General features: G+C 70.6%; 49 protein-coding genes and 1 pseudogene (2 of these 50 cut by a window edge). 26 read left to right on the top strand and 24 right to left on the bottom strand.

Translation table 11 applies throughout. The features are described 5' to 3' along the window. Together ACIOEW_RS12450 and ACIOEW_RS12445 are read right to left on the bottom strand one after the other, a co-directional pair. Window positions 1–688: the 5' portion of a hypothetical protein gene (locus tag ACIOEW_RS12450; protein ID WP_401963872.1), read on the bottom strand. It extends 209 nt beyond the left edge of the window; the window shows 688 of its 897 coding nt (coding positions 1–688); the start codon lies at window positions 686–688; its stop codon lies off the left edge, out of view. A gap of 16 nt (window positions 689–704) precedes the next feature. After that, a complete protein-coding gene (locus tag ACIOEW_RS12445; RefSeq protein ID WP_362550093.1) occupies window positions 705–1,214 on the bottom strand; it encodes a SigE family RNA polymerase sigma factor in 510 nt (169 codons plus the stop codon). A 553-nt stretch (window positions 1,215–1,767) separates the two neighbouring features. On the opposite strand from ACIOEW_RS12445, the gene ACIOEW_RS12440 reads away from it, so the two are divergent. The 3 genes and pseudogenes from ACIOEW_RS12440 (at window position 1,768) to ACIOEW_RS12430 (ending at window position 4,450) form a co-directional block, all read left to right on the top strand. After that, the gene (locus tag ACIOEW_RS12440) at window positions 1,768–2,460 is read left to right on the top strand and encodes a demethylmenaquinone methyltransferase (protein ID WP_362550090.1); all 693 of its coding nucleotides are present in this window, start codon (window positions 1,768–1,770) and stop codon (window positions 2,458–2,460) included. A 175-nt stretch (window positions 2,461–2,635) separates the two neighbouring features. After that, a pseudogene (locus tag ACIOEW_RS12435) lies at window positions 2,636–2,704 on the top strand (zinc-ribbon domain-containing protein); the annotation flags it as partial. 156 nt (window positions 2,705–2,860) lie between these two features. After that, window positions 2,861–4,450 carry a hypothetical protein gene (locus ACIOEW_RS12430; protein ID WP_401963906.1) on the top strand — a complete coding sequence of 530 codons (1,590 nt, stop codon included), beginning with the start codon at window positions 2,861–2,863 and terminating at the stop codon, window positions 4,448–4,450. Window positions 4,451–4,569: 119 nt separating this feature from the next. On the opposite strand, the gene ACIOEW_RS12425 is transcribed toward ACIOEW_RS12430, so the two are convergent. Then, window positions 4,570–5,094, bottom strand: coding sequence for a GNAT family N-acetyltransferase (locus ACIOEW_RS12425; protein ID WP_362550085.1), 525 nt, complete (start codon window positions 5,092–5,094; stop codon window positions 4,570–4,572). Window positions 5,095–5,190: 96 nt separating this feature from the next. Here ACIOEW_RS12425 and ACIOEW_RS12420 point away from each other — a divergent pair, with 96 nt between their 5' ends. Beyond that, window positions 5,191–6,474, top strand: a complete 1,284-nt coding sequence (locus tag ACIOEW_RS12420) for a geranylgeranyl reductase family protein (RefSeq protein WP_362550082.1) — start codon at window positions 5,191–5,193, stop codon at window positions 6,472–6,474. Here the strand turns inward: ACIOEW_RS12420 and ACIOEW_RS12415 are convergent. Then, window positions 6,440–7,282, bottom strand: coding sequence for a helix-turn-helix domain-containing protein (locus ACIOEW_RS12415; RefSeq protein ID WP_401963538.1), 843 nt, complete (start codon window positions 7,280–7,282; stop codon window positions 6,440–6,442). The two genes, ACIOEW_RS12420 and ACIOEW_RS12415, sit on opposite strands and share 35 nt — an antisense overlap. A 48-nt stretch (window positions 7,283–7,330) precedes the next feature. On the opposite strand from ACIOEW_RS12415, the gene ACIOEW_RS12410 reads away from it, so the two are divergent. Beyond that, window positions 7,331–7,708 (top strand): cupin domain-containing protein, encoded by a 378-nt coding sequence (locus tag ACIOEW_RS12410; protein WP_401963536.1) that lies wholly within the window; start codon window positions 7,331–7,333, stop codon window positions 7,706–7,708. Between the two features lie 34 nt (window positions 7,709–7,742). On the opposite strand, the gene ACIOEW_RS12405 is transcribed toward ACIOEW_RS12410, so the two are convergent. Then, on the bottom strand, window positions 7,743–8,948 hold the full coding sequence (locus ACIOEW_RS12405) for an MFS transporter (RefSeq protein WP_401963535.1): 1,206 nt from the start codon (window positions 8,946–8,948) through the stop codon (window positions 7,743–7,745). A gap of 207 nt (window positions 8,949–9,155) precedes the next feature. Continuing rightward, a complete protein-coding gene (locus ACIOEW_RS12400; protein WP_401963534.1) occupies window positions 9,156–9,998 on the bottom strand; it encodes a C40 family peptidase in 843 nt (280 codons plus the stop codon). A gap of 781 nt (window positions 9,999–10,779) precedes the next feature. Between ACIOEW_RS12400 and ACIOEW_RS12395 the strand changes: the two genes are divergently transcribed. The 15 genes from ACIOEW_RS12395 to recQ all read left to right on the top strand — a co-directional run bounded on the left by ACIOEW_RS12395 (window position 10,780) and on the right by recQ (window position 29,032). After that, the gene (locus ACIOEW_RS12395; protein ID WP_123460983.1) at window positions 10,780–11,139 is read left to right on the top strand and encodes an NADH-quinone oxidoreductase subunit A; all 360 of its coding nucleotides are present in this window, start codon (window positions 10,780–10,782) and stop codon (window positions 11,137–11,139) included. 17 nt (window positions 11,140–11,156) lie between these two features. Next, the gene (locus tag ACIOEW_RS12390) at window positions 11,157–11,711 is read left to right on the top strand and encodes an NADH-quinone oxidoreductase subunit B family protein (protein ID WP_111337185.1); all 555 of its coding nucleotides are present in this window, start codon (window positions 11,157–11,159) and stop codon (window positions 11,709–11,711) included. Continuing rightward, window positions 11,708–12,433, top strand: a complete 726-nt coding sequence (locus tag ACIOEW_RS12385) for an NADH-quinone oxidoreductase subunit C (protein WP_362550067.1) — start codon at window positions 11,708–11,710, stop codon at window positions 12,431–12,433. Before ACIOEW_RS12390 ends, ACIOEW_RS12385 begins: the two co-directional genes overlap by 4 nt. Beyond that, window positions 12,433–13,755 (top strand): NADH-quinone oxidoreductase subunit D, encoded by a 1,323-nt coding sequence (locus tag ACIOEW_RS12380; RefSeq protein WP_350991962.1) that lies wholly within the window; start codon window positions 12,433–12,435, stop codon window positions 13,753–13,755. Before ACIOEW_RS12385 ends, ACIOEW_RS12380 begins: the two co-directional genes overlap by 1 nt. 29 nt (window positions 13,756–13,784) lie before the next feature. Next, a complete protein-coding gene (gene nuoE, locus ACIOEW_RS12375; RefSeq protein ID WP_401963870.1) occupies window positions 13,785–14,600 on the top strand; it encodes an NADH-quinone oxidoreductase subunit NuoE in 816 nt (271 codons plus the stop codon). Beyond that, entirely contained in the window at window positions 14,597–15,964 is a 1,368-nt protein-coding gene (gene nuoF / locus ACIOEW_RS12370; RefSeq protein WP_401963533.1) for an NADH-quinone oxidoreductase subunit NuoF, read from the top strand. The genes nuoE and nuoF overlap by 4 nt, the downstream gene beginning before the upstream one ends. Beyond that, the gene (locus ACIOEW_RS12365) at window positions 15,961–18,468 is read left to right on the top strand and encodes an NADH-quinone oxidoreductase subunit G (protein ID WP_401963531.1); all 2,508 of its coding nucleotides are present in this window, start codon (window positions 15,961–15,963) and stop codon (window positions 18,466–18,468) included. The genes nuoF and ACIOEW_RS12365 overlap by 4 nt, the downstream gene beginning before the upstream one ends. After that, entirely contained in the window at window positions 18,465–19,868 is a 1,404-nt protein-coding gene (gene nuoH, locus ACIOEW_RS12360; protein WP_362550058.1) for an NADH-quinone oxidoreductase subunit NuoH, read from the top strand. Before ACIOEW_RS12365 ends, nuoH begins: the two co-directional genes overlap by 4 nt. Continuing rightward, entirely contained in the window at window positions 19,861–20,544 is a 684-nt protein-coding gene (gene nuoI, locus ACIOEW_RS12355) for an NADH-quinone oxidoreductase subunit NuoI (protein ID WP_401963529.1), read from the top strand. Before nuoH ends, nuoI begins: the two co-directional genes overlap by 8 nt. Beyond that, complete coding sequence (locus ACIOEW_RS12350; protein ID WP_401963528.1) at window positions 20,541–21,371, top strand: NADH-quinone oxidoreductase subunit J; 831 nt, start codon at window positions 20,541–20,543, stop codon at window positions 21,369–21,371. Before nuoI ends, ACIOEW_RS12350 begins: the two co-directional genes overlap by 4 nt. Continuing rightward, a complete protein-coding gene (gene nuoK / locus ACIOEW_RS12345) occupies window positions 21,368–21,667 on the top strand; it encodes an NADH-quinone oxidoreductase subunit NuoK (protein WP_018101339.1) in 300 nt (99 codons plus the stop codon). Before ACIOEW_RS12350 ends, nuoK begins: the two co-directional genes overlap by 4 nt. Window positions 21,668–21,683: 16 nt before the next feature. Next, complete coding sequence (nuoL, locus tag ACIOEW_RS12340; protein WP_401963527.1) at window positions 21,684–23,591, top strand: NADH-quinone oxidoreductase subunit L; 1,908 nt, start codon at window positions 21,684–21,686, stop codon at window positions 23,589–23,591. Between the two features lie 4 nt (window positions 23,592–23,595). Then, on the top strand, window positions 23,596–25,167 hold the full coding sequence (locus tag ACIOEW_RS12335) for an NADH-quinone oxidoreductase subunit M (protein WP_401963526.1): 1,572 nt from the start codon (window positions 23,596–23,598) through the stop codon (window positions 25,165–25,167). Further along, on the top strand, window positions 25,164–26,828 hold the full coding sequence (nuoN, locus tag ACIOEW_RS12330; RefSeq protein ID WP_401963524.1) for an NADH-quinone oxidoreductase subunit NuoN: 1,665 nt from the start codon (window positions 25,164–25,166) through the stop codon (window positions 26,826–26,828). Before ACIOEW_RS12335 ends, nuoN begins: the two co-directional genes overlap by 4 nt. A 140-nt stretch (window positions 26,829–26,968) precedes the next feature. Beyond that, window positions 26,969–29,032, top strand: a complete 2,064-nt coding sequence (recQ, locus tag ACIOEW_RS12325; protein ID WP_362550131.1) for a DNA helicase RecQ — start codon at window positions 26,969–26,971, stop codon at window positions 29,030–29,032. A 115-nt stretch (window positions 29,033–29,147) separates the two neighbouring features. Here the strand turns inward: recQ and ACIOEW_RS12320 are convergent, their stop codons facing one another. From ACIOEW_RS12320 to ACIOEW_RS12305, 4 genes are all read right to left on the bottom strand, one after another. Next, window positions 29,148–29,831 carry a GPP34 family phosphoprotein gene (locus ACIOEW_RS12320; protein ID WP_401963522.1) on the bottom strand — a complete coding sequence of 228 codons (684 nt, stop codon included), beginning with the start codon at window positions 29,829–29,831 and terminating at the stop codon, window positions 29,148–29,150. Next, window positions 29,828–31,057, bottom strand: coding sequence for a fumarylacetoacetase (gene fahA, locus ACIOEW_RS12315; protein ID WP_362550045.1), 1,230 nt, complete (start codon window positions 31,055–31,057; stop codon window positions 29,828–29,830). Before fahA ends, ACIOEW_RS12320 begins: the two co-directional genes overlap by 4 nt. A gap of 149 nt (window positions 31,058–31,206) precedes the next feature. Further along, window positions 31,207–33,201: a CocE/NonD family hydrolase gene (locus ACIOEW_RS12310; RefSeq protein ID WP_401963520.1), complete on the bottom strand. Its 1,995-nt coding sequence runs from the start codon at window positions 33,199–33,201 to the stop codon at window positions 31,207–31,209. A 9-nt stretch (window positions 33,202–33,210) separates the two neighbouring features. Beyond that, window positions 33,211–34,710: a peptide MFS transporter gene (locus ACIOEW_RS12305; RefSeq protein WP_362550039.1), complete on the bottom strand. Its 1,500-nt coding sequence runs from the start codon at window positions 34,708–34,710 to the stop codon at window positions 33,211–33,213. 156 nt (window positions 34,711–34,866) lie between these two features. Here ACIOEW_RS12305 and ACIOEW_RS12300 point away from each other — a divergent pair, with 156 nt between their 5' ends. From ACIOEW_RS12300 to ACIOEW_RS12280, 5 genes are all read left to right on the top strand, one after another. Beyond that, entirely contained in the window at window positions 34,867–35,877 is a 1,011-nt protein-coding gene (locus ACIOEW_RS12300) for a polyprenyl synthetase family protein (RefSeq protein ID WP_362550036.1), read from the top strand. Between the two features lie 217 nt (window positions 35,878–36,094). Then, a complete protein-coding gene (locus ACIOEW_RS12295) occupies window positions 36,095–37,333 on the top strand; it encodes a DUF2092 domain-containing protein (protein ID WP_362550033.1) in 1,239 nt (412 codons plus the stop codon). 180 nt (window positions 37,334–37,513) lie between these two features. Further along, window positions 37,514–38,506, top strand: coding sequence for an ATP-binding cassette domain-containing protein (locus ACIOEW_RS12290; RefSeq protein ID WP_401963518.1), 993 nt, complete (start codon window positions 37,514–37,516; stop codon window positions 38,504–38,506). Further along, the gene (locus ACIOEW_RS12285) at window positions 38,493–39,383 is read left to right on the top strand and encodes an ABC transporter permease (RefSeq protein WP_401963516.1); all 891 of its coding nucleotides are present in this window, start codon (window positions 38,493–38,495) and stop codon (window positions 39,381–39,383) included. Before ACIOEW_RS12290 ends, ACIOEW_RS12285 begins: the two co-directional genes overlap by 14 nt. Before the next feature lie 197 nt (window positions 39,384–39,580). Then, window positions 39,581–40,180, top strand: a complete 600-nt coding sequence (locus ACIOEW_RS12280) for a TetR/AcrR family transcriptional regulator (protein ID WP_401963514.1) — start codon at window positions 39,581–39,583, stop codon at window positions 40,178–40,180. 39 nt (window positions 40,181–40,219) lie between these two features. Here the strand turns inward: ACIOEW_RS12280 and ACIOEW_RS12275 are convergent, their stop codons facing one another. From ACIOEW_RS12275 to ACIOEW_RS12240, 8 genes are all read right to left on the bottom strand, one after another. Continuing rightward, a complete protein-coding gene (locus ACIOEW_RS12275) occupies window positions 40,220–41,029 on the bottom strand; it encodes an HAD family hydrolase (protein ID WP_401963512.1) in 810 nt (269 codons plus the stop codon). Window positions 41,030–41,066: 37 nt separating this feature from the next. Further along, window positions 41,067–41,852, bottom strand: a complete 786-nt coding sequence (locus ACIOEW_RS12270; RefSeq protein ID WP_401963868.1) for a maleylpyruvate isomerase family mycothiol-dependent enzyme — start codon at window positions 41,850–41,852, stop codon at window positions 41,067–41,069. A 146-nt stretch (window positions 41,853–41,998) separates the two neighbouring features. Continuing rightward, window positions 41,999–42,457 (bottom strand): VOC family protein, encoded by a 459-nt coding sequence (locus tag ACIOEW_RS12265; protein ID WP_362550018.1) that lies wholly within the window; start codon window positions 42,455–42,457, stop codon window positions 41,999–42,001. Then, window positions 42,438–43,127, bottom strand: a complete 690-nt coding sequence (locus ACIOEW_RS12260) for a class F sortase (RefSeq protein WP_401963510.1) — start codon at window positions 43,125–43,127, stop codon at window positions 42,438–42,440. The genes ACIOEW_RS12265 and ACIOEW_RS12260 overlap by 20 nt, the downstream gene beginning before the upstream one ends. Beyond that, complete coding sequence (locus ACIOEW_RS12255) at window positions 43,124–44,683, bottom strand: hypothetical protein (protein WP_401963508.1); 1,560 nt, start codon at window positions 44,681–44,683, stop codon at window positions 43,124–43,126. Before ACIOEW_RS12255 ends, ACIOEW_RS12260 begins: the two co-directional genes overlap by 4 nt. A 56-nt stretch (window positions 44,684–44,739) precedes the next feature. Further along, window positions 44,740–46,290, bottom strand: a complete 1,551-nt coding sequence (locus tag ACIOEW_RS12250) for an FAD-dependent monooxygenase (RefSeq protein ID WP_401963507.1) — start codon at window positions 46,288–46,290, stop codon at window positions 44,740–44,742. Between the two features lie 62 nt (window positions 46,291–46,352). Then, window positions 46,353–47,330 carry an EamA family transporter RarD gene (gene rarD, locus ACIOEW_RS12245; protein WP_401963505.1) on the bottom strand — a complete coding sequence of 326 codons (978 nt, stop codon included), beginning with the start codon at window positions 47,328–47,330 and terminating at the stop codon, window positions 46,353–46,355. Window positions 47,331–47,473: 143 nt separating this feature from the next. Continuing rightward, the gene (locus ACIOEW_RS12240; RefSeq protein ID WP_401963504.1) at window positions 47,474–48,334 is read right to left on the bottom strand and encodes an SDR family oxidoreductase; all 861 of its coding nucleotides are present in this window, start codon (window positions 48,332–48,334) and stop codon (window positions 47,474–47,476) included. A 110-nt stretch (window positions 48,335–48,444) separates the two neighbouring features. On the opposite strand from ACIOEW_RS12240, the gene ACIOEW_RS12235 reads away from it, so the two are divergent. Further along, window positions 48,445–48,837, top strand: coding sequence for a winged helix-turn-helix transcriptional regulator (locus ACIOEW_RS12235; RefSeq protein ID WP_401963503.1), 393 nt, complete (start codon window positions 48,445–48,447; stop codon window positions 48,835–48,837). 39 nt (window positions 48,838–48,876) lie between these two features. On the opposite strand, the gene ACIOEW_RS12230 is transcribed toward ACIOEW_RS12235, so the two are convergent. From ACIOEW_RS12230 to ACIOEW_RS12205, 6 genes are all read right to left on the bottom strand, one after another. Beyond that, on the bottom strand, window positions 48,877–50,832 hold the full coding sequence (locus tag ACIOEW_RS12230) for an APC family permease (RefSeq protein ID WP_401963502.1): 1,956 nt from the start codon (window positions 50,830–50,832) through the stop codon (window positions 48,877–48,879). A 144-nt stretch (window positions 50,833–50,976) separates the two neighbouring features. After that, on the bottom strand, window positions 50,977–52,035 hold the full coding sequence (locus tag ACIOEW_RS12225) for a 2-oxoacid:ferredoxin oxidoreductase subunit beta (protein WP_401963500.1): 1,059 nt from the start codon (window positions 52,033–52,035) through the stop codon (window positions 50,977–50,979). Next, window positions 52,028–53,983, bottom strand: a complete 1,956-nt coding sequence (locus ACIOEW_RS12220; RefSeq protein ID WP_401963498.1) for a 2-oxoacid:acceptor oxidoreductase subunit alpha — start codon at window positions 53,981–53,983, stop codon at window positions 52,028–52,030. The genes ACIOEW_RS12225 and ACIOEW_RS12220 overlap by 8 nt, the downstream gene beginning before the upstream one ends. Window positions 53,984–54,312: 329 nt before the next feature. After that, complete coding sequence (locus ACIOEW_RS12215) at window positions 54,313–54,972, bottom strand: response regulator transcription factor (RefSeq protein ID WP_362549990.1); 660 nt, start codon at window positions 54,970–54,972, stop codon at window positions 54,313–54,315. A 206-nt stretch (window positions 54,973–55,178) separates the two neighbouring features. Further along, window positions 55,179–56,531, bottom strand: a complete 1,353-nt coding sequence (locus ACIOEW_RS12210) for a sensor histidine kinase (protein ID WP_401963496.1) — start codon at window positions 56,529–56,531, stop codon at window positions 55,179–55,181. Between the two features lie 305 nt (window positions 56,532–56,836). Then, window positions 56,837–57,671, bottom strand: the 3' portion of a protein-coding gene (locus ACIOEW_RS12205; RefSeq protein WP_401963494.1) for a sensor histidine kinase. It continues 368 nt past the right edge of the window; the window shows 835 of its 1,203 coding nt (coding positions 369–1,203); the start codon falls outside the window, past its right edge — the gene reads right to left on this strand; it ends in the stop codon at window positions 56,837–56,839.

The raw sequence follows: 57,671 nt of genomic DNA, 5'->3' as shown, positions 1-57,671 counted from the left end.
GCGAGCCCTTCTGGTTCCCAACCGCGCTGAAGGAGCGGACCCTGATGCCGCCCGGCAGCAACGCCGTCCTGCACCGGAAGCCCTTCGACGGGGTGTCCTTGCACGCCGGGTCCGCGCCGGCATCCCCCGGATCGGCCTGGGGGCGTACCGAGAAGACGACCGGGAAGGTGTTGCCGTCCGAGCCGCCCTGATAGCGGTTCACCGCCAGGTCGACCGGACGGACCGTGCCGAGCCGCGCGGGGAGCAGTTCGTCGAGCAGCACCGCGACCTGCTGCTGGAAGTTCTCCTGCCGGGCCCGTTCGGCCGGCGGCAGATCGGCCATCGACGTCTCACCGGGGGTCGGCTCGACGTGCACGGGCGTGGGCGCGGTCCGGCCGGTGGCAGCCGGAGAGGGGGTCGCGGTCGTGGTCTGCGAGGCGGCGGACCCGGTCTGCGCCGTTTGCGCACCCCCTCCGGAACCCCACATCGGCAGCACCGCGCCGAACACCCCCAGGGCCACCACGCCCGTCACCCCCGCCCCGACGGCCGCACGGACGCGGGTGCGGCGCCTGCGGCCCTGAACCAGGGCGACCGGCACCAGATCGGGCAGCGAGGGCGCGCTCTCGGCGGTCTGTTCCATGACCGCCCTGATCAGCAGGGCCTCGGCCTCAGGGCCCGGCCCCCGGCCGGGGGAGCGGTCCGTATCCATGTCCACGACGTTCTCCTCAGCTTCGGGTGGTGTAGAGATGCGCGTCGCCCAGGCGGGTACGCAGCGTGGCGAGCGAGCGCGAACACTGGCTCTTCACGGTGGACGGGCTGCAGCGCAGCAGCTCGGCGACCGTTTCCACGCTCAGGTCCTCCCAGTACCGCAGGACGACCATCGCCCGTGCACGGGCGGGCAGTTCGGCGAGCGCCGCCAGCAGGGTGACGGTCAGCTCGGGACCGATCGCGGGTGCGTGCGAGGCGATCGGCGTATGGGCACGGAAGTCGCGCAGCCGGCGCCGGCGTTCGGCGATGTAGGTGCGGGTCAGCACCGTGCGGGCGTAGGCGTCCGGATGGTCGGCCGAGCTCGCCCGGCCCCAGTGCTGGAACAGTTTCGCCAGCGTCGTCTGGGTCAGATCACGGGCGGCGTCCGCGTCCCCGCACAGCAGGTACGCGGTGCGGTACAGCCGGCGCTGACTCGCACGGGCGAAATCCTCGAAGCCGGCGGCGTGCGCGCTGCGTCCGGTAATCATCCAGCCTCCTTTGCGGTCTGTCGGTGGTCACTACGCCTGTTACTGAGTACCGACGGGCCGGAAAGGTTGAAGCCGGATCGGGACCGGTGTCCGAACGCGGGGACGCGGAGGAGTGGCAGGCGCGCTCAGGGGGGCCGGTCTGCCCGTCGGCTCCCTCGGAACCAGCCCGGCACTTTCCATGACCGTCCGGTACGGAATGGCCGCAGCGGCCACGGACCGGACGGCCAAGGTGCGAACAGGAGCATGCAGGAAACACAGAGAGCCAGAACACCTCTGAGATCCAGAACCTCTGTGATCCGGAGCGCTTCTGAGATCCGGAACGCCTCTGTGATCCGGAGCGCTTCTGTGTTGCGGAGCGGACGACAGAAAGAGTCGAAGTCTCGGCATCCCGCCGGGCTTCGAACGGACATGGGCGAGGTGAAACGTCGTGGTCCGCGGGGTGACCTGCGCAAACGCCGTGACTTTCTCGTTCGGGGGCGCGGATCGACGCCGTGGCGTTACCCGACAGCGGGCCCGCCCCGCCGCGGCCCGTCCGGGCTGCTTGAATGGGTGGGTGACCCGAGCCTCCCTGGACAAGCAGCCGCACGAAGTCGCCTCGATGTTCGACGACGTGGCGGCGAACTACGACCTCACCAATGACGTGCTCTCGCTCGGCCAGGCCCGGCTGTGGCGCAAGGAGGTCGCCGCCGCGGTGCACGCCCGGCCCGCGGAGAAGGTCCTCGACCTGGCCGCCGGGACCGCGACGTCCTCGCTGCCGTTCGCCGCGACGGGCGCGTACGTCGTGCCGTGCGACTTCTCCATCGGCATGCTGCGCGAGGGCAAGAAGCGCAACTCCTGGCTGCCGTTCACGGCGGGCGACGCCACGAAGCTGCCGTTCCGCGACGAGACGTTCGACGCGGTGACCATCTCCTTCGGGCTGCGCAACGTCCAGGACACCGACGCGGCGCTCCGCGAGCTCTACCGGGTGACCAAGCCGGGCGGCCGGGTGGTCATCTGTGAGTTCTCCCAGCCGGTCTGGGCGCCGTTCCGGACCGTCTACACCGAGTACCTGATGCGGGCCCTGCCGCCGGTCGCGCGTGCGGTGTCGTCCAACCCCGACGCGTACGTCTACCTCGCCGAGTCGATCCGCGCCTGGCCCGACCAGGCAGGGCTCGCGGCCAAGCTCCAGCAGGCCGGCTGGTCGAAGGTCGCCTGGCGCAACCTCACGGGCGGTGTGGTCGCACTGCACCGGGGCGTACGCGCCTGAGGCTCGGGAGCACGGGCCCGACGGAGGATGCCCGACCGGTGAAATCCGGTGCGGTGGATCCGAGTTGACGGGAACCGGGTAACGGGGAAGATGTGTCCGTTGATACGGCACGCGTCTTCCCCGTTCCTGTGTGTCACCGTTCCGGCCGTCCCCGTCTCCCCCTTGCGGAGTCCTCATGCCGTCGTACTGTCCCTTCTGCGGAACCCAGGCGCCGGACGAGGCGCGCTTCTGCATGAAGTGCGGACGCGAACGCCCGCGGACGCCCGCGGCGCCCCCGCGGACACCCACGGCGCCCCCGCAGGCACCCGCAACGCCGCCGCCGCCCGTCGCACCGCCGCACCCCGCCGTGGTCCCGCCCGCTCCGGCGGCGGGTCCGCCCCCGCCGCCCGGGTACGCCCCGATGCCGGTGGTCCCGGCGGGACCGTCACCCCTCGGAGCCTTCTTCGGCCGGGTGTTCCGGGGCGACTGGGCGGGCTCGGTGAAGGCCGCCGCCTGGCCGAGCGGACTGATCGTGGCCCTCGCGGTGGCGGTCTCCATCCCGACGTACGGGCAGGGCGACGACGTCGTCGTCGGCTGGAGCGACCGGCTGCGGATCGCGCTCGCGATGCTGCTCCAGGCGTTCGGCGGCGGCTTCGAGCTCCGGACGGCCGGGCCCGCCCGCCCGGACGGCTCCGACTACGACTACGACTACGGAACCGACTACGGCTCCGGCGGACCGGACTTCGGGTCGGACTTCGGGAGCCTGGCCCCGGGCACCCAGGGCAGTTACACGCTCGCCGTCGTCCCGCTCACCGTCACCGTGCTCTGGATCGGTGCGCTGATCCTCGGCGCCCGTGCGGCCCGCAGACAGGGCGGCGGTCTGGAGGCCGCGGTACGGATCAGCCTCGTGGCCACCGCGGCGGTCCTGCTCCTCGGACTCTTCGCGCAGCCCGAGGTCGCGGACGTCGAAGTCTCGTCCTCCCCGGTCCTCGCCGCGCTCGGTGCACTCGTCATGGCGCTGCTGGTCACCGGCGGCGTACTCCAGCGCGACGCGGCGGCCCAGTGGCTGGCGGGACGGCCCGGGGCGCTGACCCTGGTCCGGGCCGCCGGTTCGGCGGTCCGGGCGCTCGGCGTCGTGCTGCTGCTCTGCTCCCTGATCGGCTTCGTCACGTACGCCACCGCGGACGACGTCGACGGTGAAGCCCTGCTGATCGCCCTGCCGTTGCTGCCCAACATCGGACTGCATGTGCTCGGCCTGAGCTGGGGCGCCCACATCGAGTACGACCTGCGGGGGCAGCTGGACGTCTTCGGTTCCGGTACCGGGCACGACGGATTCGGCCTGGCCGAACTGGGTGACGAACTCGGTGGCTGGGCTCTGACCGGGGCGCTGGCCACCGGCGTCGTCTGCGCGCTCACGGTCGGCCTGCTGGCCGCACGCCGCTCGGCGGGCCGGGGCGAACAGGCCACCGCGGGCGGGCTGTTCCTGTTGATGATCCTGGTGCTGGCCGGGCTGGCCGGAGTCTCCAGCGGCATCGACGACACGGACGGCCGAGGCGCCGTCGAATTCGCCCTGAGCGTCTCGGACGTGCTGCTGTTCGGCCTGCTGTGGGTGGGCGGTGCCGTGTTCCTCGCGCCGTACCTGCTGCGGCTGACGGGGCGTGCCGGGGCGGTTCCCCCGGCTTACCCGGCGTACCCGGCGGCTCCGGGCCCGTACATGCCCGCTTCCGCCTCCACTTCCACTTCCACTTCCGATCCTGCCCCCGCCCCCGCCCCCGCCCCCGAACCGTCCGGCCGCAGACGGACCGTCGTCATCTGGTGCGCGACGCTCGCCGCCGCGCTGCTCGTCGGCGGCGGGGTGACCGCCGGTGTGCTGGCGCTGAAGGACCGGAACAGCGACGACAACAAGCCCGCCCCGGTCCGGAGCGGCGAGCCGTCGAGGGACGCGCCGTCGACCGGACAGTCCGACAACGACATGCCCACCGACCAGGTCAACGCCCCCGGCGGCTCCTAGGACCTCGCGTCCGGATCATTCCGGGCTCGCGGGCTCCGGCCTGATCCGAACGGAAGCCCCCGGACGGCCCGGACGGCCCGGTCCGCCCGGATGCCGACGGCGCCGGCTGACCCGGGGCGTCAGCGGTTCAGCTCCAGCCGGAAGCACCGCGCCTCCTGGCCCTCCCGGGGCGTCGTGAAGCTCTCCGCCTCCTCCATGCCGAGGCGCCGGGCCACGGCGATCGACCGCTCGTTGAGCGCGTCGATCGTCGCCACCACCCGCTCCACCCCGGCCGCGCGCAGCCGCTCCAGCGTGAGGCGCGCGGCCGCGGTCACGTAACCGCGGCCCCAGGCGGACCGGGTCAGCCGCCAGCCGATCTCGATCTCGCCCACCGGTCCGTACGCGCTCTGCGGCCACGGCTGCGCGCCCGTGAAGCCGAGCACCTCGCCGCTGCCGTCGAGCACGGTCCACAGGCAGAAGCCGAGTTCCGCGTCGTGTCTGCGCTGGCGGGCCGTCCACTCCTCGTACATGGACAGCTCGTCGGACGCACCGCCGAAGAACTCCATCACCTCCGGGTCGTCGAAGGCGCGATGCCAGGCCACCGCGTCCTCGTCGGTCGGGACACGCAGTTGAACGACGGGGAGTGCGGGAGGCGCGATCGACATCGGGGAGCCCTTCGGAGGTTGATCAGCAGGCCCCCATAGACTGCCCTGGCCATGTGCCGCGCGGCACGCGAATTCGAGTCTTCGGGAGATCCGACCGTGACCGAGCCCCTGTCCGAACACAGCGCGGACGTGATCGTCGTCGGGGCAGGCCCGGCCGGCTCCACGACCGCCTACTACCTCGCCAAGGCCGGACTCGACGTCCTGCTCCTCGAGAAGACCGCCTTCCCGCGCGAGAAGGTCTGCGGTGACGGGCTCACGCCGCGCGCCACCAAGCAGCTCGTCTCCATGGGCATCGACATCTCCGAAGAGGCCGGCTGGCTGCGCAACAAGGGCCTGCGCATCATCGGCGGCGGCGTCCGGCTGGAGCTGGACTGGCCGGATCTCGCCTCGTACCCGGACTACGGACTGGTCCGCAAGCGCGACGACTTCGACGAGCAGCTGGCCCGCCAGGCGCAGAAGGCGGGCGCGCGGCTGTACGAGCGCTGCAACGTCGGCGCCCCGATCACGGACGCCCGCACCGGCCGCATCACCGGCGTGCACGCGAAGCTCGGCGAGGAGAAGACCCCGGTCACCTTCCACGCCCCGCTCGTCGTCGCCGCCGACGGCAACTCCACCCGGCTCTCCCTCGCGATGGGCCTGCACCGCCGCGAGGACCGCCCGATGGGTGTCGCGGTCCGTACGTACTTCACCTCGCCCCGCCACGACGACGACTACCTCGAGTCCTGGCTGGAGCTGTGGGACCGGCGCGGCGCCGAGGACCGGCTGCTGCCCGGGTACGGCTGGATCTTCGGCATGGGCGACGGCACCTCCAACGTCGGCCTCGGCATCCTCAACTCCTCCTCCGCCTTCAAGGAGCTGGACTGGCGCGAGGTCCTCAAGGCCTGGTGCGCCTCCATGCCGGAGGACTGGGGCTACACCCCCGAGAACATGACGATGCCGATCCGCGGCGCCGCCCTCCCGATGGCCTTCAACCGGCAGCCGCACTACACCAAGGGCCTGCTGCTCGTCGGTGACGCCGCCGGCATGGTCAACCCGTTCAACGGCGAAGGCATCGCGTACGCCATGGAGTCGGGCCAGATCGCCGCGGACGTCATCGTCCAGGCGCACGCCCGCTCGACCCCGGCCCAGCGTGAACTGGCCCTGAACAACTACCCGAAGGTGCTCAAGGAGACCTACGGCGGCTACTACACGATGGGCCGCGCCTTCGTGAAGCTGATCGGCAACCCGAAGGTCATGAAGATCGCCACCCAGCGCGGTCTCACGCACCCGCTGCTGATGAAGTTCACCCTGAAGATGCTCGCCAACCTCACCGACCCGACGGGCGGCGACGCGATGGACCGCATCATCAACGGTCTGACGAAGGTGGCCCCGCGGTCCTGACGTGCTGTGACCCGGCGTAGCGCGCGGGCGGGGAGCCGAGGTGGCGGGTGAAGTGCCGGCTGAGGTGCGCCTGGTCGTGGAACCCGACCGCGGCGGCCACCTCGGCCGGGCGGGCGCCGGAGAGCAGGAGGCGGCGTGCCCGGTCCACCCGTCTGCCGGTGAGATAGGTGTGGGGCGGGATGCCGTATGTCCGGGTGAAGCAGCGGATCAGGTGGGTGGGGTGGGCGTGCAGCCGCGCGGACGCCTCGTCCAGCGACATCCCGGTGGATATGCGGGCGTCCAGCAGTTCGCGCAGTCCGGTGGCCAGCCGGTTGGCCTCGCGCCCGGGTGCGCGCAGCGGGGACGTCTCCAGGCGCTGGAGCAGCCGCTCGCGCACGAACGCCAGCCGCGACTCGGCCTCGAGGGCGTCCGAGGGGCTCCGCAGCGTGTTGTGCAGCTGATGGATGCGCTGTCGCAACAGCGCGTCCCCGTGCACCGGGCCGTCGGCCGCGGTACCTGCCAGCCGCTCGGGGAGCACCGTCGAGTCCAGGTAGAGCACCCGCTTGCGGAATCCGGACGGCTGGGTCGTACGCCCGTCGTGCGGAACGTGGGGCGGCAGCAGGACGACCGCTCCGGCTCCGGCCACCCCGTGCCGATGCCGGTCGACGGCGAAGTCGACCGCGCCGTCGTCCAGGATCATCAGGTCCCAGGAGTCGTGGGTGTGGACCGGGTAGGCGTGGTCGGTGAAGTGCGCGTGGAAGACCTCGGCGATCCCTTGAACGGCGGGTCGCCAGGCGGTGATCGCGGTACGGGGCCGGTCGGCGGGCATGCCAGGAACGTACAAGACCGGCGATGACGGGCGCGGAACGCTGGGGGCATGCCCATCACAGAGGTTCCCGCCCCCGTCAGTATCGGTGAAAGGCTCGCCCGGGTCACCGAGCTCTGGTCCCAGAAGAGGATCGCGTCGGTCAACGACTACGAAGTCAAGGTCGCCAAGCTGAAGGGTGAATTCGTCTGGCACACCCACGAGGACACGGACGAGCTGCTCCTGGTCGTCGACGGGCGGCTCACCGTCCAGTTCCGGGAGGGGGACGTGGTGCTCGGCCCCGGCGAACTGGTCGTCGTACCCCGGGGCGTCGAGCACCGGACGGTCGCCGACGAGGAGACCGCCATCCTGCTGCTGGAGCCCGCGGGGGTGCTGAACACGGGGGATGCGGGCGGCCCGATGACCAGGGCCGTCGAGGCGCTGGACTGATCGGACGCCGCCGGTGCGCCGCGGCGGGAGGGCTTCACGTGGCCGTCCGGCCGCGGTGGCGTACGAAGTGGATCCGGGCGGCGAGCACCACGAGACCCGCGGTCGCGGCGCCGGGCGTCATGACCGCGGGGAGCGAGGCGTGGTCGACGACGTAGCCGCCCGCCAGTGCGCCGGCGGCGATCGTCGCCTGGAAGGACGCGGTGAACAGGACCGAGGCCGCCTCGGGTGTGTGGGGTGCCGAGCGGGCGAACCAGGTCTGTGAGCAGACCGGCACCGCGCCGTAGCCGAGACCCCACAGGACGAGGAGTGCGAGCGCGCCGGCTTCGGACCGGCCGAGGACGGGCAGGAGCGCCGTCGCGGCGGCGATCGTCGCGGCGGCCGCCCCGAACGCGGTGTGCGGGCGGTGCGTCACCAGGGCGCCCCCGAGGAAGTTGCCGGCCACGCCCGCGGCCCCGTAGACGAGCAGGAAGCCGGTGATCATCCCCGGACCGGCGTGGGTGACCTCCCGCAGGAAGGGCGTCACATACGTGTACGTGCCGAAGTGCGCCAGGACCACGAGGAACGTCATCAGCAGTGCGAACCGGGCGGCCGGGCCGCGCAGCATGGCGCGGAGCACGGCGGGGCGGGTGACCCGGTCCGGCGGCAGGGCCGGCAGGGTCAGGAGGAGCAGGGCCAGCACGCCCGTGGACAGCAGGCCCATCGTGACGAACGCGGTGCGCCAGCCCGCCAGATCGCCGATGAGCGTGCCGGCGGGGACGCCGAGCACGGAGCCGAGGGGGACGGCGGCGAAGATGACCGCCGTCGCCCGGGCGGCCGATGCCGGGCGGACCAGCCGGCCGGCCAGACCGGCGCCGATCGACCAGAAGCCGCCGATGGTGATGCCGACCAGGACCCGGGCCACCAGCACCAGCCAGTAGGCCGTCGCGGCCGCGGTGAGGAAGTTGGCCACCGCGAGCAGCAGGACGAGGGCGCAGAGCATCAGCCGGCGGTCGACGCGGGCCGTCGCGAGGGTCACCACCGGGGCGGCGACGGCGGCGAGGAGGCCCGGCATCGTCATCATCAGGCCCGCCGTGCCGTCCGCGACGGCGAAGTCGGCCCCGATCGGCGTCAGCAGGCCGATCGGGAGGATCTCGGTGGTGACGATGACGAAGATGCCCAGCGTCACGGAGAGGACGGCCAGACGGCCGCGTAAGGGCGTGGGGGACGTGGTGTCGGTGCGGGGGGTGGCCGTGGTGGACATGGCGGGGCCGTCCTGTGCTCGGTGACGCGGGGGCTGTTCGCGCCAGTTCACAAGCTCGGGCGGACGGAGTCCGGCAGGTTCGCGACATCACCCGTGGCCGCAGGGGGTGATGTCGCGAACCTGCCGGAAACGCCGAAGGGCCGCGGCTCCCGAGCGGGGGAGCGGCGGCCCTTCGATGTGCGCCGAGGCGCTTGTGAATCCGTGAACTCAGAGGACGCGGACCGCGCCGGTCGGCATGTCGTAGTCCAGGGAGCGCTGCACCACACCGGTGGAGGAGTTCTGCGCTCCGACGAACTGGCCGCCGCCCACGTAGATCCCGACGTGGTACGCGCTGCCCGCGCTGCCCCAGTACAGGATGTCGCCCGGCTGGAGGTTGCTCAGCGAGACCTGGGTGCCCGCGGTCGACTGGCTCTGCGAGACACGGGGCAGGTCGACGCTCACCGTGCGGTACGCGGCCTGGACGAGGCCGGAGCAGTCCCAGGAGTTGGGGCCGGTGCCGCCGGGCACGTACGCGTCGCCGACCTGCGCCTGCGCGAACGCGACGATGGAGGCGGCGGAGCCCGTGGCGGTGGAGGCGTACGACGTCGTGGCGGACGACGAGGAGCCCGAGGAGGAGCCGGTGGAGGCGCTCAGCGTCGTGCGCGCGGCGGAGCGGGAGGCGCGCTCGGCGGCCTCCTCCTTGGCCTGCGCTTCGGCCTTCGCCTTGGCTTCGGCCTTCTTCTTGGCCTCGGCCTTGCGGACCGCCTCGGCCTTGGCCTTCTTGGCGGCCTTGGCGGCGGTCGTGGCCGCGGCTTCCTCGTGGGCCTGCGTCTCCAGGTCGAGCGCGACCTGCTGCGTGGCCTCGGCGGACGCCGCGACGGCGGTGGAGAGCCCGGCCGTGATGGTGGGCATCTCGATGGTCTGGGTCACCGGCTCGGCCTGGGCCGGACCGGCGGCGCCTGCGACCGCGATGGTGCTGAGGACGCCACCGGCAACTCCGGCTCGCAGCGCCGTCTTCGAGGCGTTTCGGCGGGGCTTCCGGTGGCTGGGTATGAGAGCGGTGTGGGACATGGGTACTAGCGCTATCAGGGCCTCAGGGGTCCCATCAAGAAACGTGTGTTGCGACACAGTTACGTCCGGAACCTGTGAATCCGCTTCCTGAGAGCCCTTATTGACGCCGTAACGGGCAAATCGGGCAGGCTCGATCACGGCTGTGATCACGGGTTTTCGGCAATACGCCCGAATTGCCCGTCACTTACCATCCGTTCACACGGTTGGCCAAGCCCGCTTGTATGGCGCCCTTCGTCGAGTGACGCAGGTCACAGCATGGTCTCGCCGTGACGGGCATGCGAGGGCCCGGCGACCGGAGCGTCCCGCGGGCGGGGAACTGGCGGCGCACGGCGCCCCATTCACCCGATAGGGGATGGATGTCGAGATGCGTCCACTTCGTTCCGGATGGATCCCGTGCGAATGACCCCGCCTTGATCCCAGAGTGGGGCAGATCCCTTTATCACCCGATCGCGTCCATCGCCAATTTGGCGGCCGACGCTGCGGCTTGATAGGGCGACACCTCTTTGACCAGCGGTAACGGCAGTAGATGTCACGTCTCGTGATCACTCGGCCGCTTCGTGTACGAAGATCACCGCTCATCCGACTTCATGATCGTTCGTCAGGTGGTGGAGATCACAAAGACGTTGTCGTACCCCGTGTCGCAGATCACAGGACGGCAGGCATAGGATGCGGGGCAGTCGGGCTTGTGAACTGCCTCACATGTGCACGATCTTGGTGAGGTGGCGAGCCAGGTCGCCCGATGCGGTCCAACGGTCAAGGACGACTGGAAGGAGCGAGGAGCGTGAATGCCTACGCGCCCATCCTCGTGCTCGGTGCCCTCGGGGCGGGGTTTGCGATCTTCTCCGTGGTCAGCGCCACGCTCATCGGCCCCAAGCGCTACAACCGGGCAAAGCTCGAAGCGTACGAGTGCGGTATCGAACCCACCCCGACTCCAGCCGGAGGTGGCCGTTTTCCCATCAAGTACTACCTGACGGCGATGCTCTTCATCGTCTTCGACATCGAGATCGTCTTCCTCTATCCCTGGGCGGTCACCTTCGACGCCCTCGGGATCTTCGGGCTCGTCGAGATGCTGCTCTTCGTGCTCACCGTCTTCGTCGCCTACGCATACGTGTGGCGCCGCGGCGGCCTGGAATGGGACTGAGGGGCTGAGGGGCACACATGGGACTCGAAGAGAAGCTGCCCAGCGGCTTCGTGCTGACCACTGTCGAGCAGGCCGCCGGCTGGGTACGGAAGTCCTCCGTCTTCCCGGCCACCTTCGGCCTCGCCTGCTGCGCCATCGAGATGATGACGACCGGGGCCGGTCGCTACGACCTGGCCCGGTTCGGCATGGAGGTCTTCCGCGGATCGCCGCGGCAGGCGGACCTGATGATCGTGGCGGGGCGGGTCAGTCAGAAGATGGCGCCCGTCCTGCGGCAGGTCTATGACCAGATGCCGAACCCCAAGTGGGTCATCTCCATGGGGGTTTGCGCGTCATCGGGCGGAATGTTCAATAATTACGCCATTGTTCAGGGTGTTGATCATATTGTCCCGGTTGATATCTATTTGCCGGGCTGCCCGCCGCGGCCCGAGATGCTGATGGACGCGATCCTCAAACTCCACCAGAAGATCCAGGGCTCCAAGCTCGGGGTCAACGCGGAGGAGGCCGCCCGTGAGGCGGAGGAAGCGGCGCTCAAGGCACTGCCCCTGATCGAGATGAAGGGGCTGCTCCGGTGAGTGAGAACGACAACGGCGCCGCGCAGAACGGCAGCGGCGTGCCCGCCCCGCGCGACGAGCACGGCGAGGTCATCGGCGTACGCAAGGGCATGTTCGGCGCCAACAACGGCGGTGACACCTCCGGCTACGGCGGCCTCGTCCGCACCATCGCTCTGCCGGGCGCCACCGCGCGCCCCTACGGCGGCTGGTTCGACGAGGTGGCCGACGAGCTCGAAGGGGCCCTGGAGGAACAGGGACTGCTGCCCGGCAACGCCATCGAGAAGACGGTCGTCGACCGCGACGAGCTCACCTTCCACATCGCCCGCGAGCACCTGCCCGCCGTGGCCCTGACGCTGCGCGACGACCCGGCCCTGCGTTTCGAGCTCTGTACGGGGGTGAGCGGTGTCCACTTCCCCGGTGACAAGGGACGCGAGCTGCACGCCGTCTACCACCTGCGCTCGATCACCCACGGCCGGCTCATCCGGCTGGAGGTGTCCGCGCCGGACGACGACCGGCACATCCCGTCCCTCGTCGCGGTCTACCCGACCAACGACTGGCACGAGCGCGAGACGTACGACTTCTTCGGGCTCGTCTTCGACGGGCACCCCGCCCTCACCCGGATCATGATGCCGGACGACTGGCAGGGCTTCCCGCAGCGCAAGGACTACCCGCTCGGCGGCATCGCCATCGAGTACAAGGGCGCCCAGATCCCGGCTCCGGACCAGCGGAGGTCGTACTCCTGATGACCACTCCCCACGCAACGCCCAGGGCCACGACCGAGGGGACTGTATATACAGTCACCGGCGGCGACTGGGACGAGGTCGTCGAGTCGGCGGCCAAGTCCGACGACGAGCGCATCATCGTCAACATGGGTCCCCAGCACCCGTCCACGCACGGCGTGCTCCGGCTGATCCTGGAGATCGACGGCGAGACCGTCACCGAGGCCCGCTGCGGCATCGGCTACCTCCACACCGGCATCGAGAAGAACCTCGAATTCCGGAACTGGACGCAGGGCACCACCTTCGTCACGCGCATGGACTACCTGACGCCGTTCTTCAACGAGACGGCGTACTGCCTGGGAGTCGAGAAGCTCCTCGGCATCGAGGACCAGATCCCCGACCGGGCCACCGTCCTGCGCGTGCTCCTGATGGAGCTCAACCGGATCTCCTCGCACCTGGTGTGCATCGCCACCGGCGGCATGGAGCTCGGCGCCACGACGATCATGATCTACGGCTTCCGCGATCGTGAACTGGTTCTCGATCTCTTCGAGCTGATCACCGGCCTCCGGATGAACCACGCGTTCGTCCGCCCCGGCGGACTCGCCCAGGACCTGCCCCCGGGCGCGGTCGACCAGCTGCGCGAGTTCGTGAAGACCATGAAGAAGAACCTGCCGGAGTACGACAAGCTCGCCACCGGCAACCCCATCTTCAAGGCCCGCATGCAGGACGTCGGCTACCTCGACCTCACCGGCTGCATGGCGCTCGGCGCCACCGGCCCGGTCCTGCGCTCCGCCGGACTCCCGCACGACCTGCGCAAGACCGATCCCTACTGCGGGTACGAGAACTACGAGTTCGACGTCCCCACCGCCGACAGCTGCGACTCCTACGGCCGCTTCCTCATCCGTCTGGAAGAGATGCGCCAGTCGCTGCGGATCGTCGAGCAGTGCATCGACCGGCTCGCACCGGGCCCGGTCATGGTCGCCGACAAGAAGATCGCCTGGCCCGCGCAGCTCGCGCTCGGACCGGACGGACTCGGCAACTCGCTCGACCACATCAAGAAGATCATGGGCACCTCCATGGAGGCCCTGATCCACCACTTCAAGCTGGTGACCGAGGGCTTCCGGGTCCCGGCAGGGCAGGCGTACACCGCCGTCGAGTCGCCCAAGGGCGAACTGGGCGTGCACGTCGTCTCGGACGGCGGCACCCGCCCCTACCGGGTCCACTTCCGCGACCCGTCCTTCACCAACCTCCAGGCCATGGCAGCGATGTGCGAGGGCGGCCAGGTCGCCGACGTCATCGTCGCCGTCGCATCCATCGACCCCGTGATGGGAGGCGTCGACCGGTGACCGAAGCACGCAGCGAAGTCAGTCTGGGGATGCCGCAGCTCCCCGCCCCCGCCTACCCGGCCGAGGTGCGCGCCAGGCTCGAAGCGGATGCGAAGGAGGTGATCGCCCGCTACCCCGGCAGCCGCTCCGCGCTGCTGCCGCTGCTGCACCTCGTGCAGTCGGAGGAGGGATACGTCTCGCGTACGGGCATGGCGTTCTGCGCCGACGTGCTCGGCCTCACCACCGCCGAGGTCACCGCGGTCGCCACCTTCTACACGATGTACCGGCGCAGGCCGAGTGGCGACTACCAGGTCGGCGTCTGCACCAACACGCTCTGCGCGGTGATGGGCGGCGACGCCATCTTCGACCGGCTGAAGGACCACCTCGGCGTCGGCAACGACGAGACGACCGAGGACGGCAAGGTCACCCTCGAACACATCGAGTGCAACGCGGCCTGCGACTTCGCGCCCGTCGTGATGGTCAACTGGGAGTTCTTCGACAACCAGACGCCCGAGAGCGCCACGCAGCTCGTCGACGACCTGATCGCCGGCCGCACCGTCGAGCCGACCCGCGGCGCCCCGCTGTGCTCGTACAAGGAGACCGCCCGCATCCTGGCCGGTTTCCCCGACGAGCGCCCCGGCGCCGTCTCGGCGTCCGGTGGCGCGGGCCCCGCCTCGCTCATCGGCCTGAAACTGGCCAAGGGTGAGGCCGGTCCGCAGCCCCGCGTGGTGGGCCCGCGCGGCGTGAGCCCGCGCGACGAACCGCAGAAGGGCGCCGAACACCTCAGCTCCCACGACGCACCACAAGAGACCTCGGCCTCCGACCCGGACCACCCGGCCGGTCCCGCCGCCGAGGAGGGGGAGTGATGACGTTGGCCGCCGAAATCGACAAGAACGGGACCAGTCCCGAGAAGCTTCTCGCGCCGGTCCTGTCCGCCTTCTGGGACCAGCCGGAATCCTGGACCCTGGAGACCTACCGCCGCCACGAGGGGTACGAGGGGCTGCGCAAGGCCTTCGCCATGTCTCCGGACGACCTCATCGCGTACGTCAAGGACTCCGGTCTGCGCGGCCGTGGCGGCGCCGGCTTCCCCACCGGGATGAAGTGGCAGTTCATCCCGCAGGGCGACGGCAAGCCGCACTACCTGGTGGTCAACGCCGACGAGTCGGAGCCCGGGACCTGCAAGGACATCCCGCTCCTCTTCGCCAACCCGCACAGCCTGATCGAAGGCATCGTGATCGCCTGTTACGCGATCCGCTCCTCGCACGCCTTCATCTACCTGCGCGGCGAAGTCGTCCCCGTACTGCGGCGGTTGCACGAGGCCGTGCGCGAGGCGTACGAGGCGGGCTATCTCGGTACGAACATCATGGGCTCCGGACTCGATCTGGAACTCACCGTGCACGCGGGCGCCGGTGCGTACATCTGCGGTGAGGAAACCGCACTGCTCGACTCGCTCGAAGGACGCCGCGGCCAGCCCCGGCTGCGCCCGCCCTTCCCGGCGGTCGCCGGCCTGTACGCCTGCCCCACTGTGGTGAACAACGTCGAGTCCATCGCCTCGGTTCCCTCGATCCTGAACAAGGGCAAGGACTGGTTCAAGTCCATGGGCAGCGAGAAGTCCCCGGGCTTCACGCTGTACTCGCTCAGCGGCCATGTCTCGGGACCCGGCCAGTACGAGGCCCCGCTCGGTATCACGCTGCGCCAGCTCCTCGACATGAGCGGCGGCATGCGCCCCGGTCACCGGCTGAAGTTCTGGACCCCGGGCGGCTCCTCCACTCCCATGTTCACCGAGGAGCACCTCGACGTGCCCCTCGACTACGAGGGCGTCGGCGCCGCCGGATCCATGCTCGGCACCAAGGCGCTCCAGTGCTTCGACGAGACCACCTGTGTGGTCAGGGCCGTCACCCGCTGGACCGAGTTCTACGCCCACGAGTCCTGCGGCAAGTGCACGCCATGCCGTGAAGGCACCTACTGGCTCGTCCAGTTGCTCCGTGACATCGAAGCCGGCAAGGGCCAGATGTCAGACCTCGACAAGCTGAACGACATCGCCGACAACATCAACGGCAAGTCGTTCTGCGCCCTCGGCGACGGCGCGGCCTCGCCGATCTTCTCCTCGCTGAAGTACTTCCGCGAGGAGTACGAGCAGCACATCACCGGCAAGGGCTGCCCCTTCGATCCCGCCAGGTCGACCGTCTGGGCCGACGACAAGAACGCATCCCAGGGGGTGAACGCATGACAGTCACCACGAGTGCGCCCTCCGGGGGCGGCGAGGCGGCGCTCCCGCCCGAGGACCTGGTCACGCTGACCATCGACGGCATCTCGATCAGCGTGCCCAAGGGCACCCTGGTCATCCGGGCTGCCGAACTCCTCGGCATCGAGATCCCGCGCTTCTGCGACCACCCGCTCCTCGACCCGGCCGGCGCCTGCCGCCAGTGCATCGTCGAGGTCGAGGGCCAGCGCAAGCCGATGGCGTCCTGCACCATCACCTGCACCGACGGCATGGTTGTCAAGTCGCAGATCACCTCGCCGGTCGCCGACAAGGCGCAGCGCGGCGTGATGGAGCTGCTGCTCATCAACCACCCGCTGGACTGTCCGGTCTGCGACAAGGGCGGCGAGTGCCCGCTGCAGAACCAGGCGATGTCGCACGGCGACGCGACCTCCCGCTTCGACGGGAAGAAGCGGACGTTCGAGAAGCCCGTCCCGATCTCCACCCAGGTGCTGCTGGACCGTGAGCGGTGCGTGCTCTGCGCGCGCTGCACCCGGTTCTCCAACCAGGTGGCGGGCGACCCGATGATCGAGCTGATCGAGCGCGGCGCGCTCCAGCAGGTCGGCACCGGCGAGGGCGACCCGTTCGAGTCGTACTTCTCCGGCAACACCATCCAGATCTGCCCGGTCGGCGCGCTGACCTCGGCGGCGTACCGGTTCCGCTCCCGCCCCTTCGACCTGGTGTCGACGCCCTCGGTGTGCGAGCACTGTGCGGGCGGCTGCGCCACCCGCACCGACCACCGGCGCGGCAAGGTCATGCGGCGGCTCGCCTCCAACGACCCCGAGGTCAACGAGGAATGGCTCTGCGACAAGGGCCGCTTCGGCTTCCGCTACGCGCAGCAGCGCGACCGGATCACCACCCCGCTGGTCCGGGGCGAGTCCGGTGAGCTGGAGCCGGCGAGCTGGCCCGAGGCGCTGGCCGCCGCGGCCGCTGGACTCTCCGCGGCGCGCGGCAGGACCGGCGTCCTCACGGGCGGCCGGCTGACCGTCGAGGACGCGTACGCGTACAGCAAGTTCGCCCGGGTAGCCCTGGAAACCAACGACATCGACTTCCGGGCCCGGGTGCACAGCGGCGAGGAGGCCGACTTCCTGGCCGCCCGCGTCGCCGGACGCGGACGGGACCTGGACGGCAGCGGTGTCACGTACACCTCGCTGGAGAAGGCCCCGACCGTGCTGCTGGTCGGGTTCGAGTCCGAGGAGGAGGCGCCCGGCGTCTTCCTGCGGCTGCGCAAGGCGAACCGCAAGCACGGCCAGCGCACCTTCGCCGTCGCCTCGCACGCCACCCGCGGCCTCACGAAGGCGGGCGGCACGCTGCTGCCCGCCGCCCCCGGCACCGAGACGGAGTGGCTGGACGCGATCGCGGGCGGTGTCGGCCTCGACGGCGACGGTGCCGTCGCGGCGGAGGCGCTGCGCGGTGCGGGCGCCCTGATCGTGGTGGGTGAGCGGCTGGCCGGTGTGCCGGGCGGGCTGACCGCCGCGGTACGGGCGGCGACCGCGACCGGCGCCACCCTGGTGTGGATTCCGCGCCGGGCCGGCGAGCGCGGTGCGGTGGAGGCGGGCGCGCTCCCGTCGCTGCTGCCCGGCGGCCGTCCGGCCACGGACCCGCGGGCCCGGGACGAGGTGGCGGCCGTGTGGGGCGTCGCCGAACTCCCGTCGCGCTTCGGCCGCGACACCGGTCAGATCGTCGAGGCCGCGGCCACCGGCGAACTGGGCGCGCTGCTCGTCGCCGGGGTCGAGACGGCCGACCTGCCCGATCCGGCCCGGGCCCTGGAGGCCCTGGACCAGGTGGGCTTCCTGGTCTCCCTGGAGCTCCGGCCCAACGAGGTCACCGACCGCGCCGACGTGGTGTTCCCGGTGGCCGCGGTCGCGGAGAAGTCCGGCACCTTCCTCAACTGGGAGGGCAGGGCGCGGATGTTCGAGGCGGCGCTGAAGCCCGAGCAGATGACCCGCAACGTGGCCCCGGACGACGCCCGGGTGCTGCATATGCTGGCCGACGCCCTCGACGTCCACTTCGCGCTGCCGGACCTGAAGTCCGTACGCCGCGAGCTGGACCGGCTCGGCGGCTGGCAGGGCACGCACGCGGACGATCCGCGCGCCTCGGCGCAGCCGCTGCCCCGGCCCGGCGACGGCGAGGCCATCCTCGCGGGCCACCGGATGCTGCTCGACCTCGGCCGGCTCCAGGAGGGCGACGAGGCGCTGGCCGGGACCCGGCACGCCGCGGTCGCCCGGCTCTCCGCCGCCACCGCGGCCGAGACGGGCGTCAAGGACGGCGATCTGCTGGCCGTTTCCGGCCCGGCGGGCAGCGTGCAACTGCCGCTCCAGGTCACCGAGATGCCGGACCGGGTGGTCTGGGTGCCGCTGAACTCCGTCGGGCGGGGTGTCCCGGCCGACACCGGTGCCCAGCCCGGCGGCCCGGTCCGGATCGGCCCCGCCGCACCCGGCATTTCCGACGTCACACCGGAGGTGGGGGCGTGAGTGCCTTCGCTCAACTGGCCGCGGGTCCGCACGGCGCCGTGCTCGCCGCCGAGGACCTGTCGATGTTCGGCACCGACCCCTGGTGGCTCGTCGTCATCAAGGCGGTCTTCTGCTTCGCGTTCCTGATGGTGACCGTGCTCTTCTCCATCGTGTGGGAGCGCAAGGTCGTCGCCTGGATGCAGCTGCGCATCGGCCCCAACCGGCACGGCCCCTGGGGCATGCTCCAGTCGCTCGCCGACGGCATCAAGCTGATGCTCAAGGAAGACGTCATCGTCAAGCGGGCGGACAAGGTCGTCTACGTCCTCGCCCCGATCATCGCGGCGATCCCGGCGTTCATGGCGATCGCGGTCATCCCGTTCGGACCGTCCGGCAACGAGGTCTCGATCTTCGGGCACCGTACGGCGATGCAGCTCACCGACCTGCCGATCGCGATGCTCTACATCCTCGCGGTCGCCTCGGTCGGGATCTACGGCATCGTGCTCGCGGGCTGGTCCTCCGGCTCGACGTACCCGCTGCTCGGCGGCCTCCGTTCCTGCGCGCAGATGATCTCCTACGAGATCGCGATGGGCGCCGCGTTCGCCTCGGTCTTCCTCTACTCCGGGTCGATGTCGACCTCGAAGATCGTGGAGGCCCAGGAGGACCGCTGGTTCATCATCCTGCTGCCGGTCTCCTTCATCATCTACATCGTCACGATGGTCGGTGAGACCAACCGCGCCCCGTTCGACATGCCGGAGTCCGAGGGCGACCTGGTCGGCGGCTTCAACACCGAGTACTCGTCGATCAAGTTCGCGATGTTCATGCTCGCCGAGTACGTCAACATGGTGACCGTCTCCGCGGTCTCCACGACCCTGTTCCTGGGCGGCTGGCGGGCCCCGTGGCCGATCAGCACCTTCTGGGAGGGCGCGAACCACGGCTGGTGGCCGATGCTCTGGTTCGTCCTCAAGGTCCAGCTGCTGCTGTTCTTCTTCATCTGGCTGCGCGGCACCCTCCCCCGGGTCCGCTACGACCAGCTGATGAAGCTGGGCTGGAAGGTCCTGATCCCGGTCTCCGTCGTCTGGCTGATGCTGGTCGCGACGGTGCGGGCGCTGCGCAACGAGGGCTACGACTTCTCGAAGATCCTGCTCTACGTGGCCGGGGCCGTGATCGCGGTCCTGCTGATCTCCTTCGTGGTCGACATCTTCCGCGACAAGAAGGGCCGGGAAGCCGCGGCCCAAGCGGAACCGGAGCCGGCGTTCGACCCGATGGCGGGCGGATTCCCGGTGCCGCCGCTGCCCGGACAGACCTTGCCGCCCGTGCCGCGGCGCAGGCCGCGCCGCGAGCGCGAGCTCGTTGTCAGTGGCGGCGTGGATACTCAGAGTGACGGAAATCCGAGTGACGGAAAGGAGGCCGACGGTGTCTGAACTGTCTGAGTCGCCGGGGTCCAAGAGGCCGGCGAAGTCCGCGCAGGCTTCCGGGTCCTCGGATTCTTCGGAAGAGAAGTTCCAGAATCCCGTGGCCGGCTTCGGCGTGACCTTCAAGGCCATGTTCAAGAAGCGGCTGACCGAGCAGTATCCGGAGACGCCGAAGGTGACGGCGCCGCGCTTCCACGGCCGGCACCAGCTCAACCGCCACCCGGACGGCCTGGAGAAGTGCATCGGCTGCGAGCTGTGCGCCTGGGCCTGCCCGGCGGACGCGATCTACGTCGAGGGCGCGGACAACACCGACGAGGAGCGCTACTCCCCGGGGGAGCGCTACGGCCGCGTCTACCAGATCAACTACGCGCGCTGCATCCTCTGCGGACTGTGCATCGAGGCCTGCCCGACCCGGGCGCTGACGATGACCAACGAGTTCGAGCTCGCCAACACCACCCGCGAGAGCCTCATCTACACCAAGGACGAGCTGCTCGCGGGCCTGGAGGAAGGCATGGTCGACAGCCCGCACGCGATCTTCCCAGGCACGGACGAACAGGACTACTACCGGGGCCTGGTGACCGAGGCCGCCCCCGGTACGGAACGCCAGCTCGCCGTCTCCAAGGGCGAGAAGCCGGACGACGGGGACAGCGAGAGCAACGGCGCGGCACGGGAGGTGGACGCATGACCGGCCTGGCCGCAGCGGCCTCCCAGACCTCGACCGGTGAGGCCTTCCAGTTCTGGGTGCTGGGCACGGTCGCCGTGATCGGCGCCCTGTCCACCGTACTGATGAAGAAGGCCGTGCACAGTGCGCTGAGCCTCGCCGGGACCATGATCATCCTGGCGGTGTTCTACCTCGCCAACGGCGCCTACTTCCTCGGCGTCGTCCAGATCGTCGTCTACACGGGCGCGATCATGATGCTGTTCCTCTTCGTGGTCATGCTCGTCGGTGTCACGGCGGCGGACTCGCTGAAGGAGACCCTCAAGGGTCAGCGCTGGCTGGCCGCCGGCTGCGGGCTCGGTTTCGGCGTCCTCCTGATCGCCGGTATCGGCAACGCCTCGTTGAACAGCTTCAACGGACTCGGCACGGCCAACGCGGAGCACGGCGGAAACGTGGAGGGGCTCGCCAGCCTCATCTTCACCAAGTACGTCTTCGCCTTCGAGATCACCGGCGCGCTGCTGATCACTGCGACGGTCGGCGCGATGGTGCTCACGCACCGCGAGCGCACCGAACGGGCCAAGACCCAGCGGGAGATGTCCGAGGACCGCGTGCGCAGCAACCACCTGCCGCCGCTGCCCGCACCCGGCGTCTACGCCCGGCACAACGCCGTGGACGTCGCCGGACTGCTTCCGGACGGCACACCGTCCGAACTCACCGTCATGCAGACGCTGCGCAAGCGCGGCCAGATGCGCGATGTGTCCCACGAGTCGCTGGCCGGCCTCAAGGCACTGGAGCAGCGCTCCAGTGAGCGGCTCGGCCGGGACACCGCAGAAGAAGAGGAGGTCGCCAAGTGAATCCGGTCAACTACCTCTATCTCGCCGCTCTGCTGTTCACCATCGGCGCGGCCGGGGTGCTGATCAGGCGGAACGCGATCGTGGTGTTCATGTGCGTGGAGCTGATGCTCAACGCCTGCAACCTCGCGTTCGTGACCTTCTCCCGGATGCACGGCAATCTCGACGGCCAGATCATCGCCTTCTTCACGATGGTCGTCGCCGCCGCGGAGGTCGTGGTCGGGCTCGCGATCATCGTGTCGCTGTTCCGTTCCCGCCACTCGGCCTCGGTCGACGACGCCAGCCTGATGAAGCTGTAGAGGGGCGCTGGACCCAATGAACGCAGAGAATCTGATTGCGCTGCTCGTCGCGGCGCCCCTGCTCGGAGCGGCGGTGCTGCTCTGCGGCGGCCGACGCCTTGACCGCGTGGGTCACTGGCTCGGCACCGCGCTCGCCGCCGCCTCCTTCGTCGTCGCGGTGGTGCTCTTCCTCGACATGCTGGGGAAGAGTGCCGACGACCGCGCGCTGCACCAGTTCCTGTTCAGCTGGATTCCGGTCGAGGGCTTCCAGGCCGATGTGGCCTTCCAGCTCGACCAGCTGTCGATGACCTTCGTACTGCTGATCACCGGTGTGGGCACGCTGATCCACATCTACTCGATCGGCTACATGGAGCACGACGAGCGCCGGCGTCGCTTCTTCGGCTATCTGAACCTCTTCCTCGCGGCGATGCTGATCCTGGTCATCGCCGACAACTACCTGCTGCTGTACGTCGGGTGGGAGGGCGTCGGTCTGGCGTCGTACCTGCTCATCGGCTTCTGGCAGCACAAGCCCAGCGCGGCCACCGCCGCGAAGAAGGCCTTCCTGGTCAACCGGGTCGGCGACATGGGCCTGTCGATCGCGATCATGCTGATGTTCACCACCTTCGGCACCTTCGCCTTCGGCCCCGTCCTGGACGCCGCCGAAAGCGGCGCGACGAGCGAGGGCAAGCTGACGGCGATCGGCCTGATGCTGCTGCTCGCCGCCTGCGGCAAGTCGGCCCAGGTGCCGCTGCAGTCCTGGCTCGGTGACGCGATGGAGGGCCCGACCCCGGTCTCGGCCCTGATCCACGCCGCCACCATGGTGACCGCGGGCGTCTACCTGATCGTCCGCTCCGGCGCGATCTTCAACGGCGCTCCGGACGCCCAGCTGGTCGTCGTGGTCGTCGGTGCGGTCACGCTGATCTTCGGTGCGATCGTCGGTTGCGCGAAGGACGACATCAAGAAGGCCCTCGCCGGGTCGACGATGTCGCAGATCGGCTACATGATCCTGGCCGCCGGGCTCGGCCCGATCGGCTACGTCTTCGCGATCATGCACCTGGTGACGCACGGCTTCTTCAAGGCCGGGCTCTTCCTCGGCGCCGGTTCGGTCATGCACGGCATGAACGACGAGGTCGACATGAGGAAGTTCGGCGGCCTGCGGAAGTACATGCCGGTCACCTTCGTCACCTTCGGGCTGGGCTACCTCGCGATCATCGGCTTCCCCGGTCTGTCCGGCTTCTTCTCCAAGGACAAGATCATCGAGGCGGCCTTCGCCAAGGGCGGCACCGAGGGCTGGATCCTGGGAGCCGTGACCCTGTTGGGCGCCGCGATCACCGCGTTCTACATGACGCGCGTGATGCTGCTGACGTTCTTCGGCGAGAAGCGCTGGCAGCCCGACGCGGAGGGCCACGAGCCGCATCCGCACGAGTCCCCGAAGTCCATGACCATCCCCATGATCGTCCTGGCGTTCGGCTCGGTCTTCGCCGGAGGCTTCTTCTCCATCGGCGACCGCTTCCTGCACTGGCTGGAGCCCGTCACCGGTCACGACCACGGGGACGCCCCGGTCAGCGCGACCACCGTCACGGCCGCCACCATGGTGGTGCTCGTCATCGGTGTCGCCATCGCCTGGGCGATGTACGGGCGCAAGCCGGTGCCCGCGGTCGCCCCGCGCGGCTCGCTGCTCACCCGGGCGGCCCGTCGCGATCTGTTCCAGGACGACTTCAACCACGTGGTCCTGGTCCGCGGCGGCGAGCACCTCACCCGATCCCTGGTCTACGTCGACCACTCCCTGGTCGACGGCGTCGTCAACGGCACGGCCGCCTCCATGGGCGGGCTCTCCGGCCGGCTGCGCAAACTGCAGAACGGCTACGCCCGCTCCTACGCGGTCTCGATGTTCGGCGGTACCGCGGTCGTCATCGCCGCGACCCTGCTGATGAGGGCGGTCTGATCACATGTCCTTTCCCCTCCTGACAGCGACGGCGGCGCTCCCGGCGATCGGCGCGGTCGCCACCGCCGCCGTCCCGGCGGCCCGGCGCGCCGCCGCCAAATGGCTGGCGCTCGCCTTCTCGCTGGGCACCCTCGTCCTGGCGGGCATCGCGCTCGTCCGGTTCGAGCCGGGCGGCAGCCGCTACCAGCTCACCGAATCGCACGCCTGGATCAAGGACTTCGGTGTGCGGTACGAGCTGGGGGTGGACGGCATCGGGCTGGCGCTCATGGCGCTCACCGCCCTGCTGATCCCCTTCGTCATCCTGGCCGGCTGGCACGACGCCGACCCCCTGGAGACGAGCTCCTCGCGCTGGCGCCCCACGCAGGGATTCTTCGCCCTGATCCTGATGGTCGAAGCGATGGTGGTCCTCTCCTTCGTGGCCACCGACGTCTTCCTCTTCTACATCCTGTTCGAAGCCATGCTCATCCCGATGTACTTCCTCATCGGCGGCTTCGGGGACCGGGCCCACGCCGGCAGTGACGAGAACGCCGCCGCGCAACGCTCGTACGCGGCAGTCAAGTTCCTCCTCTACAACCTCGTCGGCGGCCTCATCATGCTGGCCGCGGTGATCGGGCTCTACGTGGTCACGGGGACGTTCTCGCTCACCGAGATCGCCGAGGCCCGCGCCGACGGCTCGCTCTCCATGGCGACGAGCACCGAGCGGTGGCTCTTCCTCGGGTTCTTCTTCGCCTTCGCGGTGAAGGCCCCGCTGTGGCCGCTGCACACCTGGCTGCCCAACGCCATGGGCGAGGCGACCACCCCGGTCGCCGTGCTGATCACCGCGGTCGTGGACAAGGTCGGCACCTTCGCGATGCTGCGCTTCTGTCTCCAGCTCTTCCCGGAGGCCAGCAAGTGGGCCACCCCGGTGGTCCTGGTCCTGGCGCTGATCAGCATCATCTACGGGGCGCTGCTCGCCGTCGGCCAGCGCGACATCAAGCGGCTGATCGCCTACGCGTCGATCTCGCACTTCGGCTTCATCATCCTGGGCATCTTCGCGATGACCAGTCAGGGCCAGTCGGGCGCGACGCTCTACATGGTCAACCACGGCATCTCGACCGCCGCGCTGATGCTGGTGGCGGGCTTCCTGATCACCCGGCGCGGTTCGCGGCTCATCGCGGACTACGGCGGAGTGCAGAAGGTGGCGCCCGTCCTGGCCGGCACGTTCCTGATCGGCGGTCTGGCCACGCTGTCGCTGCCAGGGCTCGCCCCGTTCGTCAGCGAGTTCCTGGTCCTGGTCGGCGCGTTCGCGGCATATCCGGCGGTCGGCATCATTGCCACCACCGGCATCGTGCTCGCCGCGATCTACGTCCTCGTCCTCTACCAGCGGACGATGACGGGACCGGTCAAGGCCGAGGTCCAGGGCATGGCGGACCTCAAGGTCCGCGAGCTGGTGGTGGTCGTCCCGCTGATCGCTCTGCTGATCTTCCTGGGTGTCTACCCGAAGCCGCTGACGGAGATCGTCAACCCGGCGGTGCAGCACACCATGTCGGACGTACAGAAGAAGGACCCCCAGCCCGAGGTGGAGGCCGCCAAGTGAGCGCAACAGCTGTCCACAGCCTGTGGACAATGGCGAGCGGGGTGACATCGGCCGCCCCGGACGAGAAGTTCAAGGCCCCGGTCATCGAGTACACCCAGCTGACCCCGGTCCTGATCGTGATCGGAGTCGCCGTCCTGGGCGTGCTCGTCGAGGCCTTCGTGCCGCGCCGGGCCCGCTACTACACGCAGGTCTTCCTGACCGTCGCGGCCCTGGTCGCCGCGTTCGCCGCGGTGATCGGCCTGGCGGCCGCCGGATACGGTACGACAAAGGCACACATCACCGCGATGGGCGCCATCGCCGTCGACGGACCCGCCCTGTTCCTTCAGGGCACCATCCTGCTGACGTCGCTGGTCGCCGTCTTCACCTTCGCCGAGCGGCGGCTCGACCCCGAGTCCCACGGCAGCCGCGTCGACTCGTTCGCCGCGCAGGCCGCGTCGGTCCCCGGCAGCGACAGCGAGAAGGCCGCAGTCAAGGCCGGGTTCACCACCACCGAGGTCTTCCCGCTCGTCCTCTTCTCGGTGGCCGGCATGCTGGTCTTCCCGGCGGCCAACGACCTGCTGACGCTCTTCGTGGCGCTGGAAGTCTTCTCGCTCCCGCTCTACCTCCTCTGTGCCGTCGCCCGCCGAAAGCGGCTGATGTCACAGGAGGCCGCGGTGAAGTACTTCCTGCTCGGCGCGTTCTCCTCGGCGTTCCTGCTCTTCGGGATCGCCCTGCTCTACGGGTACGCGGGCTCCGTCTCGTACGCCGAGATCGCCACCGTCGTCGACGGCTCCATCCAGCAGATCGACCCGGCGCTCGCCGACACCATGGGCAACGACGCGCTGCTGCTCATCGGCGGCGCGATGATCCTGACCGGTCTGCTCTTCAAGGTCGGCGCCGTCCCGTTCCACATGTGGACCCCGGACGTCTACCAGGGCGCCCCGACCCCGGTCACCGGCTTCATGGCCGCGGCCACGAAGGTCGCCGCTTTCGGCGCGCTGCTGCGCCTGCTGTACGTGGTGCTGCCGGGTCTCACCTGGGACCTGCGCCCGGTCATGTGGGGCATCGCCATCGTCACGATGGTGGGCGGTGCCATCGTCGCGATCACCCAGACCGACATCAAGCGGCTGCTGGCCTACTCCTCGATCGCGCACGCCGGATTCATCCTCGCCGGTGTCATCGCGGCCACCCCGCAGGGCATCTCCTCGGTGCTCTTCTACCTGGCCACGTACTCCTTCGTGACCGTCGGCGCCTTCGCCGTCGTCACCCTGGTGCGTGACGCGGGCGGCGAGGCGACGCACCTGTCGAAGTGGGCCGGGCTCGGGCGGCGCTCCCCGCTGGTCGCCGCGGTCTTCGCGGTGTTCCTGCTGGCGTTCGCCGGTATCCCGCTCACCTCGGGCTTCTCCGGGAAGTTCGCGGTGTTCAAGGCCGCGGCCGAGGGCGGTGCGGGCGGACTCGTCGTCGTCGGTGTGATCTCCTCGGCGATCGCCGCGTTCTTCTACATCCGGGTCATCGTGCTGATGTTCTTCAGCGAGCCGAAGGCGGACGGCCCCACGGTCGCCGTCCCGTCCCCGCTGACGATGACCACGATCGCGGTCGGTGTCGCGGTCACCCTGGTGCTGGGCCTGGCCCCGCAGTACTTCCTGGACCTGGCGAGCCAGGCCGGAGTGTTCGTGAGGTAGCCGGACGCACCACTGCTGGGACAGCGCCGGACGGGCTTGGAAGTCAAGCCCGTCCGGCGCTGTCGTAGGCGGCGCCTATCGTGGCAGGGGAGAGCGCAGGGACAGAACGGGACAGCCGTCGGGGGAACAGAGCGATGAGCATGACGGGCGGGACAGGCGTGACGGACATGACCACGGGCGTGACCGAGAGCGATGCGCGGCAGACGCTGCACCGGGTCTTCGGGTACGAGACGTTCCGCGGCGAGCAGGAATCGGTCGTCGACCATGTGGTGGCGGGCGGCGACGCCGTCGTACTCATGCCCACCGGCGGCGGCAAGTCCCTCTGCTACCAGATCCCGTCCCTGGTCAGACGGGGCACGGGCATCGTCATCTCCCCGTTGATCGCCCTGATGCAGGACCAGGTGGACGCGCTGCGGGCCCTCGGCGTGCGGGCCGGGTTCATCAACTCCACGCAGGACTTCGACGAGCGCCGCTCGATGGAGGCCCAGTTCGTCGCCGGCGAGCTGGATCTCCTGTACCTGGCGCCCGAGCGCCTGCGCCTGGACTCCACGCTCGGCCTGCTCTCCCGCGGCGAGATCTCCGTCTTCGCGATCGACGAGGCACACTGCGTCGCCCAGTGGGGCCACGACTTCCGGCCCGACTACCTGGCCCTGTCCGTGCTCGGCGAGCGCTGGCCCGACGTCCCGCGCATCGCCCTGACGGCCACGGCGACCGGTGCCACGCACCGCGAGATCACCCAGCGCCTCGGGATGCCCGACGCCAAGCACTTCGTGGCCAGCTTCGACCGGCCCAACATCCAGTACCGCATCGTGCCCAAGGCCGACCCGAAGAAGCAGCTGCTCACCTTCCTCAAGGAGGAGCACGCCGGGGACGCCGGCATCGTCTACTGCCTCTCGCGCAATTCCACCGAGAAGACCGCCGAGTACCTCTGCCGCAACGGCATCGAGGCCGTCCCGTACCACGCGGGCCTGGACGCCGGCACCCGCGCGACCCACCAGTCCCGTTTCCTGCGCGAGGAGGGCCTCGTCGTCGTCGCGACGATCGCCTTCGGCATGGGCATCGACAAGCCGGACGTGCGCTTCGTCGCCCACCTGGACCTGCCGAAGTCCGTCGAGGGCTACTACCAGGAGACCGGCCGGGCCGGGCGTGACGGAGCCCCGTCCACGGCCTGGATGGCGTACGGACTCCAGGACGTCGTCCAGCAGCGCAAGCTCATCCAGGGCGGGGAGGGCGACGAGGCGTTCCGCCGCCGGGCCGCCTCGCACCTGGACTCCATGCTGGCGCTCTGCGAGACCGTCCAGTGCCGCCGGGCCCAGCTGCTCACGTACTTCGGCCAGGAGCCCACCACGGCCTCCTGCGGCAACTGCGACACCTGCCTGACCCCGCCCGAGACCTGGGACGGCACGGTGGTCTCCCAGAAGCTGCTGTCCACGGTGGTCCGGCTGAAGCGGGAGCGCGGGCAGAAGTTCGGCGCCGGCCAGGTCATCGACATCCTGCTCGGCCGCAAGACCGCGAAGGTCATCCAGTTCGACCACGACCAGCTCTCGGTGTTCGGCATCGGTGAGGAGCTGGCCGAGGCGGAATGGCGGGGCGTCGTCCGGCAGCTGCTGGCCCAGGGCCTGATCGCCGTAGAGGGCGAGTACGGCACGCTCGTGCTGACGGAGGAGAGCGCGACCGTGCTCGGCCGGGAGCGCGAGGTGCTGCTCCGCAAGGAGGCCGCGAAGCCCGCTTCCCGCTCCTCCGCGAAGGGCGAGCGGAAGGCGAAGTCCTCGGCCGCCGCCGCCGAGCTCCCCCCGGAGGCGCTGCCGGTCTTCGAGGCGCTGCGCGCCTGGCGCGGCGCCCAGGCCAAGGAGCTGGGGCTGCCCGCGTATGTGATCTTCCACGACGCCACGCTGCGCGAGATCGCGACCCTGCGTCCGTCGTCGCTCGGCGAGCTGGGCGGGATCAGCGGACTGGGCGAGAAGAAGCTGGCGACGTACGGGGAGGGGGTGCTGGAGGTGCTGGCGTCGCTGGGGGAGGCCCCCGCCGCCCCGGAGCCGGCCCCGGTGACGGACGCGCCCCCGGCGCCCGTGCCCGCCCCGGCCCAGGCCGCTCCGGCCCCTGCGCCGGACACGGCCCCTGCGCCGGTTGCGGCCGCTCGCCCCGTGGTCCGGGACGCCGATCCGGAGTTCGGCTGGGACGAGGAGCCGCCGGAGTACGAGTGAGGATGGCGCGGGGTGCGGCGGAGCTGCTGCGGGTCCGCCGCCCGGCGGCCGCGAGACGATCGCGGTCAGATCGAGGCCGATGGTGAAGGGCGCGGAGCCAGTGACCGGCCGCAGGTCACACCCCGCCGGCTCCCATCGTGAAGTTCCGCCGGCTGCCCCCGGTCTCGTCCGACTTGTCCTGAACGACGTTGCGGTGCACCGCGTGGGCCGGCCACTGTTCGCGGACCAGTGACCGCATGGCCGAACGGGACGACCCGCCACCCCCGGTCACGTGCGGTTCGAGACCGGCAGCCGAGACGAGCGCGGCCAGCGCACGGCTGCGGTGGTCCGGGAAACCGGCTCGCTCGGCCGCCGCGAACCGCTCCCGGACCGCCCCCGCGTAGTTCTGCGGTCCGGCCGGGTGGCGATGGTAGGGGAACAGGCCGAGGAAGCGGCGGGTCTCCCGGACCAGGATGCCGCGCTGCACCAGGGCCGCCAGATACATCTCCTGGGCCGGCCGTCCGGCGCGCCGGACCCAGGCCCTGGCCGGCACCCCCGAACGCAGCCGGTCCTTACCCGGCGCCGGCAGGCTCCGCATCAGCGCGGCCAGCAGCGGATCGGACGGGTCCAGCGGGCTGGCCACCCGCACGTACGCGCGCTCCCCGGTGACCCGCCCCTGGAGCTCCAGCTCCGCCAGGGCCGCCCCGGCCATCGCGTACTCCAGGAAACGGACGCGGCAGTACGGTCGCCCGCGCTGCGGGTCCAGCGCGAGCAGCAGCAGTTCCTCGGGCAGAGTCGGTCCGGGTGGCGGCAGGGTCATGACGCGGGCACGATCCGTCCGGTCACCTCACCGAGACCGACCCGGGTGCCGTGAGGGCCAGGGGCCCAGGCCGTCAGCGTCACCGTGTCGCCGTCCTCCAGGAACGTCCGCTTGCCCTCCGGGAGTTCGAGCGGATCGCGCCCGTTCCACGTGAGTTCGAGCAGGGAGCCCCGCTGGGCCGGTTCGGCACCGCTGATGGTGCCGGAGCCGTACAGGTCACCGCTGCGCAGCGAGGCGCCGTTCACCGTCATCTGGGCCAGCTGCTGGGCGGCCGTCCAGTACATCGTGGAGAACGGCGGCTCCGCGACGACCTGGCCGTTGATCGCGACGGAGAGCCGGAGGTCGAAGCCGCCGGGCTCCTCCTCGTCCGCGTCGTCGAGGTAGGGCAGCAGCGGGAAGTCGCGTGCGGGCGGTGCGGTCCGGGCCGCGTCCAGGGCCTCCAGCGGTGTCACCCACGCCGATACGGACGTCGCGAAGGACTTGCCGAGAAAAGGGCCCAGCGGGACGTACTCCCAGGCCTGGATGTCGCGCGCCGACCAGTCGTTGAGGAGCGACAGGCCGAAGACGTGCTCGCGGAAGTCGGCGAGCGGCACCGGGCGGCCCTGCTCCGAGCCGACTCCGACGACGAATCCGACCTCGGCCTCGATGTCCAGCTTGACGGACGGGCCGAAGACGGGCGCCGGGTCGGCGGGGGCCTTGCGCTGCCCCGCCGGGCGCACCACGTCCGTACCGGAGACGACGACCGTGCCCGCCCGGCCGTGGTAACCGATGGGCAGGTGCTTCCAGTTGGGGGTGAGTGCGTCGCCGTCCGGGCGGAAGATGCGGCCGACGTTGGTGGCGTGGTGCTCGCTCGCGTAGAAGTCCACGTAGTCCGCGACCCGGTAGGGCAGATGGAGCGTCACGGAGTCGACGGGATGCAGGAGCGGTTCGATGTCCGCGCGGTGGGCCGGCACCGTCACCCAGGCGGTCAGCGCCCGGCGCACGTCGCTCCAGGCGGTGCGGCCCGCCGTGAGCAGGGCCATCAGGTCGGGCTGGGCCAGCAGTTGCGCATAGGGCGAACCCAGCGCGTGCGCGGCCGCACCGGCATCCAGCACATGGCCGCCGATGCGGACGCCGACCCGCCGCTCGCCGGGCCGGTCGGGGGTGGAGAAAACACCGTACGGAAGGTTGTGCGGGCCGAAGGGATCGCCCTCGGCCACGTCGAGCGGGCTGCTCTGCTCGGGCATCTGTTGCTGCCTCGCTTTCCAGGTCGCTTGGGGGGACACGTTACGTGGAGGACATCCCCCAACGGCAGTGCCCCAACCATCCCCAATGCCGGGAAAGTTACGCCATGTCCCCCGTACCGGAGAGACACGCGGGGACATGGCGGTTCTGTTCAGCCCGCCGTGCGCGGGATGCGCTTCTCCCAGGTCCGGTGGAAGACGACCTCGCCGCCCTCCTTGCAGACCACCTCGTTCGAGGTGATGAAGTCGCTCGCGTCGGCGGAGATCTCGGAGCGCGTCTCGACCAGCACGTCCCAGGCCATCTCCGGCCGGTGCAGCCGGATCGTCCAGTCGGAACGGGTGCGCGCGGAGAGCGGGTCGCTCTCCTGGATCGTGTACGTCTCCGCCGCGTCCTCGGTGAATTCCAGTCCGTCCGGGTAGACGCGCGTGCCGCCGTAGCGCGGGTCGACCTCCATCCGCCACTCGCCCTTGGCGACATCGCGGACCACCAGCCGCTCGGGGCGCTGCTCGTCGAGCGTGACGGGGAAGACGACGCCGAGCGGCTCCGACTGCTCGGGCTCCTCGAAGCGGATCGATGGGTCCTCGGTGTGCCGGCGCACCGGGAGTTCGACGAGGCTGCCGTCGGCCTCCAGGGTGAAGCCCTTCGAGCCGGCCTGCGGCCAGATCCACGGCCAGTACGAGGAGGAGACGGCGAGTCTGATCCGGTGGCCGGGCGGGAAGGTGTGCCCGATGCCGTTCAGCTCGAACGTCACGTCCTCGGTGGCGCCGGCGGGCCAGTCCTCGGTGCGGTCCCGGCCGTTGCGCGCGGCGAGGTTGAGTACGCCGCGGGTGACGAGGGTGGAGGAGCCGTCGGGGGCGACGTCGCAGAGCCGGGCGATCGCCTGGCCGCGCGGTACGTCCATCCGGATGCGCAGCTTCACCCGGGGGCGGCCCAGGATCTCGATCGGGGCGGCCTCGACCGGGAACTCGAAGCACACCGACTTGGCGTCCTCGTCACGCTGGTCGGGCGGCAGATCGGCGTCGTTGCCGAACGGGAAGAACCGTCCGGCGTCCACCCCGGTCTGCTGCGGCGAGTCGACGATCTGCGGCCCGCCCTGGAGGGCGTACGCGACCGGCGCGACGTTCTCCGAGGGCCAGCTGTTCTCCCCGACCCAGCGGCCGGGCAGCGTCTCGTAGACCGTGGCCGGCCGGTGCGACTCGCTGATCCAGGACCGCAGCAGCGGCTCCGCCATGACGCCGGTGTCCTTGTCCTTCAGGTGCTGGTCCCACCAGCGCAGCGTCTCCTGGAGGAATCCGATGCCTGGCCCCGGCGGGAGCCCGCGGTCGGGGTACTGGTGCGACCAGGGCCCGATCAGCCCGCGGACCTTCCCGGGGTCCAGGTGCTCGACGAGCCGGAGCACGGTGTCGCGGTACGGGTCGTGCCAGCCGCCGACCGCGAGGACGTTCGCCTCGATGGCGGAGTAGTCCTCGCAGACGCTGCCGTGCTTCCAGTAGTCGTCGCGCGTCTGGTGCGCCAGCCAGGTGTGGATGAAGGGGTCCACGGCTTCGAGCCGGTTCAGCCACATCTCCCGCCAGTCGTCGCCGACGTCGGCGGGATCGGGCGGCCGGCAGACGAAGGCCAGCATGGTCGCCGCCCAGGCGTGCATGTCCACGGCGAGGACCGATCCGCCCATGTAGTGGACGTCGTTGTCGTAGCGGTCGTCGGCCGAGCAGACGGTGACGATCGCCTTCAGCGGCTCGGGGGCGAGCGCGGCGATCTGGAGCGAGTTGAAGCCGCCCCACGAGATGCCGAACATGCCGACCCGGCCCGAGCACCACTCCTGCCGGGCCAGCCAGTGGATGACGGCGACCCCGTCGGCGAGCTCCGTCGCGTCGTACTCGTCGCCCGGCATCCCCTCGCTGTTGCCGTGGCCGCGCACGTCGACCCGGACCGAGGCGTAGCCGTGGCCCGCGTACCAGGGGTGGCGCTGCCAGTCGCGCGGCGCCGTCCAGTCGCTCAGCCGGTAGGGCAGGTACTCCAGCAGCGCGGGGACGGGTTCGTCCGTGACCGGCCGCCAGATCCGGGCGTACAGCTGGGTGCCGTCCGGGAGCGGGATATAGAGGTCCTCGCGGGTCGTCTCGTACGGGAACGCGGTCTGGATGTGCATGGGGGTACCTCAGTGGACGGGGTGCATGGTGCGCTTGAGCCAGGGTGCGGCGGCGATGACGGCCACACCGGCCACCACCGCGATAGCGCCATTGACACCGAAGTAGGCGGGGTTGGAGACCTCGCCGTACAGCTTCACGATCTGGGCCTGGATGCCGTTGGCGAGGGCCAGCGAGAGGAACCAGAGCGCCATCGTCTGGCTGGCGAACGCCTTCGGGGCGAGCTTGGTGGTCGCGGACATGCCGGAGGTCTCCAGCAGGATGTCGCCGAGCCCGAGCAGCAGGTACGAGCCGACGATCCACCAGGCGGCCATCTTGTAGGTGTCCCCGGAGTGTCCCGAGGTGGGCAGGACCATCAGCAGGAACGAGAGCCCGCCGAGGATCACGCCGATCGCGATCTTGTTGGACGCGTGCGGCTGGCGGGGGCCCATCTTCGCCCAGACGGCGGCGACCACCGGGGCGAGCGCCACCTCGAAGGCGCCGAGCGCGGAGGCGTACCAGCTGGCCGGGAAGTGGAAGCCGAAGATCTCCGTGCGGGCGTTGGTCGACGCGAGCAGCATCATCGTCGAGTACGCCTGGAAGAGGATGAAGTTGAAGACGACGGAGGCCAGGAACAGCACCACGTACGGGCGCAGCCTCCCGCGCTCGTCCGCGGTGACCCGGGGGCTGCGGAACATCACTACGAAGTAGACGATCGGCGCGATCACGGAGATCAGTGTGAGCAGGTCGACGAACCGGTCCATGGTGAGCCAGCCGGCGAGGGCCAGCGCGGTGGCGAGGGCGGCGACGACGAGGACGCCGACGACGATGAGCCGGACCGCCCGGCGCATGGGTCCGGGGGCCAGTGCGAACTCGGCGGTGTTCTTACGCCCGGCCAGGTGACGGCGGCCCAGCACGTACTGGATCAGGCCGAGCGTCATACCGAACGCGGCTGCCGAGAAACCCCAGTGCCAGCTCGCGTGGTCACCGAGCCAGCCGGTGATCAGCGGGCCGAGGAACGCGCCGATGTTGATGGCCATGTAGTAGAGGGCGAAGCCGGCGTCACGGCGCTCGTCCTCGGTGCGGTAGAGCTTGCCGACCATGGTGGCGACATTGGGCTTGAGCAGACCCGTTCCGGCGCTGATCAGGCCCAGGCCGACCCAGGTCATGGCGTCGGTGGGCACTGCCATGGCGTAGTGCCCGATGGCGATGAGGATGCCGCCGTACAGAACGGCGCGGTACGAGCCGAGGATCCGGTCGGCCAGCCAGCCTCCGGCCACGGAGACCAGATAGACGAGCGTGCCGTAGGCGGCGGAGAGGGACGCGGCGGTGCCGGCCTCCATCCCCATGCCGCCGTTGGCAACGGTGTCGGCGAAGTAGAGGACCAGGATCGCCTGCATGCCGAGGAACGAGAACCGCTCCCAGACCTCCAGGCCGGACAGGGTCATCAGACCCCGTGGCTGGCCGAAGAAGGCGTGGTCGTCGCCCGGCGGCGGCTGGGCCGGTTCGGTGTCGGTAGCGGTGTGGGACAAAGGGACAACTCCTGATCGTATGAGCTGATCCCGAACATACCGGCGGTGGCGGGAAGGCGCCCACGGTGATCCAAAGGGGACCGGATACGCTGACTTGAGTGATGACAGCGACACATCGACATTCCGTGTGATCGTCAGCAGACAGGAGATCCCCTCGTGACCGTCGTCGGGCCGTTCGGACTGAGCGTGCGGGACCAGGCTCTTGAGGCCGGTGTCCAGGCCGGTTTGGCTGCTGTCGAGTCGGGGCTGCTCGATGCCACCAAGAGCGAGGTGCCCTTCATCACGGAGGCCGCCCAGCACCTGGTGCGCGCGGGCGGCAAGCGGTTCCGGCCCCTCCTGGCGATGCTGGCCGCCCAGTTCGGTGACGCCGACGCCCCGGGCGTGGTGCCCGCCGCCGTGGTCGTCGAGCTGACCCACCTCGCGACGCTGTACCACGACGACGTGATGGACGAGGCCGACGTGCGCCGCGGCGTCGACAGCGCCAATTCCCGCTGGGGCAACTCGGTGGCCGTGCTGACCGGCGACTTCCTCTTCGCGCGCGCGTCGCACATCCTGGCCGACCTCGGCCCCGAGGCCGTCCGCATCCAGGCCGAGGCGTTCGAGCGTCTGGTCACCGGCCAGATCCTGGAGACCGCCGGCCCGCGCGACGGGCGCGACCCGGTCGAGCACTACCTCGACGTGATGCGCGGCAAGACCGGCTCGCTGATCGCCGTCGCCTGCCGGTTCGGCGCGATGATGTCCGGCGCCGACGAGTCGGTGACCGACATCCTCACCCAGTACGGTGAGCGCCTCGGCGTCGCCTTCCAGCTCGCCGACGACGTCCTCGACATCGCCTCCGACTCCCACGAGTCCGGCAAGACCCCCGGCACCGACCTCCTCGAAGGCATCCCGACCCTGCCGGTCCTCCACCTGAGGGCGCAGGCCGCGGCCGACGGCAAGCCGGACGACCTGGAGCTCGTCGAGCTGCTGGACAGCGACCTGAACGAGCCGGGCCGGCTCGAGGAGGCACTGCGCCGGCTGCGCGCCCACCCGGCGCTTGACCAGGCACGACGCGACACGGTCCGGTACGCCCAGGAGGCGAGGGCCACCCTGGCGCCGCTGCCCTCGTGCTACGCCAAGGACGCCCTCGAAGAGATGTGCGACGCCGTGGTGCACCGCGCCGGCTGAGCGCCTTCCGCCGGAACCCCTACTGGTCGGTGGAGGAACCGCTCCTCGGCGTCATCCCGGAGAGGTACGCGGAGTTGCTCCCGCGGGCTGACGCCTTGAGCCGCCCGATTTGGTCAGATGGAGAACAACCACTCCTGACCAAAACGGGTGAGAATGGCGGCACGGAGTGGACGAGTGCATCCGGACGGAAGCCGCCGACCACGGAGGTAGGGCACACATGGCACCGAACGACAGCGCAGGCACCAACGGCACGGCAGCGCCCGGCACCAAGGGCGCCGTCGCGGGCCGCCGGAAGGCGGTGCGCTACATCGTCCCGGTCGCGGTGGCGGGAGTCGCGGCCGCGACGATCGGGCTGGTCCCGGCGCTCGCCAGCTCGGGAGACCCCGATCTGCCGAAGATCACCGCGCAGGAACTCATCGAGAAGATCGCCGCCTCGGACACGCAGCAGCTCTCCGGCACGGTGAAGATCAGCACCGACCTCGGCATCCCGTCGATGGGCGGTCTGGCCGGCTCCTTCGTCCCGGACGGCGCGGGCGAGGAGGGCTCGGCGAGTGCCGACCCGCAGACCAAGCTGACCGAGCTGGCCTCCGGCACGCACACCCTCCGGGTGGCCGCCGACGGCCCCGACAAGCAGCGGGTGTCGATCCTGGACCGGGCGTCCGAGTACAGCCTGATCCACAACGGGGACCAGGTCTGGGCGTACGACAGCAAGTCGAACGCGGTCTACCACGCCACCCAGAAGGCGGGCGAGGACCGGAAGAAGACGGAGAAGGGCGAGCGCGCCGTCCCGGAGGGCGTACCCACCACTCCAAAGGCCCTGGCCGAGCAGGCGCTGAAGGCCGCCGACGGCACCACGTCCGTCACGGTCGACGGCACCGCGCAGGTCGCCGGGCGCGACGCGTACCGGCTGGTCATCAAGCCCGAGCAGAGCGGCTCCACGATCGGCTCGATCACCGTCGCGGTGGACGCGGAGAACGGCGTACCGCTCAAGTTCACCCTGCAGCCCAGCAGCGGCGGCAAGGCGGCGATCGACGCCGGCTTCACCTCGGTCGACTTCGGGAAGCCCGACGCGTCCTCGTTCTCCTTCACCCCTCCCAAGGGCGCCGAGGTGACCGAGGCGGACGAGGCCGAGGGCCACGGGAAGGCCGAGGCCGAGAAGGCGAAGGGCGGCCTGAGCGCGTTCGAGGGGATGAACGTGATCGGCAAGGGCTGGAACACCATCGCCGAGATCAAGACCCCCGGCGGGGCGGCCCTCCCGTCGGCGGAGCCGGGCGACGTACCGGCCGAGGCGCAGCAGTTCCTGGACGCCCTCGGCGACAAGGTCACCGGAAAGTTCGGCTCGGGCACGGTCTTCAAGACGCGCCTGGTCAACGCTCTGATGACGGACGACGGCCGTGTCTACGTCGGTGCGGTCACCAAGGACGCGCTGGTGAAGGCTGCGGACAACGCCGGCTGACACACCGGCCGGTACACCTTTCGCCCCGCCCCGTCGTAGCCTCCGTACGGCGGGGCGGGTGCGATCCGCGGCCGCTGTCCGCACCGGCCGGTGTCCGCACCAGCCGCTGTCGGCACCAACCGCGTTTTCCGTACCCACCGCTTTCCGTACCCACCGCTTTCCGAATCAAGGGGAGTACGCATGACCGAGTCCGGGACCGTGAGCGGGCCCAGGGCCTGTCCGGCGGTGAGTGAGGCCGCGCCCGTGATCGAGACCCGGGGGCTGACCAAGCGCTACCGGGGTGGCCAGCTCGCCGTCGACGGTCTCGACCTCACCGTCCCGGGCGGCAGCGTCTTCGGCTTCCTCGGGCCCAACGGCTCCGGGAAGACCACCACGATCCGGATGCTGATGGGCCTGATCGATCCGACGTCAGGCACCGCGACCGTCCTCGGACACCCCATGCCGGGCGCGGCCCGCACCGTGCTGCCCCAGGTCGGGGCGCTGATCGAAGGTCCCGCGCTGTACGGGTTCCTGAGCGGCCGGGACAATCTCGTGCGCTACGACCGGGCCGACCCCACCGCCGATCCGCGCACCCGCAACGCCCGCGTCGGCGACGCCCTGGAGCGGGTCGGCCTCGCCGCCGCGGCCGGCAAGAAGGCGCGTGCCTACTCGCTGGGCATGAAGCAGCGCCTCGGCCTTGCCGCCGCCCTGCTCCGGCCCCGCAGGCTGCTCGTCCTGGACGAGCCGACCAACGGCCTGGACCCGCAGGGCATGCGGGAGATCCGCGCCCTGGTCCGGGAGCTGGCCGCCGAGGGCACCACGGTCTTCCTCTCCTCCCACCTCCTCGACGAGATCGAGCAGATCTGCACCCACGCGGCAGTCATGGCCCGGGGCCGGCTGATCACCCAGGGGCCCGTCGCCGACCTCGCCGCGGGCACCCTCGGCCGGCTCGCCGTCACCACTCCGGACCCGGCCGACGCCGCCCGCATCCTCAAGGAGCACGGGATCACCGGCATCACCCCGGACGGCGACCGGGTACGGGCCGACGCCCCGCCGGGCTCCGTCGAACTGGCGGACCTGAACGCCGCCCTGGTCCACGGCGGGGTCCGGGTCCGGTCCTTCGGCGTCGAACGGGCCTCGCTGGAAGACGCCTTCGTCGCACTCACCGGAGAGGGATTCGATGTCGCAGGCTGAACTCGCACCCGCCGAGGCCGCTCCGGTCCGGCGCAATCCGCTGTGGACCCTCGGCATCCTGCGCTCCGAACTGACCACCACGCTGCGCCGGTGGCGCACGATCGCCCTGCTCGGAGTGCTGGCCGCCGTCCCCGTACTGATCGGGATCGCGGTGCGCATCGAGACGGCGGACGGCTCGTCGGCCGGTCCCGGCGGAGGCGGGGGAGGGCCCGCGTTCCTCTCCCAGGTGACCAACAACGGCCTCTTCCTGGTCTTCGCCTCCCTCGCCGCGACCCTCCCGGTCTTCCTCCCCATGGCGGTGGGCGTCATCGCAGGGGACGCGGTCGCGGGCGAGGCCAACGCGGGAACGCTGCGCTATCTCCTGGTCGCGCCGGCCGGACGGACCCGGCTGCTCCTCGCCAAGTACGCCTCCACCCTGGCCTTCTGCCTGGTCGCGACCCTCGTCGTCGCGGCTTCCGCGCTGGCCGTGGGCGCGCTGCTCTTCCCCGTCGGCGAGGTCACGACGATCTCCGGGACCCGGATCGGCTTCGGCGAGGGGCTGCTCCGGGCGGGGCTCGTCGCGGTGGCGGTCGCGGCGTCACTGATCGGATTCGCGGCGCTCGGACTCTTCGTGTCGACCCTCACCAACAGCGGGATCGCGGCCATGGCGGCGACGGTCGGGGTGCTGATCACCGTGCAGATCGTGGACACCATCCCGCAGCTGAGCGGGATCCACCCGTATCTCTTCCCGCACTACTGGCTGTCCTTCTCGGACCTGATGCGCGCGCCTGTGTACTGGGACGAGGTACTGAAGAACCTGGAGCTGCAGGGGCTGTACGCGGCGGTGTTCGGCTCGGCGGCCTGGGCCAGGTTCACGGCGAAGGACATCACCGCGTGACGGGAGCGGCTCCGGCACCCGTACCGTCGGCCGGCGAGCCGTCCCCCGATCGGCTCGTCGCGGCACGAACGGCACGAACGGTGCGAAAGGTAAGGAACGAGCCGACACGGTACGTTCCGTTTCCCGCCTGAGTATTGTTCGGGTTTTGGCGACGGACTGTCAACAAGGATTGGCTCAAACAGACCTATGCTCACCGAATGATCACATCGCCGAGTTCGCTGCGCCGGAGTGAGAGCTCGCGCAGGGCGACGCTGGAGGCCGCCCTGGACCTCTGTACGGAGAAGGGGTACGGCCGCGTCACGGTCGAGGCCATCGCGGCGCGGGCCGGTGTCAGCAAGAAGACGATCTACCGGTGGTGGCCGTCGAAGAGTGCGGTACTGCTGGAGGCGTTCACGGAGGCGCTGGCCATCGCCACGCCGTTCGCCGACACCGGCGACATCGCCGAGGACCTCCGCGCCCATGTCGCGAGCGCGGTCGCGTTCCTAGCCGATCCGCCCTACGGCCCCGCCTACGCCGGAATACTCTCCGAGCTCCATCACGACGACGATCTGGCCGAAACGGTACGCACCCAGCTGATCGACCCCCGCTTCGAAGCGGCGGTCGAACGGCTGCGCAGCGCCCAGGACCAAGGCCAGATCCTGCCGGAAGCGGACCTGCGCCTCGCGGTGGAGATGCTGTACGGCCCGGTCTACTACCGCCATGTCCTGCGCAAGCCCATGCAGGACGAGGAGACGGTGGCGGCGCTGGTCGCCCACGTGCTGCGGTCGATGGGGGCCGTGGAAGCGCCGAAGCGCTGACGGGGCGACGGGCGGCCGGTTCGGACGGGGGCCGGGGGGTCAGCGGCCGAAGACCCGCTCCAGGACCACCGCGACTCCGTCGTCCTCGTGGGACAGCGTCACCTCGTCCGCGGCGGCCCGCAGGAGCGGATGGGCGTTTGCCATCGCCACTCCGTACCCGCAACTACGGAACATCGGCAGGTCGTTGGGCATGTCCCCGAAAGCGATCGCGGTGCCCGGATCTACCCCCAGGTACTCCCCGGCAAGCGCGATGCCGGCGCCCTTGTCGATTCCGTACGGCTGGAGTTCGACCGTCCCGGGCCCGGAGTGCGTCACGGTGGCCAGATCCCCGACGACCGCCTGTGCCGCGGCGGCGAGCGCGTCGTCGCCCAGCTCGGGGTGGCGGATGAGCACCTTGACGACCGGCGCCGCCCACAGCTCGTCCCGGTGCCGCGTGCGCTGCGCGGGCAGGGAGGCGTGCGGCAGCCGGTACCCCGGCTCGATCAGTGTCCGCCCGTCCGCCCCGTCCTGATCGACCGCCGCGAACACGGGCCCCACCTGCGCCTCTATCTTGCCGAGCGCCGCATCGGCCAGCTCCCGGTCCAGCGTGACCGCCCGCACGATGCGCCCCGCCCCGGCGTCGTACAACTGCGTACCCTGCCCGCACACGGCGAGCCCTTCGTACCCCAGCCGCGCCAGCAACTCCCGCACCCCCGGCACGGGCCGCCCGGTCACCACCAGGTGCCGTGCCCCGGCCGACGCGGCGAGACGGAGCGCGGCGCGGGAACGGGGGCTCACGGTGTCGTCGCGGCGCAGCAGAGTGCCGTCAAGGTCCGTGGCGACAAGGGCATATGCGGGCGGGAAGGGCATGGGGCAAGCCTAGGGGCTGTCCCTGGGGCGTCACGTTCTACTCGTCCGGGTCCCAGGCGCTGAGCTGGTCGAAGAGACGCTGATCGCCGTCGAGCTCCACGGAGTCGATCGGGATACGGCCGTGCAGGATGAGGGCGAGCTCGCCGGCCGTGCCCCGGGCCGAGAGGCCGGCCGCGTCCGGGCCGGCAGTGGTGGCCGGCCCGGTGCCGGACCCCGGAAGGCGGGTGGTCCGTGCGCCGTCGGCGGAGAGCGAGAGGCGCCAGGACCGGCCCTCGGAGGCGTGGAAGTCGACGGTAGCGGGCTTGTGCGGCCAGGCACTCGCCGTCGCGACGCAGGTGGACAGGAACTCGTCGACACCGTCGAGTGCCACCTCGGCCGACAGCGGCTGCGGGGCACCCACGGTGATCTGGGCGTCGTAGGTGTGCACCGCCATCTGCTGGAGCTGGTGCCGGGCCACGGCACCGGAGGTCTCCGGCGACTGCGACGTCCCCCACCACGTCCAGCAACCGCGATCCGGGCCGGCCTTCCGCAGTGCGTCCAGCAGTTGCTCCGTGGACTCCGCCAACCAGGCCAGCAGCGACTCGCGTTCCCGAGGCGCAACGGGGGCGCCCTCCGCTGCGGACTTGGCCGGAGCAGGACCTGCGGCGACGGTGGCGGCCCAGTCGCGGCGCCCCTCGCCGATGTGCTGCGCCAGATCGAACAGCGTCCACTCGGGGCAGGTCGGCACCTGCACGTCGAGGCTGGGTGCGGAGGCGACCGCGGCGCGGAAGGCGGTCGACCGTTCGTCGATCAGTCGCAGCAGAACGGGGAACTCAAGTGGCATTGTCACACCGCCTCTTCTACCACCGCGTCCCGGCAACGGGACAGCGGATATCCCACGTACGCACAGCCCGGGAAGTGCGATGTGCGGGAAGGGCGCGTGCTCTGGCTCGCCCTGGAGGCGGTCAGGCTGGGCACCGACGTCGTGAGTCACTGCACGCAGAACTCGTTGCCCTCCGGATCGCTCAGCACCGTCCACGTCCCGCCCGGCTCCGCCACCTTGCGGAGCACCTTCGCGCCCAGTCCCTCCAGCCGGGCCACTTCCGCGTCGCGGCGCTCCGGGCCCGCGTGCAGGTCGAGGTGGAGCCGGTTCTTCACCGTCTTGGGCTCCGGTACGCGCTGGAACAGCAGCCGCCGCCCCAGTCCCGTCCCGCTCTCCTCCTCGTAGGGGTCGTCCGGGTGCCGCACCGCGGCCAGGTCGAGCCAGGCCCGCCGCCCGTGCGCCGTCGTCGTGATCGCCTCCGGTACGGCTCCGAGGCCCAGGAGGCGTTCGACGAGGGGGCTGTTGTCCTCGATCTCGTAGCCGAGGGCCGCCGACCAGAAGCCGGCCTGGGCGTGCGGGTCGGCGGCGTCGACGACGACTTTCCACTCAAGAGTCATGGGGGACATTCTTGCCCGGAATGGTGGATTCCGGGGGCTGAACCGACACCAGGCGGGCGAACGCCACCACGTTCGACTGGTAGCCGCCCGCATCGGGGTCGTAGGCGCCGCCGCAGGTGAGGAGGCGGAGCTGGGCGTCCTTCGTCGGGCCGTAGACGCGGGTGCTGGGGAAGTCGCTCTTCTCGAACTCCTCGATCGCGTAGATGCGGAAGGTCGCGACGGTCCGGTCCGTCCGGCGCACGCCGACCGTCGCGCCGGGGCGCAGGGTGTCGAGCCCGGCGAAGGCGGCCGGGCCGGTCGGGGTGTCGACGTGGGCGACCACGACGGCGGTGCCGGGGGAGCCCGGTGTCACCCCGTCCCGGTACCAGCCGGCCAGATTGCGTTCCGCCGGGTCGGGGACGCCGAGCTTGCCCCGGGCGTCCAGGGTCAGGTCCACCAGGGGTGCGCTGACCCGGAGGCCGGGGATGTCGATGCGGAGGGGGCGGGAGGCGGGCGCGGGTGCCCCGTCCGATGCGACGGCGCCGGACCGGGGGGCTGCGGCGGGGATACCGGGCTCCGTCAGGGGGGAGCCCAGGAGCAGGACGAGTGCCGCCGCGGCGGCCGGGCTCAGCCCGGCCGCCGCGATCAGGCGCGGGAACGGCCGCCGTGAGGGCCGTTCCCGCTGGGTGCGGGCGCTCAACCGCGCCGGCGCCGGACCGTGCGGAGCCCGCCGAGAGCGGCGCCCGCCGCTGCCAGCAGCCCGGCCGCGGCGGCTGCCGCACCCATACCGGAGAGGCCGGTGGAGCCGCTGCCGGTCAGCGCGGTGGAACCGTCGCCCGCGTCGACCGGGCCGTTGGGCATCGAGCCGCCGCCGGTGCTTCCACCGGTGCTGCCGTGGCTGCCAGCGGGGCTCCCGCTGCTGCCGCCGTGGCTGCCGCCGCCGTTGCTGTGGCTGCCGCCGGTGCTGCCGCCACCCCAGTGTCCGTTCCCGTTGCCGTGACCGCCGCCGTGGCCGCCGCCGGACGGGGTCGGCTTGGGGTGGTGGGTGCGGGTGGGGCTGGGCGAGGGGCTGGGCTCCCCGACGTCGGCGGCCGTGATCCGGGTGCTCTCCGTCGCGGTCACGCCCGTGCGAATCGGTCCGTCGACGCCGGCGATGGTGACGGTCAGTTCGGTCGTCACGTCGAGCCGGCCCCTCGGTGCCCCCTCGGCGGCGGCGAGGGTGAACGCGGCGCCCGCCTTTCCACCGGGCTCCAGCGTGCCGCCCGCCCGGAGGTTGGTCCGCAGTTCGCCGGTGAGCGTCCCGTCCGGGTGTCCCGTCAGAGGGACCGTGGCGCCCTCGGACATGACGGTCAGCTGGTCCGCCCGGAGGCCGGACGGCCCCTTGAGGGTCAGACGAGTGCCGATGCCGGGGTACTCCGGTCCGTCGTCCGGATCGGTGTAGGAGGCGTCGGCCGGACGGGGGCCGTCCCCCGCCTCGATCTTCTCGGGGACGGTGAGCGCGGCCGTCGCGCGGCCGGTGACGGCGAAGTCCCAGGTGGTGCCCTTGGCGGTGATGTTGTCGACGAAGGTGTTGAGGCGGCCGTTCGCGTCGCCGAGCCGGCCGATGTTGGCGATCACCCCGTAAGCCCCCTCGCACTCCGCGATGAAGTGCGACAGCGGGGCGTCCCCGCCCGCCGGGACGCCGGCCACGGCGCGCGAGGTGCGCATCACCGAGTCGGCGGTGAACCGGTACTTCTGCCAGGTGTCCGGCTTCAGCGCCTCGCCCTGCTCGTCCGTGTTGTTGCCGGGTTCGAACGACAGGGTGGTGAATCCGCCGCAGGAAGCCGGGAGCTGGAGGTTGGCGCCGATGTTGGTGACGCTGGAGCCCTCGCTGGAGGTGTAGGCCCAGTACGAGATGCCCGCGTCCAGCAGCGGCTGCAGGGGCTCGGGCGTCCAGGTCGCGTTGAAGTAGTGGGCGGCCTGGGCCTGTTCACCGGGGCCGATGGCCAGGCGCAGGCTGCCGTTCAGATGGACCGGGTCGGGCTTCGGGGACACCTCTTGGATGCCGGGGTCCCGGTCGGGGGTCGTTTCCTGAAGCCGGAACCAGGGGCCCGTCGGGCCGAGGCCCGACGGGTGGACGGTCCGCACGGTGTCGTCCGCGCCTGCGGTGGGAGCGATGCCGCAGGCGAGGAGCGTCAGAGCGGACAGAGCGGCGGTGGCGGTCGCGGTGCGCAGGAGCGTGCGGGACGTTCCGGAGGTGCGCAAGGATCGGGTCATAAGTATGAGGAAAATATAAGCAGAGCGTTAGGCGTGGATTACCCACCGTGACGCGCTCAACCTCGCTCCAATGCCGCACCGTTCAGATAGGCACCGACCGCCTCCAGGTCCCCGGCCGGGGCGATCAGGCCCACGTGGTTGTCCGGGCGGACGAGGACCAGAACGGCCTCGTCCGGCCCGATGCCGTACGCCGAGCGGGCGTGGCCGCCGTCGTCGGCCAGGTCGTGCGGGCCGCCCGCGTCCACGCCGTACGCCCGCAGGTCGCCGTCGTGCGCCTCGGCCGCCTCCCGTAGGGCCTGCGCCGTGCCCGGGCCGAAGCCGAGCAGGGTGAAGTGCGGTCCGGTGAAGGCCTCGAACAGCCGGCGAGGGGTGCCGGTGGCCACGTCGCGGCAGGGCGCGTCCGGGGCGCGGTCTCCCGCGCGCAGCCGGTCGGTGCCGCCGCAGGTGGCCAGGGAGCTCCAGCGGTAGCCGTCCGCCAGGCCGTAGGTCTGCGGGGTGATGGCCGAGTCCAGGCCGCCGCCCGGCTTCTTGATCGCCTCCATCGTGGCCCGCAGCCGCTCCGAGGTGAAGTCCAGGGTCCGGGCGGCGATCGGCAGCCGCTCCTCCTCGTACGTGTCGAGCAGGTCCGGCAGGGCCCGGCCGGAGGCGACCCGGGCGAGCTTCCAGCCGAGGTTGTACGCGTCCTGGATGCCGGTGTTCATCCCCAGCCCGCCCGCGACGGCGTGCACATGGGCGGCGTCGCCGGCCAGGAGCACCCGGCCCACCCGGTAGCGGTCCACCATGCGCTCGTTGACCCGGTAGGTGGAGAGCAGGGTGGCCCGGGTGAGGAGCTCGCCGGGCAGCCGGGTGTGCTTGGCGAAGAGCCGCCGGAAGCTTTCCGGCGACGGGGGTACGGGGCCGCCGGAGGCGTCCGTCTCGGGGCCGGCCTGGAACCACCAGCCCGACCGGGTGCCGGGGATCGGGCAGAGCATCACGCCGCCGTCCTCGTCGAACCACTGGTGCCAGACGCCGCGGTCGGGGCCCTCCACCTCGACGTCGCCGCAGACCATCACCTGCTCCTCGTCCGTCTTTCCCTCGAACGTGAGGCCGAGCAGCTTGCGCACCGCGCTGTGGCCGCCGTCGCAGCCCACCACGTACCGGGCTACGAGCTCCCGGCCGCCGGTCAGGGTGGCCGTCACGGAGTCCTCGTCCTGGACCAGCCCCATGAGTTCGGTGCCGAGGCCGACCTGTACGCCGTACTCCGCGAGCCGGGCGCGCAGGATCTCCTCCAGCCCCCACTGGGCGATCAGCCAGGGCCGGTCGTAGGGGGCGTCCGGTGCCGGGCGCCCGGCCGCGAACGGGTCGGCGTCGGCGATCACCCGGCCGCCCCGGTACTTGCGCATCGGCAGCGGCGCCGATCCGGCGGACAGCACCTCCTCGACGACGCCGAGGTCCTCCAGGACCTCCAGTGAGCGCGGATTGGGGCCCTTGGCCCGGGAACTGCGAGGGAACTGAGGGGTCTTGTCGATGATCGTCACGTCGACGGCCCGGCGGGCGAGATCGATGGCCAGGGTCAGTCCGGTCGGCCCGGAGCCGACGATCAGCACCGTGGTCGGGGATGCGGGCATGCGTACTCCTCGGTTGCGCGTCCGTGGATGACAAGAGAAACGCAACCGAGTCAAAAAAGCAACTAGGTAATAATTCGTGTGGGGGTGGGAGTCTCCACCTCGGCCGGGGCGGCCTGCTTCGCCGCTGCCAGCCGTGCCGTCTGTGCCTGGGCCCGCGTGTGCCGCGACGTCCGCAGTGCGTCCCAGGTCAGCAGGGTGAGCGCCAGCCAGACCAGCCCGAAACCGGCCCATCGCTCAGGGGGCATCGCCTCGTGGAAGTACACGATTCCGAGAATGAACTGGAAGACCGGCGCCAGGTACTGCAACAGGCCGAGCGTGGAGAGCGGCACGCGGATCGCGGCCGCCCCGAACAGGATCAGCGGGATGGCCGTCACCAGGCCCGTCGCGGCCAGCAGTGCCGCGTGGCCGGCGCCCTCGGAGGTGAACGTCGACTCGCCCTGCAGGCCCAGCCACACCAAGTAGCCGAGCGCGGGCACGAACAGCACGGCGGTCTCGGCGGTGAGCGACTCCAGGCCGCCCATGTTGACCTTCTTCTTCACCAGGCCGTACGTCGCGAAGGAGAACGCCAGGACCAGCGAGATCCACGGCGGCTGTCCGTAGCCGATGGCCAGCACGAGCACAGCCGCCACGCCGGTGCCGACCGCCACCCACTGTGCGGGGCGCAGCCGTTCGCCGAGGAGCAGGACGCCCATGGCGATGGTGACCAGTGGGTTGATGAAGTAGCCGAGGGAGGCCTCGACGACGTGCCCGTTGTTCACGGACCAGATGTACAGGCCCCAGTTGACGGTGATCACGGCCGCGGCGACGGTGATCAGCGCCAGCTTCCGCGGCTGCCGCACCAGTTCACCGATCCAGGACCAGCGGCGCAGGGCCAGCAGCGCGATGCCGACGACGCCCAGGGACCAGGCCATGCGGTGGGCCAGGATCTCGACCGCGCCGGACGGCTTGAGCAGGGGCCAGAAGAGCGGGACGACCCCCCACAGGCCGTAGGCCGTGACGCCGGAAAGGAGTCCGGCCCGCTCTTCGTTCTTTCCCTTCACGGGCCCCTCCTGGCAGGTGTCGGTCGACGACTCCGTCAACCTGACGAAGGTAGCGCCGACGGGGCCCGGTGTCATTGCCGTATCGCCAGACGGTCATGACACCGGGCCCGGGGTGCCGTGGGGTGCTTCCTGTCGTGTGCTGCCTACTGGGCGGCCACCGCGGCGGCGACGGTGTCGGCGAGCGGCGTCGTCGGGCGGCCGATCAGCCGGGCCAGGTCGCCGCCGGTGTGGGCCAGCAGCCCGCGCCGGACCGCCTCGTCCACGTCGGTGAGGATCGCCGCGAAGGACTCGGGCACGCCGGCGCCGACCAGGATCTCCTGGTGCACGGCGGCCGGGACGTCGTTGTGGACGACCTCCTTGCCGGAGGCCCTGGAGACCTCCGCGGCGTACTCCGCGAACGACCAGGCGACGTCCCCGCTCAGCTCGTAGACCGCGTCCAGGTGGCCCTCGCCGGTCAGGACGGCGGCGGCCGCGGCGGCGTAGTCGGCGCGGGTGGCGGAGGCGACCCTGCCCTTGCCGGCGTTGGCCACGACGGCGCCGTGGGCCAGGACCGGGGCGAGGTTCGCGGTGTAGTTCTCCGTGTACCAGCCGTTGCGCAGGAACGTGTACGGCAGGCCGGAGTCGAGGATCAGCTGCTCGGTCACCTTGTGCTCGGCCGCCAGCTGGAAGTCGGCGTCGGGGCCGCCCAGGACGCCGGTGTACGCGAACTGGGCCACGCCCGCCGCCTTGGCCGCGTCGATGACCGCGGTGTGCTGCGGGACGCGGCTGCCGACCTCGTTGCCGGAGATGAGCAGCACCCGGTCGCCGGCCCGGAAGGCGCCGGCCAGCGTCTCGGGGCGGTTGTAGTCGGCGATCCGGAGCTCCACGCCGCGGGCCGCGAGACCGGCGGCCTTCTCCTTGTCGCGCACGACGGCGGCGATCTCGCCCGCGGGGACGGTGGTCAGCAGCTGCTCGACGACAAGGCGGCCGAGCTCTCCGGTGGCTCCGGTGACGACGATGCTCATGGGGTGTTTCTCCTCTTCAGGTACTTATGTTCCTGTTCATGTGTTCTGGTACTCACCTTAGAGGTGGCGCTAACCAAACGAAAGTACCCACTTTGAAGTAAGGTACTGGCATGAGCGTAAGCAACCTGGAGCGACGGCCCGATGTGCGGGAGCCGATGTGCCCGTCCCGGCTGGTCCTCGAACACGTCACCAGCCGCTGGGGTGTCCTCGTGCTCGCCGCCCTGCTGGAGCGCTCGTACCGCTTCAGCGAACTGCGCCGCGCGGTCGGCGGCGTCAGCGAGAAGATGCTGGCGCAGACCCTCCAGACCCTGGAGCGCGACGGCTTCGTGGACCGGGACGCCAAGCCGGTGATCCCGCCGCGCGTGGACTACACCCTCACCGGCCTGGGCCGGGAGGCCGCGGAGCAGGTGTGGGCCCTGGCGCGCTGGTCGGAGCGGAGTCTGGACGCGGTGGACACGGCGCGCGCGGCGTACGACGCGCGCAAGGAGAGCCGTACCGCCTGAGTCGACGCGGCCACGGGAGCCGGTCGTCCGGCCGGGCGGTCAGGCCGTCCCGTGCGGGTGCCGCTCCTCCAGCGCCCGCAGCTCCCGCGAGACGTCGAAGGGCAGGATGGTCACGACTACGTGCGGCAGCCGGGTCAGCGTCTTCGCCATCTTCTCGCCCGTGCCCCGGTGCAGCATCTTGCCGAGCGGATTGCTGTACGTACGCCGGGGCACCAGGACCGTCAGCCAGGTGTCCCCGTCCTCGGTGGTGCGGTACGCGAGCTCCTTCATCGCATGGCGCAGCCGCCGGTCCGGGCAGTCCACCACCGTCAGCGCCACCGAGGTCGCGGCCGTCGCCTCCCAGCGGGAGGCCAGCCGCCTCGCGTGAGCCTCGTCGATCGAGAAGTGCACCGCCCGGATCTCGTCGGGGCGCAGCTCATGGGCGTACCGCAGGGCCTTCAGCGTTGCCAGGTCGAGCGTCTCGACGAGGACCATGACCAGATGGCGGCGGAACGCCGCCCGGTCCGCGCCCGGCGCCTGGATGCCCTGGAGCACGGTGGCCTCGCGCCGGTACTCGCGGTTGATCCGCATCAGTGCCCACACCCCGAGCGGGAAGACCACCACGACCAGCCAGGCGCCCTCGGTGAACTTGGTGACGGCGAAGATCAGCACGACGCCGGCCGAGGTGACCGCGGCGATGCCGTTGAGCGCGATCTTCCACCTGCGGTACCGCTCCCGGCGCCGCAGGTGGTAGACGGTGAGGCCCGCCCCCGCCATGGTGAACGCGGTGAACACACCGATCGCGTACAGCGCCACCAGCTTGTCCACGCTGGCGCCGGTCGCCAGCAGCAGCGCCAGTGAGACGACGGTCAGCGCGATGATGCCGTTGGAGAACGCGAGGCGGTGCCCGCGCCGGGTCAGCACCCGCGGCAGGAACCGGTCCTCGGCCACGAAGCTGGCCAGGTGGGGGAAGCCGGTGAACGGAGTGTTTGCCCCCGTGTAGAGGACCAGCGCGGTCGCCAGCTGCACGAAGACCAGCCCGGCCGTGCCGAGGACCCCGCCGCCGAAGGCGAGATGGGCCTCCTGCGCGATGACGGTCGGTGTGCCGTCGGTGTACGGGACGGCATGGGTGTAGTGCGCCAGCGTGGAGACGCCGAGCACCAGGACGCCGAGGATCACGCTCATGGTGAGGAGGGTCCGGCGGGCGTTGCGGCCCTGGGGCTCGCGGAACGCGGAGATGCCGTTGGAGATGGCTTCGAGCCCGGTGAGCGACGAGCCGCCGTTGGCGAACGCGCGCAGCACGATGAAGAGCGAGGCGCCGTAGAGCCAGCCGTCGCCCGGGGAGCCGAGCGGCACGACCCCGGCGGCGTGCAGATCGGCGTGCGGCAGCCCGCCGGTCAGACCGCGCAACGCGGCGGCGATCATGATCAGGCCGACGGCGGCCATGAAGAGATAGGCGGGCAGCGCGAAGAGGCGTCCCGCCTCACGGGCCCCGCGCAGATTCCCGTACGCGAGGATCACGATCACGGCGACGGAGACCGGGAGCTGGAGATGGTCCAGGCCGGTGAAGCCGCCCCCGGCCAGATGGGCGAGCGAGATGAGCGCGTTCGTACCGGCCGAGACCTGTACGGCGACCGTGACGATGTAGTCGACGAGCAGCGCCACTGCGGCGATCTGTGCGATGTTCGGCCCGAAGTTCTCCCGGGCGACGACGTACGAGCCGCCGGCCCGCGTGTAGATCGTCACCACATCGCTGTAACAGAGCGTCAGCAGCAGCAGGACCAGGAGGATCGCGAAGGTCACCGGCATGAGCAGTGTGAACGCGGCGGCGCCCACGACGGGCACGAGGACCCGGAGCATCTCCTCGGAGCCGTACGCGGACGAGCTGATGCAGTCGGAGGCGAGCACCCCGAGCGCCGTCCGGTTGTTCAGCTTCTCCTCGCTGATGTGCTCGGTGGTCAGCGGTTTGCCGAGCAGCTGTCGTTTGATGCGGTACGCCGGACGGTCCAGGGCCATGGCCACATGGTGCGCGGCGGCCGACCGGTGCCCGGTCGGGCGCCGCCGGACACTCCGGAAGACAGCCCGTTCGCCAATGCGGTGCGGCCCCCGGGAATCGAAGCCGATCCCGGGGGCCGCACCGCATGGCCCGTACGAAGGGTCCTAGCCGACGACCGTCCAGTTGTCGTTGCCCGCGAGCAGGGCGCCGAGGTCGCCCTTGCCCTGCTGCTCGATCGCGGTGTCGAGCTGGTCGGCCATGAGGGTGTCGTAGACCGGCCGTTCGACGCTGCGCAGCACCCCGATCGGGGTGTGGTGCAGCGTGTCCGGGTCGGCCAGCCTGCTGAGCGCGAAGGCGGTGGTCGGAGACGCGGCGTGCGCGTCGTGGACGAGGATCTGCGACCGGTTCTCCTCGGTGACGGCGACCACCTTCAGATCACCTGTCAGCGAGTCCCGTACGACGCCCTTGGAGTCGTCCGTGCCGAAGAGGATCGGCTGCCCGTGCTCCAGGCGGATCACCGCCTCCTGGGCCCGGTCCTTGTCCTTCAGGACCTCGAACGCGCCGTCGTTGAAGATGTTGCAGTTCTGGTAGATCTCCACCAGCGCCGTGCCGGGGTGGTCGGCCGCCGCGCGCAGCACGCTCGTGAGGTGCTTGCGGTCGGAGTCGACGGTACGGGCGACGAACGAGGCCTCCGCGCCGATGGCGAGGGACACCGGGTTGAAGGGCGCGTCGAGCGAACCCATCGGCGTCGACTTGGTGATCTTTCCGACCTCGGAGGTGGGGGAGTACTGCCCCTTCGTGAGCCCGTAGATCCGGTTGTTGAACAGCAGGATCTTCAGGTTCACATTGCGGCGCAGCGCGTGGATGAGGTGGTTGCCGCCGATGGACAGAGCGTCGCCGTCACCGGTGACCACCCAGACGGACAGGTCCCGCCGGGAGGAGGCGAGTCCGGTGGCGATGGCCGGGGCGCGGCCGTGGATCGAGTGCATCCCGTAGGTGTTCATGTAGTACGGGAAACGGGAGGAGCAGCCGATGCCGGAGACGAAGACGATGTTCTCCTTCGCCAGTCCGAGCTCGGGCATGAAGCCCTGCACGGCGGCGAGGACCGCGTAGTCACCGCAGCCGGGGCACCAGCGCACTTCCTGGTCGGACTTGAAGTCCTTCATGGACTGCTTGGCCTCGGTCTTCGGCACCAGCTGGAGGAGTTCGTTGGTCTCAGGCATCGATGGCCTCCTGGAGGGCCGTCGCAAGCTGCTCGGCCTTGAACGGCATGCCGTTGACCTGGTTGTAACTGTGCGCGTCCACCAGGTACTTGGCCCGGATGAGCATGGCCAGCTGCCCGAGGTTCATCTCGGGGACGACCACCTTGTCGTAACGCTTCAGCACCTCGCCGAGATTCCGCGGGAACGGATTGAGGTGACGCAGATGCGCCTGCGCGATCGGGTGTCCGGCGGCGCGCAGCCGTCGGACGGCGGCGGTGATCGGGCCGTATGTCGATCCCCAGCCGAGCACCAGGGTCTTCGCCCCCGCCGGGTCGTCGACCTCCAGATCCGGGACCTCGATGCCGTCCACCTTGGCCTGGCGGGTGCGGACCATGAAGTCGTGGTTGGCGGGGTCGTAGGAGATGTTGCCGGTGCCGTCCTGCTTCTCGATGCCGCCGATACGGTGTTCGAGACCGGGCGTGCCCGGGACGGCCCAGGGGCGGGCCAGGGTCTGCGGGTCGCGCTTGTAAGGCCAGAAGACCTCGGTGCCGTCGGCCAGTTCGTGGTTCGGGCCGCCGGCGAACTGGACGCGCAGGTCCGGGAGGCTGTCGGTCTCGGGGATGCGCCAGGGCTCCGAGCCGTTGGCCAGGTAGCCGTCGGAGAGCAGGAAGACCGGGGTGCGGTAGGTCAGGGCGATCCGGGCGGCTTCGAGCGCCGCGTCGAAGCAGTCCGCCGGGGTCTTCGGGGCCACGATCGGCACCGGGGCCTCGCCGTTGCGCCCGTACATGGCCTGGAGCAGGTCGGCCTGTTCGGTCTTGGTGGGCAGCCCGGTGGAGGGGCCGCCGCGCTGGATGTCGATGATGAGGAGGGGGAGTTCGAGGGAGACCGCGAGGCCGATGGTCTCCGACTTCAGGGCCACCCCGGGCCCGGACGTCGTCGTCACCCCGAGCGCACCGCCGAAGGCGGCGCCCAGTGCGGCGCCGATGCCCGCGATCTCGTCCTCGGCCTGGAAGGTGCGGACGCCGAAGTTCTTGTGCCTGCTGAGCTCGTGCAGGATGTCGGAGGCCGGGGTGATGGGGTACGAGCCCAGATAGACCGGCAGGTCCGCCTGCCGGCCCGCGGCGATCAGACCGTAGGACAGGGCGAGGTTCCCCGAGATGTTGCGGTAGGTGCCGGTGGGGAAGGCCTGGGTGGCCGGTGCCACCTCGTAGCTGACCGCGAAGTCCTCGGTGGTCTCCCCGAAGTTCCAGCCGGCCCGGAACGCCGCCACGTTCGCCTCGGCGATCTGCGGCTTCTTGGCGAACTTGGCCCGCAGGAACGTCTCGGTGCCCGCGGTGGGCCGGTGGTACATCCAGGAGAGCAGTCCGAGCGCGAACATGTTCTTGGAGCGCTCGGCCTCCTTCCGGGAGAGTCCGAACTCCTTCAGAGCCTCGATGGTGAGCGTGGTCAGCGGCACCGGATGGACGTTGAACGCCTCCAGCGAGCCGTCCTCCAGCGGGCTGGATTCGTACCCCACCTTCGCCATCGGCCGCTTGGTGAACTCATCGGTGTTGACGATGATCTCGGCGCCGCGCGGTACATCGGCGATGTTGGCTTTGAGCGCGGCCGGGTTCATCGCCACAAGGACGTTCGGCGCGTCGCCCGGGGTCAGGATGTCGTGGTCGGCGAAGTGGAGCTGGAACGAGGACACGCCCGGCAGGGTTCCTGCGGGGGCGCGGATCTCGGCGGGGAAGTTCGGCAGCGTGGAGAGGTCGTTCCCGAAGGAAGCGGTCTCCGAGGTGAACCGGTCACCCGTGAGCTGCATACCGTCTCCGGAGTCACCCGCGAAACGGATGATCACCCGGTCCAGGCGGCGGATTTCCTTCTCGCCGGTGCCTGCTGTTGCGGACTGGGGGGCACGCTGTCCCCCTACGAGTGCCTCACTGGCCTCGTCGGCCTGTTCGGCTGGGCTACTGACCTGGCTGGTCACTTACTGGACCTCCCTCGGCGCGGCGGCTCGGAACCATCCGGCCCGCCGGCGGTCCCAGCCCCACCCTACGTCTGTAAGGGTCGCCTTCCTCTGGCCGATCACATATTGGACGGCTTTTTGAGACGCTTTTCGGTGCTGTTCCGCCATGATTCACCAGCCGCCCGGATCCTCGTTGGACCCTCACTGGAGGCATTCGGGGGTGAACGGTCGGTTCCGCTCTTTCCTGCCCGTCCGGCTCCTCCCCGCAGCCGGATGCCGCCGTCGCCCTCCGCCCGGGACGGGCCCGGACGGAAGGCATTTGACAGGCTGTCAGAGGGGAGGGTGCGGGATCAGGAGTTCAGATAGGTCAGGACGGCCAGAACACGCCGGTGGTCACCCTCGCTGGGGGACAGCCCCATCTTCAGGAAGATGTTGCTGACGTGCTTCTCCACCGCGCCGTCGCTCACCACGAGCTGCTTGGCCACCGCCGAGTTCGTCCGCCCCTCCGCCATCAGGCCGAGCACCTCGCGCTCACGCGGCGTCAGCCCGGCCAGCACGTCCTGCTTACGGCTCCGGCCCAGCAGCTGCGCCACCACCTCGGGGTCCAGTGCCGTGCCGCCCTGAGCCACCCGGACCACCGCGTCGACGAACTCGCGGACCTCGGCGACCCGGTCCTTCAGCAGATACCCCACACCCCGGCTGGACCCGGCCAGCAGCTCGGTGGCGTACTGCTCCTCGACGTACTGCGAAAGGACCAGCACCCCGATCCCCGGATACTCCTTGCGCAGCCGCACCGCGGCCCGCACGCCCTCGTCGGTGTGCGTCGGCGGCATCCGCACATCGGCGACCACCACATCGGGCAGCGCGTCCTGCCCGGCGAGGTCGCCCACCGTCTTGATCAGCGCCTCCGCGTCACCGACCCCCGCCACGACGTCATGCCCGAGATCCGTCAGCAGCCGGGTGAGTCCTTCCCGGAGCAGTACCGAATCCTCGGCGATGACTACACGCACCCTGTCCTCCACCACGACGCTGAATCCCCCACTGCTCGCTGTTCCCACCCGTATGCCGTCCAGCATCCCAGTATCGGCAGGGACGCCGCGCATGTTCGCCGGGTTGCGTCGAGGCGGTCCGGTCCCCGGGCGGAACGCCCGGCCGCCGGGCGGCCCGGTGTACGGGTCCGCCCGGCGGCCGGGTTTCGGGGAGAGGAGCCGGAGGCTCAGCCGCGCCAGGGCAGCTCGGCCGTGACCTTCGTCGGGCCGCCCGCGGGGGACTCGACGACGAGGATCCCGTCCACCGCGTCCAGCCGCTCGGTCAGACCGGCCAGACCGCTGCCCGACGTCAGGTCGGCGCCGCCGCGCCCGTTGTCGCTGACCTGGAGCATCAGCCGGTCCGCCGACCTCCACACGTCGACCGATGCGCGGGTGGCGCGGGCGTGCTTGCTGACGTTCTGCAGGAGTTCGGAGACGGTGAAGTAGGCAATGCCCTCGATGGCCTGCGCGGGACGGGACGACAGGTCGACCTCGACCGTGACGGGGACGGTGCAGCGGGAGGCGATGGCGGAGAGCGCGGCGTCGAGGCCGCGGTCGGTGAGGACGGCGGGGTGGATGCCACGGGCCAGGTCGCGCAACTCCTGGAGAGCGACCTTCACCTCACCGTGGGCCTCGTCGACCATCTTGGCCGCGGCCTCCGGATCGGCGGTCAGCTTCTCCTTCGCCAGCCCCAGATCCATGGCGAGGGCCACGAGCCGGGCCTGCGCCCCGTCGTGGAGGTCCCGCTCGATGCGGCGCAGGTCCGCGGCGGCCGTGTCGACGACCACACCGCGGTCCGACTCCAGCTCCGTGACACGCGTCGCCAGCCGCGACGGGCCCAGCAGACCGGCCACCATCAGCCGGTCCACCGAGGTCAGACCGCGCATGATCCACGGCGTGACCAGGACGAACACCAGACCGAAGGCGCTGGTCAGAGCAAGCTCGACGGACGAGTCCAGGTAGACCCGGTGGTTGGCGTCGCCGTACAGCTGAACCCCGTCGACCCCCGCGTAGGCAGGGAAGACCCAGTGCCACAACGGGTACGTGAGGGCCGCCCAGCCCCACGCCCACAGGGTCAGTGAGACGCCGAACGCGAAGACCGCCCACGGGAAGTGCAGCAGCGTGTAGAGCAGGTGCCGCCAGGACACCCCGCTCTTCAGGACCGCCCCCATCCATGACATCGGACCGCCGGTCCTGCCCCGTACCGGTGCGGGATCAGCCACGTCGAGCCCCAGCAGACCACGCGCCCGGGCCCGCTCCAGCACACCGAAGCCGCGGCACATGGTCAGGCCCGCGGCCAGGACGGGGATCCCCAGGAAGGTGATGAGCAGTCCGGCGCCCACCGAGGTCATGGTGACCGCGAAGACGAACAGCACGATGCTGATCGGCAGGCTCAGCATCAGATAGACGAACTCGCGCCAGGTCCGCGCCTCGAAGGGGGCACGCAGCACCGCCGGCAGGACGTGCTTCGTCGCGTGGTCCCCCGGTCCGCTTCCCTGCCGCTGGGGGTCCCGTGTGTCCGGTCCGTATGCCGTGGCCATGGGTTCCGTCCGTTTCTTCCACGTCTGCTTCTGTTGCGTCTGCTTCTGCGTGGTGCGTCTGGTGTGTACGTCTGCGTGTGCGTCTGCGTGTGCGTCTGTGTGGTGGGTCTGCGTGTGCGGCTACGTCTGGGTGGTGCGTCTGTGCGGTGCGTCGGCGTGGTGCGGCTGCGTCTGCGAGTCTGCCGCGCCGCGTGCCGTGTGCCTGCTTCAAGACTGCTGGGCCGAGCGCCCCCGCACCATGAGGGCGGTATCCCTCTTCGGCCGGGGGTTTTCCCCACCCCACCCCGTCCCGTCGGCTGCCGGAGTCAGGCAGCAGGGGCGCCGGCCACGGTCTTCTCGCTCTCCCGATCGCGCCAGGGCAGCTCGGCGGTGACGGTCGTCGGGCCGCCGGCCGGGGAGTCGAGGACGAACTGCCCGTCGACGGCCCCCAGCCGCTCGGCGAGCCCCGCCATCCCCGTACCGCCGTCCATCGAGGCCCCGCCCCGGCCGTCGTCGGTGACCTGGATCAGCAGCCGGTCCGCCGCGCGCCACACGTCGACCGATGCGCGGGTGGCGCGGGCGTGCTTGCTGACGTTCTGCAGGAGTTCGGAGACGGTGAAGTAGGCGATGCCCTCGATGGCCTGCGCCGGCCGCCCCGGCAGATCCACCCCCACGGTGACCGGGACGGTGCAGCGGGAGGCGATGGCGGACAGGGCGGCGTCCAGTCCGCGGTCGGTGAGGACGGCCGGGTGGATGCCACGGGCGAGGTCACGCAGCTCCTGAAGGGCCACCTTCACCTCGCCGTGCGCCTCGTCGACCATCCTGGCCGCGGCCTCCGGGTCGTCCGTCAGCTTCTCCTTCGCCAGCCCCAGCCCCATGGCGAGGGCCACGAGCCGGGCCTGTGCCCCGTCGTGCAGATCGCGCTCGATGCGGCGCAGGTCGGCGGCGGCCGTGTCGACGACCACACCGCGGTCCGACTCCAGCTCGGCGATCCGGCGCTCCAGCTCGTCGGAGGGGGACAACAGCCCCCGCACCATGCCGCGGTCGGCGTTGGTCAGGAACCGCGCCGTATAGGGGAGTACGGGCCACAGGACGAAGAGGCTCACCAGCGTCACCACGAACGTGACCACCCCCCACGGCAGTCGCATGAAGGAGTACAGC

Origin of the sequence: Streptomyces sp. NPDC087901, from assembly GCF_044742205.1 — a bacterium.
Lineage (GTDB): Bacteria > Actinomycetota > Actinomycetes > Streptomycetales > Streptomycetaceae > Streptomyces.
The sequence above is the reverse complement of the archived record's forward strand: the minus strand, read 5'-3'. Positions and strand labels throughout refer to the sequence as shown.

Coding starts and splice junctions, on each gene's coding strand:
- ACIOEW_RS12335 (WP_401963526.1), top strand. CDS start 23,596: ATGTCCTTTCCCCTCCTGACAGCGACGGCGGCGCTCCCGGCGATCGGC.
- ACIOEW_RS12230 (WP_401963502.1), bottom strand. CDS start 50,832: ATGGCCCTGGACCGTCCGGCGTACCGCATCAAACGACAGCTGCTCGGC.
- fahA (WP_362550045.1), bottom strand. CDS start 31,057: ATGCCCGAGCAGAGCAGCCCGCTCGACGTGGCCGAGGGCGATCCCTTC.
- ACIOEW_RS12380 (WP_350991962.1), top strand. CDS start 12,433: ATGACCACTCCCCACGCAACGCCCAGGGCCACGACCGAGGGGACTGTA.
- ACIOEW_RS12240 (WP_401963504.1), bottom strand. CDS start 48,334: ATGAGCATCGTCGTCACCGGAGCCACCGGAGAGCTCGGCCGCCTTGTC.
- ACIOEW_RS12400 (WP_401963534.1), bottom strand. CDS start 9,998: ATGTCCCACACCGCTCTCATACCCAGCCACCGGAAGCCCCGCCGAAAC.
- ACIOEW_RS12295 (WP_362550033.1), top strand. CDS start 36,095: ATGGCACCGAACGACAGCGCAGGCACCAACGGCACGGCAGCGCCCGGC.
- ACIOEW_RS12415 (WP_401963538.1), bottom strand. CDS start 7,282: ATGCCCGCCGACCGGCCCCGTACCGCGATCACCGCCTGGCGACCCGCC.
- ACIOEW_RS12250 (WP_401963507.1), bottom strand. CDS start 46,290: ATGCCCGCATCCCCGACCACGGTGCTGATCGTCGGCTCCGGGCCGACC.
- ACIOEW_RS12290 (WP_401963518.1), top strand. CDS start 37,514: ATGACCGAGTCCGGGACCGTGAGCGGGCCCAGGGCCTGTCCGGCGGTG.
- ACIOEW_RS12430 (WP_401963906.1), top strand. CDS start 2,861: ATGCCGGTGGTCCCGGCGGGACCGTCACCCCTCGGAGCCTTCTTCGGC.
- ACIOEW_RS12410 (WP_401963536.1), top strand. CDS start 7,331: ATGCCCATCACAGAGGTTCCCGCCCCCGTCAGTATCGGTGAAAGGCTC.
- ACIOEW_RS12270 (WP_401963868.1), bottom strand. CDS start 41,852: ATGCCACTTGAGTTCCCCGTTCTGCTGCGACTGATCGACGAACGGTCG.
- nuoE (WP_401963870.1), top strand. CDS start 13,785: ATGCCGCAGCTCCCCGCCCCCGCCTACCCGGCCGAGGTGCGCGCCAGG.
- ACIOEW_RS12445 (WP_362550093.1), bottom strand. CDS start 1,214: ATGATTACCGGACGCAGCGCGCACGCCGCCGGCTTCGAGGATTTCGCC.
- nuoL (WP_401963527.1), top strand. CDS start 21,684: ATGAACGCAGAGAATCTGATTGCGCTGCTCGTCGCGGCGCCCCTGCTC.
- ACIOEW_RS12275 (WP_401963512.1), bottom strand. CDS start 41,029: ATGCCCTTCCCGCCCGCATATGCCCTTGTCGCCACGGACCTTGACGGC.
- ACIOEW_RS12210 (WP_401963496.1), bottom strand. CDS start 56,531: ATGGCCACGGCATACGGACCGGACACACGGGACCCCCAGCGGCAGGGA.
- ACIOEW_RS12255 (WP_401963508.1), bottom strand. CDS start 44,683: ATGACCCGATCCTTGCGCACCTCCGGAACGTCCCGCACGCTCCTGCGC.
- ACIOEW_RS12285 (WP_401963516.1), top strand. CDS start 38,493: ATGTCGCAGGCTGAACTCGCACCCGCCGAGGCCGCTCCGGTCCGGCGC.
- ACIOEW_RS12320 (WP_401963522.1), bottom strand. CDS start 29,831: ATGACCCTGCCGCCACCCGGACCGACTCTGCCCGAGGAACTGCTGCTG.
- ACIOEW_RS12280 (WP_401963514.1), top strand. CDS start 39,581: ATGATCACATCGCCGAGTTCGCTGCGCCGGAGTGAGAGCTCGCGCAGG.
- recQ (WP_362550131.1), top strand. CDS start 26,969: ATGACGGGCGGGACAGGCGTGACGGACATGACCACGGGCGTGACCGAG.
- ACIOEW_RS12390 (WP_111337185.1), top strand. CDS start 11,157: ATGGGACTCGAAGAGAAGCTGCCCAGCGGCTTCGTGCTGACCACTGTC.
- ACIOEW_RS12365 (WP_401963531.1), top strand. CDS start 15,961: ATGACAGTCACCACGAGTGCGCCCTCCGGGGGCGGCGAGGCGGCGCTC.
- ACIOEW_RS12265 (WP_362550018.1), bottom strand. CDS start 42,457: ATGTCCCCCATGACTCTTGAGTGGAAAGTCGTCGTCGACGCCGCCGAC.
- ACIOEW_RS12350 (WP_401963528.1), top strand. CDS start 20,541: ATGACCGGCCTGGCCGCAGCGGCCTCCCAGACCTCGACCGGTGAGGCC.
- ACIOEW_RS12405 (WP_401963535.1), bottom strand. CDS start 8,948: ATGTCCACCACGGCCACCCCCCGCACCGACACCACGTCCCCCACGCCC.
- ACIOEW_RS12425 (WP_362550085.1), bottom strand. CDS start 5,094: ATGTCGATCGCGCCTCCCGCACTCCCCGTCGTTCAACTGCGTGTCCCG.
- ACIOEW_RS12235 (WP_401963503.1), top strand. CDS start 48,445: ATGAGCGTAAGCAACCTGGAGCGACGGCCCGATGTGCGGGAGCCGATG.
- ACIOEW_RS12310 (WP_401963520.1), bottom strand. CDS start 33,201: ATGCACATCCAGACCGCGTTCCCGTACGAGACGACCCGCGAGGACCTC.
- ACIOEW_RS12225 (WP_401963500.1), bottom strand. CDS start 52,035: ATGCCTGAGACCAACGAACTCCTCCAGCTGGTGCCGAAGACCGAGGCC.